Raw genomic sequence first — 55879 nt, 5'->3', positions numbered from 1 at the left:
CGCGCCGGCAGCAGCGCCAGCGTGAGGGGGCCCTTGCCGCGCACGCCACCGAACTGGATCGGCTCGAAGGCAAAGCCGCGCGGCGGCACCAGACGCTCTTCCATGCTGCCGGGCGCACCCAGCCAGTGCACCCGCCAGCCGCGGGCGCGCAGCTCTTCCGCCACGGCCAGGCCCGGGAAGATGTGACCACCGGTGCCGCCGGCCATGACGAGCGCGGTGCGGGCGCCGGTCATACGCGGCCTCCGCGCATCAAAACCCGGTTCTCATAATCGACGCGCAGCACCACCGCCAGCGCCACCACGTTCATCAGGATGGCCGAGCCGCCGAAGCTCATCAGCGGAAGCGTCAGGCCCTTGGTGGGCAACGCACCCAGGTTCACGCCCATGTTGATGAAGGTCTGGAAGCCCATCCACACGCCCACGCCCTGCGCGGCCAGGCCGGCGAAGACGCGGTCCAGCGCGATGGCCTGGCGGCCGATGTGCATGATGCGGCGCGTGAGCCAGAGGAAGAGCGCGATGGCCACCAGCACGCCGACGAGACCCAGCTCCTCGCCGATCACGGCCAGCAGGAAGTCGGTGTGCGCCTCAGGCAGCCAGTGCAGCTTCTCGACGCTGCCACCCAGGCCGACGCCGAAGATCTCGCCGCGGCCGATGGCGATCAGCGAATGCGAGAGCTGGTAGCCCTTGCCCAGCGCATGCTCCTCGCTGAACGGGTCGAGGTAGGCAAAGATGCGCTCGCGCCGCCACGGGCTGGCCGCCACCATGGTGGCAAAGGCCACGACCACCAGCATGGCGATCAGGAAGAACATGCGCGCGTTCACGCCACCCAGGAACAGGATGCCCATGGCGATGATGGCGATCACCATGAAGGCGCCCATGTCGGGTTCGGCCAGCAGCAGCATGCCCACCACCACGACGGCCACGCCCATGGGCAGCACGGCGCGGAAGAAGCGCTCCTTGATCTCCATCTTGCGCACCATGTAGCTGGCCGCATAGAAGACCATGGCCAGCTTGGCCAGCTCGGAGGGCTGGAAGCGCATGAAGCCCAGCGGGAGCCAGCGGCGCGCGCCGTTGACGTTGATGCCGACGTGCGGGATCAGCACCACCACCAGCAGCAGCAGTGCCACCACGAAGAGCCACGGCGCCGTGCGCTCCCAGGTACGCATGGGCACCTGGAAGGCGATCAGGCCAGCGACAAAGGCGAACACCAGCGAGATGGCGTGGCGGATCAGGTGATAGGACTCGCTGTAGCCGCCGACGCGGTTGAAGCGCGGGTTGTCGCCCATGGCGATGGAGGCCGAGAACACCATCACCAGGCCCCACATCAGCAGCGCGATGGTGACCCACACCAGCGGCTGGTCGAAGCCGGCCACACGCACCGGCGCGGCGCGGGTCTGGGCGATGTCGGCGCCACCCAGGCGCACCGGCAGGTGCATGGGCAGGGCATCCATGCCGCTCTTGGCGGCACGGCGGAACCAGCCGAAGAAGCGGCTGCCGCCCTCGTTGGGCGTGGCGGCGGGCAGGCGGGCGCTCATTCTGGAATCCTCCGTGCTGCGCACTGCGGATGCGAGCGCCTGCGGAACGGCCGGGCGGCGCTCATTCGTAGGACTCCTCGTCGGCCAGCGCCTCGACCGCCTCGCGGAACACGTCCGCCCGGTGCGCATAGTCGCGGAACATGTCCAGGCTGGCGCAGGCGGGCGACAGCAGCACAGCGTCGCCGGGCTGGGCCTGGTCGGCGCAGAGGCCGACGGCCTCGGGCAGCGTGGCGGCGGCGAGCAGCGGCACGCCGGTCTCGGCCAGGGCCTCGCCGACGGCCGGGCCGTCGCGGCCGATCAGCACCACGGCGCGCACGTACTGGCGCACCAGCGGCGCCAGCGGCGAGAAGTCCTGGCCCTTGCCGTCGCCGCCCAGGATGACGACCAGCTTGCGCTCCAGGCCCAGGCCCGACAGTGCAGCGGCAGTGGCACCGACGTTGGTGCCCTTGCTGTCGTCGAAGTATTCGACCTCGTCCACGATGGCGATGGGCTCCACGCGGTGCGGCTCGCCACGGTATTCGCGCAGGCCGTAGAGCATGGGCGCCAGCGCGCAGCCGGCGGCGCTGGCCAGCGCCAGGGCGGCCAGGGCGTTCAGCGCGTTGTGCTGGCCACGGATGCGCAGCGCATCGGCGGGCATCAGGCGCTGCAGGTGGATCTCTTCCTGCGCCGCGGCGCCGCGGCGCCGCTTGAGGGTCTCGTCGGCCTCGTGCGCGCGCACCAGCCAGGCCAGGCCGTTGACGCGCTCGATGCCGTAGTCGCCCGGACGCTGCGGCAGGTCGGCGCCGAAGGTCACATGGGCGCGCAGCTGCGGCCGCTGCAGCCGGACCTTGACTGGCGCCGGCAGCATGCCCATCACACGGACGTCGTCGCGGTTGAGCACCATGAGGCCGGTCTGGCCGAAGATGCGCGCCTTGGCGGCGGCATACGCCTCCATGCCGCCATGCCAGTCCAGGTGGTCCTGGGTGACGTTGAGCACCGCGGCGGCAGTGGGCTCGAAGCCCTGCACGCCATCGAGCTGGAAGCTGGAAAGCTCCAGCACCCACACCTGCGGCAGGGCGTCGGCATCCATGCGTTCGGACAGCGTATCCAGCAGCGAGGGGCCGATGTTGCCGGCCACGGCCACGGTCTTGCCGGCGCGCTCGACCAGCTGGCCGGTGAGCGAGGTCACCGTGGTCTTGCCGTTGGTGCCGGTGATGGCCAGCACGGCGGGGCGGTAGCCGGGCTCGGGCGCGGGGGGCGGGGCGATGGGCAGGGGGGCGGGCGCCTCGTCGGTCGGCTCCTCCTCCGCGGCGGCATCGTCGGACGCCACTGCCGAGGGCAAGACCGCGGCTTCGCCGTCGCCGAGGGGCTCAGCGGCGACGTCCGCGACGGCCTCTGCCGCGTCGGTGGAGGACGCGGGCACGGCAGCGGATGCCTCGGCATCGCCGGGCACATCGGGCGCGGCATCTTCCACGATGGCGTCTTCGCCGGGCGCTGCCTCCGGTGGCAGCCGCAGGTCGGCCAGCGCCTGCGCGAACAGGTCCAGCTCGCCGCCCACCGGCAGTCCGATGGCGCGCGCCGCGTCGATCACGGGCGCAATGGTGGCAGGCGCCAGGCCCGGCGAGCGGTAGACGGCGCGCACCGGCTGCCCCTCGACCAGCGCGGCCGTGAGCGGCCCACCGACGAAGCGCACCTGCGGCAGCTCGGCGGCCAGCGTGGCCAGTTGCGGCGGCGCCTCGCGCGTGTCGGCCACCGTGACATGCGCACCATGGCGGGCGCACCAGCGCGCCATGGCCAGGCCCGAGGCGCCCAGGCCCAGGATCAGCACATGCAGGTCGGCGAGATGCTTCATGGTCGTCCCGGCCTCAACGCAGCTTGAGCGTGGACAGGCCCACCAGGCACAGCAGCATGGTGATGATCCAGAAGCGGACCACGACCTGCGTCTCGCGCCAGCCGGACTTCTCGAAGTGATGGTGCAGCGGCGCCATCTTGAGCACGCGACGGCCTTCGCCGTACTTGCGCTTGGTGTACTTGAACCAGCTCACCTGGGCCATGACCGAGATCGCCTCGACCACGAAGATGCCGCCCATGATGAAGAACACGATCTCCTGCCGCACGATCACGGCCACGGTGCCCAGGGCACCGCCCAGCGCCAGCGCGCCCACGTCACCCATGAAGACCTGCGCCGGATGGGTGTTGAACCACAGGAAGGCCAAGCCCGCGCCCGCCATGGCCGAGCAGAACACCAGCAGTTCGCCCGCGCCGGGAATGGAGGGGAACAGCAGGTAGCGCGAGTACATCGCATTGCCCGTGACGTAGGCGAACACGCCCAGGGCCGAGCCCACCATCACCACCGGCATGATGGCCAGGCCGTCCAGGCCGTCGGTGAGGTTCACGGCATTGCTCGCCCCGACGATCACCAGGTAGGTGAGGATGACGAAGCCGATGCCGCCCAGTGGATAGCTGATCTCCTTGAAGAAGGGCACCAGCAGGTTGGTCTTGGTGGGGAAGTCCATCGCGAAGCCGGAGCGCACCCAGTTGCCGAACAGCTCCAGCACGCGCCAGTTGGAACTCTCGGAGATGGAGAACAGCAGGTAGAAGGCCGCCACCAGGCCGATGAGCGACTGCCACATGTACTTCTCGCGCGATCGCATGCCCTCCGGGTCCTTGTTGACCACCTTGCGCCAGTCGTCCACCCAGCCGATGGCGCCGAAGCCCAGCGTCACCCACAGCACGATCCAGACGAAGCGGTTGGACAGGTCGAACCACAGCAGCGTCGCGATGGCGATGGCGAACAGCACCAGCACGCCGCCCATGGTGGGCGTCCCGCTCTTGGCCAGGTGCGTTTCCATGGCATAGCCGCGCACCGGCTGGCCGATCTTGAGGGCGCTCAGCCGGCGGATCACCGCCGGGCCGGCGGCCAGGCCCACCACCAGCGCGGTGAGGGCAGCCATCAGCGCCCGAAATGTCAGGTACTGGAAGACGCGCAGAAAGCCGAGTTCGGGCGACAGCGTCTGCAGCCATTGGGCCAGGCTCATCAGCATGGGCGGGCGTCCGTGTCATGCGGCATGACCGGCTCCTTGTTGTTGTTCGAGCCGGCGGCGCTGGCCACCAGGGCCTGCACCACGCGCTCCATCTTCATGAACCGCGAACCCTTGACGAGCACGCTCGATGCGGCACCGGCCTGGTCCAGCGCCGCGGCGTTGAGGGCCTCGACGGCCTCGAAATGGCGGCCGGCCGCGCCGAACGCCGTCACGGCATGGCGGCTGGCCTCGCCCAGGGCGAACAGCGCGTCGATGCCGCGCTGGCGCGCCCAGTCGCCGACTTCGGCATGGAAACGCGGCCCCTGGTCGCCGACCTCGCCCATGTCGCCCAGCACCAGCAGGCGCGGCCCGGGCAGCTCGGCCAGCACGTCGATGGCGGCACGCACGGAATCGGGGTTGGCGTTGTAGCTGTCGTCCACCAGCGTGAGGCGGCGGCCATCGGTGCGCTGCAGCAGTTGCGCCCGCGAACGGCCGCCGACGGGCTCGAAGGCCGACAGGCCGGCGCCGATGGCCTCGGGCGTCACGCCAGCGGCCAACGCGCAGGCCGTGGCCGCGAGCGCGTTGCGCAGGTTGTGGCGGCCGGGAATGGCCAGACGCGCCTGCACGGTGCCAGCGGGCGTGCGGGCCACGAAGCGCCAGGCCTCACCATCCCAGTCGGCCTCGGCCAGCGACACGTCGGCCTCGGGCGATTCGCCGAACAGCAGGCAGCCGGCACCTGCCGGCACCAGGCCACGCCAGAGTGCCGTGTAATCGTCGCCGTGCGGAAAAACGGCCGTGCCGCCGGCCGACAGCGCCTGCAGCACGCTGCCGTTCTCGCGCGCCACCGCCTCGACCGTCGCCATGAATTCCTGGTGCTCGCGCTGCGCGTTGTTGACCAGCGCCACCGTCGGCCGCGCGATGGCGGCCAGCCGCGCGATCTCGCCCGGATGGTTCATGCCCAGCTCGACCACGGCCAGGCGATGAGCGGGCCGCAGGCGCATCAGCGTCAGCGGCAGGCCGATCTCGTTGTTGAAGTTGCCCTGCGTCGCCAGGCTGGCCTGCGGCTCGGCGGCGCGCAGGATGGACGCGACCATCTGCGTGACCGTGGTCTTGCCGTTGCTGCCCGTCACCGCCACCAGCGGCAGCGTGAAGCGGGCGCGCCAGCCGGCGGCGATGGCGCCCAGCGCGGCCAGGGTGTCGGGCACTTCCAGGCCCTGGAGGCCCAGCGGTGCCAGCCGGCCCGGCTCGGCCACGGCGGCGATGCCGCCCTGGGCCTGCACCTGCGGCAGGAAGTCGTGCGCGTCGAAGCGCTCGCCGCGCAGCGCGACGAAGAGGTCGCCCGCGGCCAGCGTGCGCGAGTCGGTGTGCACCCGCGTCACCGCGCGGCTGCCCTCACCCACCACGCGCGCACCCGGCACCCAGCCGGCGGCCTCGGACAGCGTGAACAGAGATTCCATCGAAGCGTTCATGCCGACCGGCTCCTGGCGCCAAGCGCCGCCTGCGCCTGGGCGCGGTCGGAAAAGGGAAATCGCCGGCCGGCGACTTCCTGATAATCCTCGTGGCCCTTGCCGGCCAGCAGGACCACGTCCTGAGCGGCGGCTTCATCCAGGGCCTCGGCAATCGCTGCGGCACGGTCGATCACCACCCGCGCGGCCTGCGGCACCGCCAGGCCCGCCACGATCTGGTCGACGATGGCCTGCGGCGATTCGCTGCGCGGGTTGTCGCTGGTGACGACGACGCGGTCGGCACCCCGCTCGGCGATGGCACCCATCAGCGGGCGCTTGCCGGGATCGCGGTCGCCGCCGCAGCCGAACACGCACCACAGCCGGCCGCCGCGCGACTCGGCGAAGGGGCGCAGCGCGGCCAGCGCCTTCTGCAGTGCATCGGGCGTGTGGGCATAGTCGACCACCACCAGCGGCAGGCCGGCGTCCGCTGCGACCACGTCCATGCGGCCGGGCACGCTGCCGAGGCGCGCGCAGGCGGCGGCCGCGTCGCCCAGCGGCAGGCCGAGCGCGCGCAGCGTGCCGATCACGCCAAGCAGGTTGGCGACGTTGTACTCGCCCACCAACGTGGTCGAGACCATGGCCTGGGCGCCGCCCTGCTCCACCACCTGGAAGCGCAGGCCCTGCGGACCGTGGCCGGCCTCGATGGCCGACAGCCGCGCGGGCGCGCCTGCGGCCGAGCAGGTCCACAGCTCGACCAGCGCGGTGTCCAGCAGTTCGCCCGCGAGGCGGGCGCCCCGCGGGTCATCGATGTTGACCACGGCCGCACGCAGGCCCGGCCAGCGGAACAGCTCGGCCTTGGCGGCCCAGTAGGCCGCCATGTCGCCGTGGTAGTCCAGGTGGTCCTGGGTGAAGTTGGTGAAGACGGCCACGTCGAAGTGCAGGCCGTCCAGCCGACGCTCGGCGATGCCGATGGAGGAGGCCTCCATGGCACAGGCCTTCACGCCCTGGCCGAGCAGGTCGCGCAGCGCGCGGTGCAGCGTCACCGGGTCGGGGGTGGTGAGGCCGTTGTAGTCGACGGCCGGAGGCACGCCGATGCCCAGCGTGCCGGCGACGGCGCAAGGGCCGAAGGCGCTGCCTGCCAGGGCCTGGGCCAGCCACCAGGCCGTCGATGTCTTGCCGTTGGTGCCTGTCACGGCCAGCAGCGTCATCACGTCGGCCGGCCGGCCGCACCAGGCCGCGGCGATGGGACCGGTCGCGGCCTTGAGCCCCTCGTAGGCCGCCACCGCCGGCTCGTCGGCGAAGTCGTAGGCCTCGCTGCCCTTGGCCTCGACCAGGCAGGCGGCGGCACCTTGCGCCAGCGCCGCACGCACGAAGCGCCGTCCGTCGGTGGCGGCGCCCGGCCAGGCGATGAAGCCGTCGCCCTCGCCCACGGCGCGGCTGTCCACCTGCAGCTGTCCGCGAACGCGCGCGGACAGCCAGGCGGCGGCCTCGTCGGGGGAGTGGAGACGGTGCAGCGCCATCAGAAGCTCTCGTCCACGCCCTGGGTGAGCACCAGCGGCTTGACGGCCAGGTCGGGCGCGACGTTCATCATGCGCAGCGTCTGCTGCACCACTTCGCTGAACACCGGGCCGGCCACGGTGCCGCCGTAAAAGTTGCCGTCGCTCGGCTCGTCGATCATGACGCCCACGATGATGCGCGGCTTGTCGATGGGCGCCATGCCGGTGAACCAGCCGCGGTACTTGCCCGCCGCGTAGCCCTTGCCGACCTGCTTGCGCGCGGTGCCCGACTTGCCGCCCACCGAGTAGCCCACGGTCTGCGCCAGCTGGCCGGTGCCGCCGGGGCCGGCGGCCATCTGCAGCATCTTGCGGATAGACGCCGCGGTGGAGGGCGAGAACACGCGCACGCCCGGCGGCTCCTCGTTGCTCTTGAGCATGGTCAGCGGCAGCACCTTGCCGTCGTGCGAGAAGGCGGTGTACGAATGGCACATCTGCAGCAGCGAGGCCGACAGGCCGTAGCCGTAAGCCATGGTGGCCTGCTCGACGGGCTTCCAGGTCTTCCAGGGGCGCAGGCGGCCAGGCGCCGCGCCGGGGAAGGTGATCTGCGGCTTCTGGCCGTAGCCCAGCGCGGTGTAGGTCTCCCACATCTCGCTGGGGCTCATCTTCTGGGCGATCTTCAGGGCGCCGACGTTGCTGGACTTCTGGATCACGCCCTCCACCGTCAGCACGCCGTAGTTGTGGGTGTCGCTGATGGTGAAGCCGCCGATCTGGTAGCGCCCGGGCGTGGTGTCGATGATGGTGCTGGGCTTGACGCGCCCGGCCTCCAGCGCCATGGCCACGGTGATCGGCTTCATGGTCGAGCCGGGCTCGAAGGTGTCGGTGATGGCGCGGTTGCGCAGCTGCTCGCCGGTGAGGTTGCGACGCTTGTCGGGCACGTAGCTCGGGTAGTTGGCCAGCGCGAGCACCTCGCCGGTCACCGCGTCGAGCACCACCACGCTGCCGGCCTTGGCCCGGTGCTTGGTCACGGCGTCGCGCAGCTTCTGGTAGGCGAAGAACTGCACCTTGGAGTCGATGGACAGCTGGATGTCCTTGCCGTCCAGCGGCGGCACGCGCTCGCCCACGCCCTCGACCACACGGCCCAGGCGGTCCTTGATCACCCGCTGCGAACCGGGCTTGCCGCCCAGGTCCTTGTCGAAGGCCAGCTCGATGCCTTCCTGGCCGTGGTCCTCGACGTTGGTGAAGCCCACCACGTGCGCGGCGGATTCGCCCTCGGGGTACTGACGCTTGTATTCGCGCGTCTGGTAGAGGCCCTTGACGCCCAGCGCCGCGATCTCCTTGGCGATGGGCTCGTCGACCTGGCGCTGGATCCAGACGAAGCTCTTGTCCTCGTCGGCCAGTTTCTGGTCGAGGTCCTGCGGCTTCATGCCGAGCAGTTGGGCGACGCGGCGCAGCTTGGTCCGGGTCTCGGGATCGTTGCGATCGATGTCCTCGGGAATCGCCCACACGCTGGGGGCGATCACGCTGGAGGCCAGGATCAGGCCGTTGCGGTCCAGGATGCGGCCGCGGCTGGCGGGCAGCTCGATGGTGCGGGTGAAGCGCACCTCGCCCTGCCGCTGGAAGAAGTCCTGCCCGATCACCTGCACATAGGCGGCGCGGCCGGCCAGCACCACGAAGCCGAGCGCGATGGCGGCCACGATGAACTTGCTGCGCCAGACCGGCGTCTTGCTGGCCAGCAGCGGGCTGGTCGTGTAGCGGACGGAAGGGCCGCGGCTCATCGCGTGCTCCTGGGTGCGGCGGCCGGGGTGCCGGCGGGCACGACGGGGGGCGCCGGCGGCACGGCGGGAATCACCGTTCCGTCCGCCCGCACGTACAGCGTGATGGCGGGCGTGGTGGTGCGCATCTTGAGCTTGTCCTTGACCAGCGTCTCGATGCGCAGCGGCGTGGCCTGAGCACGGCGCTCGACCTGCAGGCGCTCGTATTCGGTCTCGAGCGTGCGGGCCTCGGCCTGCGCGCGGTAGTACTGACCATAGAGCTGGCGCGACTGGTACTGGGTGTGCACCAGCAGCAGCGCCGTGCCGATCACGGCCAGCAGCAGGAGCAGGTTGAGGCGCGTGATCACGAACGTTGCCCCCATGCTCGGCGCTGCGCGTCCTCGCTGCCGCCCGAGGGGGCGCTGGCTTGCTTGGGGCGGCCCGGCACGTCGCCAAGCACCTCCGTGCGCTCGGCCACGCGCAGGATGGCGCTGCGCGCACGCGGATTGGCCGCCACTTCCTCGGCCGAGGGCTTGATGCGCTCGAGCGCACGCAGCTTCATGGGCTTGGGCGCGGCGAAGGGCGCCCGGCGGTCGTAGACCTCCTTGGAATGCTCGGCGATGAACTGCTTGACGATGCGGTCTTCCAGCGAATGGAAGCTGATCACCGCCAGCCGGCCGCCGGGCGCCAGCACCGACAGGCTGGCGCTCAGCGCCTGTTGCAGCTCTTCAAGCTCGGCGTTGATGAAAATCCGAAGAGCCTGAAATGTGCGCGTTGCAGGGTTCTGGCCCGGCTCGCGGGTTTTGACCGCGCCAGCCACGAGCTCGGCCAGCTCGGCGGTGGTTGAAATTGCGCCCCGTTCTTGTCGGCGAGCAGCAATCGCCTTTGCAATCTGAACAGCAAACCGTTCTTCGCCATAGTCACGGATCACCTCTGCAATCTGCTGTGGTTCGGCTGTGGCCAGCCAGTCGGCCACGCTCTGGCCGCGCGTGGGATCCATGCGCATGTCGAGCGGGCCGTCCAAACGAAAAGAAAAACCCCGGGCGGGGTTGTCGATCTGGGGGGAGCTGACGCCGAGGTCCATCAGGACCCCGGCCACACTGCCGGGTGGCAGCTCCCCCAGGTGGGCGAAGCCCTGGTGCCGGATGGAAAAGCGCGGGTCGGCGATGGTGCCGGCCTGCGCCACCGCCTCTGGATCCTTGTCGAAGGCCACGAGGCGGGCGCCCGGCGCCAGCCGCTCCAGCAGCAGCCGCGAATGACCGCCGCGACCGAAGGTGGCGTCGACGAAGGTGCCGTCGGGCGCCGGCGCATCGCCGAGCACGGCGCGCACGCCCTCTTCGAGCAGCACGGTGGTGTGGAGGAAGGATGCGGCCATCTGGGTCACAGCTTGAGCATCCGGGCCGCCTCGGAGTTGCGGATGTTCTCCATCATCTCCGCGGCTTCCTTGGCCTGATAGGCCGCCTTGTCCCACAGCTCGAAGCGGTGGCCCACGCCGAGCAGCAGCACGTCGCGGGTGATGCCCGCGAGCTCACGCAGCTCGGGCGAGATCAGCACACGGCCGGTGCCGTCGAGTTCCACGTCGGAGGCGCTGCCCAGGTAGAAGCGCTTGAGCCATTGCTCGGAGGACGGCAGCGCCGCCAGGCTGGCGCGCGCCTCTTCCCACACCGGGCGAGGGTACAGGTTCAGGCCACCGTCGGGATTGCGGGTCACGGTGATCTGGCCACCGGCCTCCGTGCGCAGGGCGTCCAGATACCGGGCAGGCATCGACAGCCGCCCCTTGGCATCCAGATTCAGCGATGACGTGCCCTGAAACACGAACCCATAACTCCCGAAAAAGCGGCCGGCGAACTGCCGAGTAGGACGGGACCTAACCCACGTTTTCCCACTTTCCTGCACTTTTTTGCACTGTAGCAGGAAACACCTGCCGCCAATCGACTGTTACGAGGTATTTTTTGTAATGGAATCAAGGACTTAGAGCACAACTTTCCTGCGGCTTCGGCCCTCATTTCTCTTTGCTGATGAAGCACTTAGCTATCACAGTGGAAGTTCCGCGTTAGCTGGTGTAGGCCCAGGCCTGCATCAAAAGGCAACGGCCCGGGGCGTTGCCACCCCGGGCCGTCGAACTGTCAAGAGTCTTTCGCGCGCTCAGAGAATGAAACGCGACAGGTCCTCGTCTTTGCTGAGCATGTCCAGCCGCGCATCCACATAGGCGGCATCGATGCTCACCGTCTGGCCCGAGAGCTTGGCCGCGTCGAAGCTCACCTCGTCCAGCAGCCGCTCCATCACGGTCGACAGGCGCCGAGCGCCGATGTTCTCGGTGCGCTCGTTCACCTCGAAGGCGATGGTCGCCAGCCGGGTGATGCCGTCGGGCGTGAAGGCGAGCGTCACGCCCTCGGTGGCCAGCAGCGCCTCGTACTGCTTGACGAGGGAGGCGCGAGTCTGCGTGAGGATGCTTTCGAAATCCGCCACCGACAGCGACTGCAGCTCGACGCGGATCGGCAGACGGCCCTGCAGCTCCGGGATCAGATCGCTGGGCTTGGCCAGGTGGAAGGCGCCGCTGGCGATGAACAGGATATGGTCGGTGCGCACCACGCCGTACTTGGTGGTGACGGCGGTGCCTTCCACCAGCGGCAGCAGGTCGCGCTGCACGCCCTGGCGGGAGACGTCGGCACCCTGCGCCTCGCTGCGGGTGGCCACCTTGTCGATCTCGTCGATGAAGACGATGCCATTCTGCTCGGCGTTGACCAGCGCCTGGGCACGGATCTCCTCCTCGTTCAGCAGCTTGCCGGCCTCTTCCTCGGTCAGCAGGCGCAGCGCCTCGGCGATCTTGAGCTTGCGCGTCTTGCGACGGCCCTGGCCCAGCTGACTGAACATGCCGCGCAGCTGCTCCGCCATCTCCTCCATGCCGGCGGGGCCCATGATTTCCATCGCGGGCCGCGCCTCGGCCACCTCGATCTCGATCTCCTTGTCGTCCAGCTCCTTCTCGCGCAGCTTCTTGCGGAAGGCCTGGCGGGTGGCGTTTCCGCTGTCACTCGCCACCGCGCGGCCTTCGGCATCGCGGGCGGCGGGCAGCAGGGCGTCGAGGATGCGCTCCTCGGCCGCGTCCTCGGCGCGCACCCGCACCTTGGCCACCTCGGCCTCGCGCGTGCGCTTGACCGAGACCTCGGCCAGGTCGCGGATGATCGAATCCACGTCCTTGCCCACGTAGCCCACCTCGGTGAACTTGGTGGCCTCGACCTTGATGAAGGGCGCGTCCGCCAGCCGGGCCAGCCGGCGGGCGATCTCGGTCTTGCCCACGCCGGTGGGGCCGATCATGAGGATGTTCTTGGGCGTGATCTCGGGCCGCAGCTTCTCGTCGACCTGCTGGCGACGCCAGCGGTTGCGCAGCGCGATCGCCACGGCCCGCTTGGCCTCCTTCTGGCCGACGATGTGGTTGTCCAGCTCGGACACGATTTCCTGGGGGGTCATGGCGGACATCGGGTTCCTATCCATTCAATGAAGCACGCGCCGCACACGGCACGGAAGAAGATGCGCCTTGGCGCGGTCAGACGGCCGCGGAGCAGGCCACGACAGCGGCCGCCGCGGAGCTGGCTTCGCCAGGCCGCCGGCGGCGCCCCCTCGCAGGGGGTTGGCGGAGCGCGAAGCGCGCAGCCTGGGGGTGGTCAAAGTTTTTCTATCGTGTGGTGCATGTTGGTGTAGATGCACAGCTGGCCGGCGATCTCCAGCGACTTGCGCACCACCTCTTCGGCGGACAGATCCGTGTTCTCGACCAGTGCCTTGGCAGCCGAGTGGGCATAGGCACCGCCGGAGCCGATGGCCACGATGCCCTGCTCGGGCTCCAGCACGTCGCCGTTGCCGGTGATGATGAGCGAGGTGGTGCGGTCGGCCACCGCCAGCATCGCCTCCAGGCGCCGCAGCACGCGGTCGGTGCGCCAGTCCTTGGTCAGCTCGATGGCGGCGCGGGAGAGCTGGCCCTGGTGCTTCTCCAGCTTGGCCTCGAAACGCTCGAAGAGTGTGAAAGCATCGGCCGTGGCGCCCGCGAACCCGGCGAGCACCTTGCCCTGGTAGAGCCGCCGCACCTTGCGCGCCGACCCTTTGAACACGATGTTGCCCAGCGTCACCTGGCCGTCGCCGCCGATGGCGACCTGCTCGCCCTGCGGCGTGCTGCGGCGCACGCTGACGATGGTGGTTCCATGAAATTGTTCCATCGCAGCCACCTGGGGGCGTTCCGGGGCTGCACAAGGGCAGCGCGGGATTTTTTCTGCCGGCGCAGCCCTGGCCGCCGCGTCCAGGCCCAGACCGTCAGCCCGCGCGGGGCACGACCACGGCGCAGCGATCCACCCCGGTGAGCCGCAGGAACTCGGCCAGCACCCCATGCACCGCCAGCAGCCGCAGGCCCGGCCGGGCACCCAGCCGGGCACGCAGGGCCTCGGCGGCCGCCAGATCCATGCGTACCAGCGCGGCGCAGTCGATCTCGGGGCCAGCACCGGCCCGGTCGAGCGCCTCCTCGATCCTGGACCAGGGCAGGCTGTCGGCCCCCGCGAGCTCGCCGGCCAGGAAGGCGCCCCGCGCCGCCGCCGGATCCAGCGCGGCACGGGTGCTGGACAGTCCCGCGTCGCCCATCTCCGCCACGGTGCCGCGCGGCGCCTGCCACGAGGGCGGCGTGATCTCGTAGGTGATGCAGTAGTTGAGGGCCACCAGCTCGAAGTCGTCCAGGCGATTGAGCAGGCGAAGGACGGCCAGGTGCAGGCTCCACCAGCCCGCGTCGACGCCGCGCTCACCCAGCGGGGTGGCGGCGGCCAGCACCGCCAGCAGCTCATCGGTGCCCAGGAAACCCATCTGCACCGGCGAGAGCGCCCAGTGCGTGACCAGCGTCGTGAGCGGCTGCACGGCATCTGCCTCGATCTGGCCGAGGCCGCGCCAGTCCAGGCGCCAGACGCTGCCCTTCGCCCGCGACAGGGCCTGCGTGAGCGCCAGCAGGGCCGGCCGGTCCAACCGGGCGGGCGCCTGCCAGTCGGTCTCCGTGCGTGCATCCAGGCGTTGCGCCACCTCGCCCGTGCGCGCATCCCGCGCCAGCGTCCGCAGCGACACCCAGGCCGGTGCCGGCAGGCCGAAGCGCTCCGCATAGGGGGCGGCCGCCTCGGCAAAGCGCTCCGCGTCACCCGTGGCGCGGTAGAAGTCGAGCAGGGCGCGCCAGGTCTGGAGTTGGTCGGCAAAGGCGCTGCCGGGCACCAGGGCCTGCCGCAGCGCGCTTTCGGCACCGGGGTCATCGCCCTGGGCGAAGCGGACGGCCGCTTCTTCGAGGGGCGTGTCGAAGGCCAGGCGCGGCGCCGCGGTGTACGCCGGCCGGTGCGTGGAGAAGGAAGGCAGCAGCACTTCGGGCGCCGCCGGCGCCATGGCCTCACGCGGCGGCTGCAGGTCGGTCGGCACGACCGGCGCGGTATCGGCATAGGCGCGCGCGTGGTGCTCGGCCAAAGAGGCATCCACCGCAGGGGCGCCGGCCGGCGCCATGTCTGCGCCATCGGGGACGGTGGCGGCGGATTCGGAGGTCCACCACTGCTGGGACATCTGCGCCTCGATCTCGTCGATCTTGCGCAGCGTGAGCGCACGCCGGTCGGTCATGCGGTCGCTGGAGGGCAGCGACGAGGAGATGTTGCCGGGATCTTCGGTGCCGCCGCGCTGACGCAGCTTGCGCAGCATGTCGAACTCGCGCCGGCGCACGAAGTCGTTGCGCTGCCGACGCTCCATGAGCTCCTTGAGCGCCTCCCGGCTGTAGCCGAAATCGGAGGCACCCGCGCCGGGCGTGCCTTCGAGCTCGGACCAGTCCTTGAGCGGGTTGCGCACGAACTTGGCGACCTTGGAGAACAGGCCTCCCGCGTCGTCCTTGGACATGCCCCGTGCTGCGAGAAAGTGGGTGAAGGCTGGCGTTGCGGGCTGCGCAGGCCGGACCCGGCCCGGCCGCCGTGCGAACTCAGTCGCCGAACATCTTCTGCTTGAGCTCGCGGCGCTGCTGCGCCTCGAGCGAGAGCGTGGCCGTCGGGCGGGCCAGCAGGCGGCCGACGCCGATGGGCTCGCCGGTCTCGTCGCAGTAGCCGTAGTCGCCAGCGTCGATGCGGGCGATGGACTGCTCGATCTTCTTGAGCAGCTTGCGCTCGCGGTCGCGGGTGCGCAGCTCCAGGGCGTGCTCTTCCTCGATCGTGGCGCGGTCGGCCGGATCGGGCACGACCACGGTGTCCTCGCGCAGGTGCTCGGTCGTCTCGCCGGCGTTGTCGAGGATGCCCTGCTTGAGCTGCTGCAGCTTGAGCTTGAAGAAGGCCAGCTGCGTGTCGTTCATGTACTCGCTGTCGGGCATCGCGATGACTTCGGCATCGGTCAGCTCCTCGACCGGCTTGGTCTTCCAGTTGTTCGCGAGCTTGGGGTCCTTCTTGACGGACAGGAGGGGCGGGGGAACGAGGGCCGTGGACATGGTCGTTGAGAAACTGGCCTTGGGTGCGGTGGAGGCCACCGCCTGAGGCATGGACGGAACGGTCAATTGCGACAACCGGGCCGAAGGACGCGCCCGCGGAGGCAGCGCATCGGGGGACGGCACTGCATCGACGGCGACCGGCGTCTTGGCATCGAGGCCGGCGCTGGCCGGGGCGGTTTTCTTCACGTGGCGGGCTCCTTCACTGGCTGCGGTCTTCCCTGCCTGACGGGCAGCGCCGAGGGTGGCGGACCGCAACAGGCGCGCGATTGTATAGAGAAAGCACCCTGTAAAAAGGTGACGGCGATCGGCCTAGCGCGAACGTCCTACACCAGGCATTGATCCAGGCCCTGCTCCAGGATGTCGCGGGGCAGATCGATGCCGATGAACACCATCCGACTCTCGCGCGTCTCGCCCTCGCCCCATTCGGGGCCGAGGTCGCTGCCCATGAGCTGGTGCACGCCCTGGAAGATCACCTTGCGTTGGGTGCCATTCATGTCGAGCACGCCCTTGTAGCGCAGCATGCGCGGGCCGTAGATGTTGACGATGGCGCCCAGGAAGTCCTCCAGCCGCGCCGGGTCGAAGGGCCGCGTGGCGCGGTAGACGAAGCTCTTGACGTCGTCGTCCACGTGGTGGTGATGGCCGTGGCCATGGTCGTGCTGGTGCGAGGGATGGTCGCAGTGCTCGCCATGTTCGTGGTCATGGTCGTGATGGTCGTGCGCGTGGTCGTGGTCGTCCGCCTTCAGGAAGTCGGGGTCGATGTCGAGCTTGGCGTTGAGGTTGAAGCCGCGCAGATCGAGCACCTTGGCGATGGCCACCTCGCCGAAATGCGCCTTTTCGATGGGCGCGCGCGGGTTCATGTGCTTGAGGCGGTGGATCAGCGCGTCGGCGTCCTCGGCGCTCACCAGGTCGGTCTTGGACAGGAAGATCTGGTCGGCGAAGCCCACCTGGCGGCGTGCTTCCTGGCGGTCGTTGAGCTGCTGCGCGGCGTGCTTGGCATCGACCAGGGTGACGATGGAGTCGAGCAGGTAGCTCTCGGCGATCTCGTCGTCCATGAAGAAGGTCTGGGCCACGGGGCCGGGGTCGGCCAGGCCGGTGGTCTCGATGATCACGCGGTCGAAATCGAGCAGGCCCTTGCGGCGCTTGGCGGCCAGCAGCTGCAGCGCCTCCCGCAGGTCCTCGCGGATGGTGCAGCAGACGCAGCCGTTGCTCATCTGCACGATCTGCTCCTTGGACTCGGTGACCAGGATGTCGGAGTCGATGTTCTCCTCGCCGAACTCGTTCTCGATGACGGCGATCTTGTGGCCGTGCGACTCGGTGAGCACGCGCTTGAGCAGGGTGGTCTTGCCGGAGCCGAGGAAGCCGGTGAGGATGGTGGCGGGAATGAGGGCCATGGAAACGCTCCGGGAGTGTCGGGACGACGGTGGAAACGGGGAAGGGGCGAAAGTTTAGGCCGGCCGCAAAAACTCGGCCGGTCGCCGCTCTTTGCGGGTGCGGCTACTTGCGCACCACCACCAGGCCCTTGAGGTACTCGCCCTCCGGGAACTCGATGGTCATGGGATGGTCGGGCGCCGCGCCCAGGCGTTCGGCGATGTAGCCGTCCACCCCCGCGTCGATGCCGGCCGAGGCCACGATCTTGTGGAACAGGTCGGCGCCGATGCCGCCCGAGCACGAGAAGGTCAGCAGCACGCCGCCCGGCGGCAGCAGCTTGAGGGCCAGCCGGTTGATGTCCTTGTAGGCGCGGGCGGCGCGCTCGGCATGCGCGACGGTGGGTGCGAACTTGGGCGGGTCGAGCACGATGGCGTCGAACTGCCGGCCCTCCTCGATGAAGCGGCGCAGGGTCTGGTTGACGTCGGCATCGAGGAACTGGGCCTTGGCCGCCTCGAAGCCGTTCAGCGCGAGGTGCGCCCGCGCCCGGTCCAGCGCCGGCTGCGAGGAGTCGACCGACACCAGCTCGGCGCCCTCCAGCGCGCCGGCCGCAGCCAGCCCATGCGCCGCAGCGACGGTGAAGCCGCCCGTGTAGCAATAGCAGTTGAGCACGCGGGCGAAGCGGCGGTGCCGCGCCAGCTCCGAGAAGCGGCGGCGGCTGTCGCGCTGGTCGAGGTAGAAGCCGGTCTTGTGGCCGGTGGCCACGTCCAGGCTCAGGCGCCAGCCGTGCTCCTGGATGGTGATCTCGGTCGGGCCCTCGCCGCGCAGCCAGCCGGTGACGGGCGGCAGGCCCTCGCGTTCACGGCCGCTGGCGTCCGAGCGTTCATACAGCTTCGTCAGGCCGGTGGCGGTCAGCAGCGCGTCGGCCAGCACCGCCTTCCAGCGTTCGACGCCGGCCGACAGGAACTGCGCCACCAGCGTGTCGCCATAGCGGTCCACGATCAGCCCGGGCAGGCCGTCGGCCTCGCCATGCACCAGGCGCTGGCCGTCGCTGGCGATGTCGAACAGCCCGCGCGCCTGAACGGCCGCTCGACAGCGTGCGGCGAAGAAGGCGGCGTCGATGCGCTGGCCCTCGTCGAAGCTCCAGGCGCGGGCGCGGATCTTGGAGGCCGGGCTGCAGGCCGCCCAGGCCAGGAAGCGGCCCTCGTGCGATTCGATGCGCACCGTCTCGCCCGCATCGCCGCCGCCCTTGGCGATGGCGGCGTCGAAGATCCAGGGGTGGCGGCGCTGGAGCGAGCGCTCCTTGCCGGGCTTGAGGCGGAGTGTTTTCATGAGCCGCCTATTGTCGCGGCGGCCCCTTGCCCACCCTTGGCACCGGCAAAGGCAACGCCTTCAACGCACCCAGATCAGATCGCCGAGATAGCGGCCGGGCAACAGCGTGAATGCGCCGGTCACCAGGCAAGCCCCAACGTAGGTCCCGACCATCGTGCCCTGGTGGGCCGCGATCTGCCCACGCAGCAAAAAGCGAAAGGCCAGAAACATGGCGGCCCAACTGACGGGAACCAGCAGATGAATCCATGTATAGCCAGCAACGTTGGGCATTGCATGGTCTCGGATGAACAGAGCGGAAAGTCCCGTCATGATCATCAGCGTGACCCATGCGTAGCCGAAGGCGCGATGAATGCGCGGCTGGGGCCGTCGCCTCCAACGCGCAAAGATGGCCACCGGCCCCAGGAAAAACGCGCCCGCTGCGCAGGCGAGATGCACGGCAATCACCGGCGTCATCTTCATGTCGAGGCCCTCCCAGGCACGATTCTTCGAACTCAATCCTCGCTGTCGCCCCGCGCATGCGCCCGGGGGTGGGCAGCATCATAGATTTTTGCCAAGTGCTGGAAATCCAGCCGCGTGTAGATCTGGGTGGTGGAAATGCTCGCGTGACCCAGCAGCTCCTGCACGGCGCGCAGATCGCCACTGGATTGCAGCAGGTGACTGGCGAAGGAATGGCGCAGCATGTGCGGATGCACCGGCGCGGCCACGCCGGCCTGGATGCCGCGGGCGCGCAGCATCTGCCAGACGGCCTGCGGGCCGAAGCGGCCACCGCGCAGGCCGACAAAGAGCGCGGGCGAGTCGACCGGCCGCAGCCCGCGCTGCGCCAGCCAGGCGTCCACGGCCTGCACGGCCGGGCCGCCCATCGGCACGCTGCGCCGCTTGCCGCCCTTGCCGAGCACATGCACCTCGGCCGAGGGCAGGTCGAGCCAGCCGCGCGCTTCGGCGGAAGGATCGCGGTCCAGGCCGGTGAGCTCGCTCACGCGCAGGCCGCAGCCGTAGAGCAGTTCGACGATGGCGCGGTCGCGCGCCTCGGTCCAGGCATCGGCCTCGGGCTGCTGGTGCTCGGCCAGGCGCACAGCATCGTCCACGCCCAGCGCCTTCGGCAGCGGCCGCGGCGCCTTGGGCGCATGCACGTCCTGCACCGGGTTGCCCGGCACCAGGCCCTCGCGGCCCAGCCAGCGGTAGAAGCTGCGCCAGCACGACAGCACCAGCGCGATGCCGCGCGGCGCCCGTCCGGCGCCGTGCAGCTGGGCCATCCAGCGACGGATGTGGGCGGTGGCCACGCGCTGCAGCGGCAGGCCGGCATCGGCCGCGCGCTGCAGCAGCTCGGCCAGGTGCAGCGCATACAGCTCGACCGTGCGCTCGGCCAGGCGCCGCTCCACCCGCACATGGGCGAGGTAGCGATCGACCAGGGCACGGTCGGCGTCCGCAGCGGACGAAGGATCAGTAGTCACCACGGAGGGCATTGTTGACGACCGCCGCCACCTCGCGCAGCGATGCGCGCGCGGCGCGGTCCCAGCGCCGGCAGGGCGCGAGGGCGGCGGCGTACTGCACGTCGAAGGCGGACTCGAAGCCGCTGCCGCGCGCCAGTTGGCGGGTACGCCAGAGGTGCGAGGGCTCGGTGACGACGATCACGCGCCGCACGCCCGCCGCTTCGAGCAGGGGCCGCGACAGCCGCAGGTTTTCGCGTGTCGACTGCGAGGCGGACTCGCGCAGCACCGGGCCGGTGTAGCCCGCCGCGCGGGCCAGACCCTCCATGGCATCGGCCTCGATGCGGCCATCTTCATGGTCCACGCCGCCGCTCATCACCAGCAGCTTCACGCGCCCCGCTTGCGCGAGCGCCACCGCGGCATCGACACGCGACGCGAGGCAGGGGTTGGGCGCGCCGTCGAGGAAGGCCCGGTTGCCCAGCACCAGCGCGGCATCGGCGTCCTGCGCGGGCGGGTTCGCCAGCACGTGCGCGCCGTGGCGCGTCACCATGACGTGGATCGCCCCGCCCGACACCAGGCCCAGGACGGCAAGGACGAGCCCCACCCGACGCCAGCCTCCACCGCGCGCCGGATACCTCAAGCGCGCAGGCGCGACAGCGCTGCCGAGGCCAACTGGGCGATGCGCTCCAGGAAGTCCGTGCCCATTTCCGCGTTGTAGCGCTGCGGATCGGGCGAGGCCAGCACCAGCAGGCCGAAGGCCGGCGCGTCGGCGGCGGTGCGCAGCGGGATCAACGCCAGCGACTGGGCCTGCTGCGGCTCGTTGAGCCAGGCCGTGGCCTCGAAGCCGGCGTTCAGGCCGATGTAGGGCGTGGTCAGCGAGGTGGCCAGGGCCTTCACGTCGTCGCTCACGCCCTGGGTGTAGCCCTCTGCGGCGTAGGCCGGGTCGAGGTCCCAGAGCTTGATGGCCGTCTGCGGCACCATGAACTGCTGGTGCAGGCCCTTGATGATTTCCCAGGGCAGGCCGCGCAGGTCGCGCCAGGTGAGCAGCGAGAGCGTCCAGCGCTGCAGCCGGTCGGCCGTGACCACGTTCTCGGTGCCGTGGCGCACCATGTCCATGATGCGGTGCTCCAGCGCCTTGATCTTCTCGCGCAGCATCTCGGCCTGGCGCTCCTGCAGGCTGACGGCGCGCTGGCCGTGCGGACTGGTCAGCTGCACCTCGGCCAGCAGTTGGGCATGGCGCTCGAAGAAGTCGGGCGTGTTGGCCAGGTAGTTGGCGATGTCGTCTTCGGTGATGGGGTTCATGGCGGCAGGCGGTCGGTGGATGCGGGCCGTCGGCGCCGCACCAAAAAAAGAAGAGAAAAGCGTCAGAGTTCGTCGGGCACGTCGATCTCGCCCGCGAAGACGGTGACGGCCGGACCGGTCATCAGCACCGGGTCGGCCTCGCCACCCGCCCATTCGATGGTGAGGATGCCGCCGCGGGTCTCGACGTCCACGCGGCGGTCCAGCCGCCCGAGGCGGATGCCGGCCACCACCGCCGCGCAGGCGCCGGTGCCGCAGGCCAGCGTCTCGCCGGCGCCGCGCTCGAACACGCGCAGGCGCACGTGCGTGCGGTCCACCACCTGCAGGAAGCCAGCGTTGACCCGCTGCGGAAAGCGCGGATGGTGCTCGATGCGCGGGCCCTGCTCGGCCACCGGCGCGGTCTCGACGTCGTCGACCAATTGCACGGCATGCGGGTTGCCCATGGAAAGCACGGCCACTGGCACGATGGGCCCGTCCGCCTCGGTGGAGAGCGCCAGGTGCCAGGTGTGCCAGGTGCCGTCGGGTTGCGGATCGAGGCCCGCGGTGTCGAAGGGCACGCGGGCCGGCTCGAAGACCGGCGGGCCCATGTCGACGGTGACGCGGCCGTCGGCCGTCATGCGTGGGGCGATCACGCCCGACAGCGTCTGCACCCGCACCACGTCCTTGTCGGTCAGGCCACGCTCGCGCACGAAGCGCATGAAGCAGCGCGCACCGTTGCCGCATTGCTCGACTTCGCCGCCATCGGCGTTGTGGATCACGTACTGGAAGTCCACGCCCGCGGCGGGCGAGGGCCGCACGCTCAGGATCTGGTCGGCGCCGACGCCGAAATGGCGGTCGGCCAGGAATCGGTACTGGCCGGGCGTCAGGCCGAGGGGGCCGGCGGTCTCGTCGAGCACGACGAAGTCGTTGCCCGCGCCCTGCATCTTGGTGAAGCGGATTCGCATCGGCGGATTATCGGCGGCGGCCCGAGGCGGACGCGGCCCCCGCAGCGCGCAGGGACATCGACAGCGACGCCAGCGAGCGGCCTCAGCCTTCGGGAAGTCCGGCCAGCACTTCGCCCCCACGCGCGACGATCTGCCCACCCGCCACCACCAGCCGGCGCCGCGGCTGGGCCACGACCGCCTCGGCCGCCGTCTCGGCCTCGACGAGCACCAGGTCGGCCCGGCAGCCAGGCGCCAACCCGTAGGCCGCGAAGCCGCAGGCCCGCGCGCCGGCCGCGGTGACGCAATCCAGCGCCTCATCGATCTCGTCGTCGCGGCGGAGGTTGTAGCGCAGCCCGATCTGCATGGCGCGCGCCAGCATGTCGGGGCGGCCATAGGGCGTCCAGGTGTCGCGAATGCCATCGTTGCCGCCCGCCACAGTCACGCCCGCGGCGCGGGCCGCCAACAGCGGCGGCACGGACCGCGAGGGCGGCGCGCTGGTGATGAGGGCCACGTCCAGCTCGGCCAGCCGCGCCAGCATGGCATGCACTTCGGCCGCGGGCAGATCGCCCAGGCAGAACGCATGGCTCACCGCGACGCGGCCCTGCATGCCGAGGGCAGCGGTGCGCTCCAGGATCAGCCCTAGCGAGAAGGCGCCCATGGCGCCGGGCTCGTGCAGGTGGATGTCCAGCGGCTTGCCATGGCGGTCGGCCAGGCCGAAGAGCACATCGAGGGAACGCACCGGGTCGCCGTCTATGGCGCAGGGATCCAGCCCGCCCAGCACGTCGCCCCCCTCGGCCATCGCCGCATCCAGCAGGTCGGCCGTACCGGGTCGCCCGAGCAGACCGGACTGCGGGAAGGCCACGGTCTGGATCTGCAGCCAGGGCGCGAGCGCCGCGGCGGTGCGCTGCACGCCGGCCAGGTGGCGCAGGCCGGCCTGGGTATCGATGTCCACATGGCTGCGCAGCCGCGTGGTGCCGGTCGCCAGGAAGGCGCGCGCCAGCCGCATCGACTGTGTGGCGGCGTCGTGGCCGCTGGCGGCGCGGAATTCGCGCTCGTTGTCGATGCGGTCGATCAGCCGGTGGCCCACCGCGTTGCGGTACCAGGGCAGGCCCCACAGCGTCTTGTCGAGGTGGGTGTGCGACTCCACCAGGCCCGGCAGCAGCAGGGCGCCGCCGCCCTCCTCTTCCGGCGTGCCGGCGGGTGGGGCGAGTTCAGGGCCGATCGCAGCGATCCGTCCCGCCTGCACCAGCACATCGACCGCAGCGCCCCCCATCGGCCGCACGCGGCGCAACAACCAGGGCGCGTCCGTGGCGCGGGTCAGATCCATCCGGCTCTCCTCGGCGCCCGTCGGCCGGGGCCGGCGGCAGCCGGGCATGCCGCCCGGCTTCGGGGCAAAGCGGCCATCATGCCATCGCGCCGACAAGGCCGCGACGACGGGCATGCGCGCATCGACCGCGCTGCTGATAATGCGGCGATGCCCCGGCTCTCCCAGCAACTCCATCCCCCACGCGAACCGGCCCCTGCACGGGCGGCCGCCACCGTGCTGCTGTTGCGCGATACCGAGCTGGGCATGGAGGTGCTGATGACCCGGCGCTCCGCCACGGCCAGCTTCGCCCCTGGCGCCTACGTCTTCCCCGGCGGGCGCGTGGACGAGGAGGACACCGACACCCGCCGCATCGCTCTGCGCCGCCGCACCCAGCCCCGGGTACAGCTCACCCACGCCATCGCCGCGGTGCGCGAGGCCTTCGAGGAACTGGGCGTGCTGCTGGCCGAGCATGCCGATGGCCGCCCCGTGAGCGCCGCCGAGGTCGCCGCCATGGACCGCAGCACGCCGCCGGCCGTGCCCTTCGCGCAGCAGTGCGCGCAGCGCGGCCTGCGGCTGGCCACCGACCGCGTGTTCGCCTTCGCGCACTGGATCACCGACCGCGATCTGCCCAAGCGCTTCGACGTGCTCTTCCTGGTGGCCCGCATGCCGCCCGGCCAGACGCCGCAGGCCGACGAGTCCGAGCAATTCGAGCCCAGCTGGGTTCGCCCGGCCGACGCACTGGAGCGCCATGCCGCCGGCCGCTTCGACATCATCTTTCCCACCATCCGCACGCTGCAGCGGCTGGCCACCTTTCCCAACGTGCATGCCGTGCTCGAAGCCTGTGCGAGCGAGCGCCCCCTGTGGAGCAGCTGCCCGCGCGCCGGCCTGCTCAAGGGCGAGGAGGCGCGCTACATGGAGCACGAGTCGCCCTACGGCGAGCTGGCCCTGGTCTGCCCCGACGGCCAGATCGGCCATGCGCTCGACTGGCAGCACGAGGCGCCCGTGCCGCTGCTGCACAACGTGCAGCGCCTCACGGCGCCCAACGGCAGCGTGATGACCGGCCCCGGCACCAACAGCTACATCGTGGGCGACCGGGACAGCGGCTACATCGTGATCGACCCGGGCCCGAACGACTTCGACCACATCGGCCGGCTCTGGCGCGCCACCCAGGGCGACATCCGCGCCATCGTCTGCACCCACTCGCACGCGGACCATTCGCCTGGCGCGCTGCCGCTGCAGGCGCTGTGCGAGAAGCGCCCGCCCATCCTCGGCCTGCCCTCGGCGCCCACCGCCCGGCCCACCGCGCGCTTCACGCCCGACCGCGCCCTGGCGGACGGCGAGAGCCTCAAGCTCGAAGGCGGCCCGGCCGACGACGGCAGCGGCCAGCGCGTCGCACACACGCTGCGCGTCCTGCACACGCCCGGGCATGCGGCCAACCACCTCTGCGTGGTGCTGGAGGAGGACGGCCTGCTCTTCTCGGGCGACCACATCCTCAACGGCAGCACCACCGTCATCGATCCGCCGGACGGCAACATGAGCGACTACCTCGAGTCGCTGGACCGGCTGGACGAGGCCTGCGCGGCCTTCCACGTCGAGCACATCCTGCCGGCCCACGGCTATGTGCTGGGCGCGGCCCGCACCGCCATCGCCCGGCTCAAGGCCCACCGGCTGCAGCGCGAGGCGAAGATCGCCGCCGCCATGCGCAAGAAGCCCAGCGGCACGCCGCAGGACTGGCTGGAGATGGCCTATGCCGACACGCCGCGCCACCTGTGGCCGGTGGCCGCACGCTCGCTGGAGGCGCACATCGAGCGCATCCTGGTGCGGGCCTCCGAGCCGGCGCCGCAGCCCTCCAGCTTCGCACCCGAATGAACAACCCGCCCGATCGCCCACCGCGCGTGCGCGCCGCGCGCCGGCCGGACGATGCGCCGCCACGCAGGGACGCAGCCCGCGGCGCGGCCCCTACCGCCCTCCCGGCCCCCGAAGACGGCGAGCGCCTGGCCAAGCGCGTGGCGGCCCTGCGCGGCTGCTCGCGGCGCGATGCCGAGATGCTGATCGCCCAGGGCGCCGTGCGCGTGGATGGCCAACCGGCCGCGGCGCCGCAGCAGCGCGTCGCGCCGGGCCAGCAGGTGGAGGTCGACGAACGCGCGCAGCCACGCCCCCTGCCTCCCGCCACTTTGCTGTGGCACAAGCCCGCGGGCGTGCCGGCCGATGTCCAGGAATGGGCCGTCGACCAGCGCGTCGATGCCCATCCACAGGCGCCCACGGCGCCGGGCCTGTTCATGCAGCAGCACTGCGCCGCCGCGCTGGGCGATGCGGCCAGCGGCCTGGTCGTGCACACGCAGGTGCGCGGCGTCTGGCGCCGGCTGGTGGACGAGGCGGGGTTGGTGGAGCACGAGTTCCTGGCCGAGGTGCAGGGCGAGCCGCAACCGGCGCAGCTGGCGGCGCTGCGTCCCGCCGCGGCCAGTCTCGCGCGCCAGGGCGGCGGCACCACCGGGCTGCGGCTGGTGATCGGCGGCGTCGACGCCCACCGCGTCGCCGAGTTGTGCGACCGCGCGGGACTGCGGCTGGTCGGCCTGCGCCGGCTGCGCATCGGCCGCGTGCCGCTGGCCGGACTGGCGCCCGGACAGTGGCGCCTGCTGCGGGCCAGCGAGCGCTTCTAGCGCGCCCCACGGCCGCCACAAAGACGAAACGCCAGCAAGCTGGCGTTTCGAGGGGATGTAAGTTGTGAAGCGCGCCGATACGCCGGATTCTGTGCACCGCGGTTGCCCGCGGTGTGACCGCCATCTGTCTGGGCCGCCGGTCACCCGGACGGCTCGATGCTACCTACCCGTGAACTCAGCGGGCCGCCTCGACGTTCACCTACTTGGTATTGCTGCGCGCAGAGATTGCCCGTTTCACCCGAACTGAATCGGCTCGTCTCTGTTGCTCTGATCCTCACCTCGCGATGGGGAGCCGTTAGCTCCTGCGCTGCCCTGTGCAGTCCGGACGTTCCTCCAGTGCCGCCTTTCGGCGATTGCACCAGCGGCGGTCTGGCGTGCTTCACGGGCGTGATTATCCGTGATCGCCGCGTCGGCAAAGCCGCCGACAGGAGCCTGCCACCGAATCTCGCCACAATGGCCCGTTCCATTCCTGTCCGCCCGAACCTTCCAAGGAGATGACGACGCCATGAAAGCCAGCAGCATCCTCGACACCATCGGCCGCACACCGCACGTGCGCATCAACAAGCTCTTCGGCCAGGCCACGCAGCAGGTGTGGATCAAGTCCGAGCGCGGCAACCCCGGCGGCTCCATCAAAGACCGCATCGCCCTGGCCATGATCGAGGACGCCGAGAAGTCCGGCGCGCTCAAGCCGGGCGCCACCATCATCGAGCCCACCTCCGGCAACACCGGCGTCGGCCTGGCCATGGTGGCGGCGGTCAAGGGCTACAAGCTGGTGCTGGTGATGCCCGAGAGCATGTCCATCGAGCGCCGCCGCCTGATGCTGGCCTACGGCGCCAGCTTCGACCTGACGCCCAAGGAAAAGGGCATGAAGGGCGCCATCGCCCGCGCCGAGGAACTGGTGGCCAGCACGCCCGGCGCCTGGATGCCGCAGCAGTTCAACAACCCGGCCAACGTCGACGTGCATGTGCGCACCACCGCCGAGGAGATCGCGGCCGACTTCCCCGATGGCATCGACGCGATCATCACCGGCGTGGGCACCGGCGGCCACATCACCGGCTGCGCGCAGGTGCTCAAGAAGAGGTGGCCCCAACTCAAGGTCTTCGCGGTCGAGCCCGTGGCCTCGCCCGTGCTGTCGGGCGGCAGCCCGGCGCCCCATCCGATCCAGGGCATCGGCGCCGGCTTCGTGCCGCAGATCATGAGGACCGACCTGCTCGACGGCATCATCCAGGTCGACGCCGAGCCGGCCCGCGAGATGGCCCGCCGCTGCGCCCGCGAGGAAGGCATGCTGGTCGGCATCTCCTCCGGCGCCACCCTGGCCGCCATCGCGCAGAAGCTGCCCGAGCTGCCGGCCGATGCGGTGGTGCTGGGCTTCAACTACGACACCGGCGAGCGCTACCTGTCGGTGGAGGGCTTCCTGCCGGCCTGAGTGGCCGCACCCCGCGCCTTCGCCTACCAGCGTTTTTCGGCGAAGGCGCCCAGCACCTCGGTGCAGTGGGCGACGGCCTTGCTCCGCGCCTCGCGCAACGGCTGCCAGTTCTGGGAGCGCCAGGCGGCCCAGCTCAGCGGCTCCGACTCGTAGGCGCACAGCATCGGCGGCCGCATGAAGCCGGCCCGCCCCATCTCCGCGGAAAAGCGCAGCCGGTACAGCCCGTCGTCTGTGGACAGGTTCTCGTACACCAGTTGCCAGGCGCGGGGATGCAGCGGCGTGTCCAGGGTATCGGGCACTTCGCCTGCAGCCTTGATCTCCTCCGGCGTCGAACCATCCGTGCGGGCGTCGGCCTGCGCCTTGGCCGCGCGTTCGGCGTAGACCCGGGTCGCGATCACGCTCAGTGCATCTCGCAGGTCGTCCAGACCGGGGTTCACCGCGACCGGGTCGTTGGCCAGTTCCGGAATGTCGTCGCCCAGCAGGTCGGTCTTGGAAAAGCCGGCGCCTGCGGCGCCCACGCCCAGCGCGAGCAGCGCCACGTTCAGGGCTACCTGGCCAGCCACGTTGTTCATGGTGTTCTGGCGGCGGACCACATGCAGGCGCTCGATACCCTGCTTCTGGCCGTCGCGGGCGAAGACGACGCGCGTGACGATCCGCGGCGCGTCAGCGCTCGGGGCCGGCACTGGCGCAGCGGCAGCGGCCACATCCGGCTGTGCGACGGCTGCGCCGGCTTCAGCCGGCGCCTCTGGCGCGCGGTCGGCAACGGCCTCGGTAGGCACCGCGGCGTTGGTGGTGTCTGCGGGCGGCGCGAGCTGGGCATGGCCGGGCATGGCGCCCGACGACAGCGCCACGGCCACGGCGCAAGCCAGGGCGCGGCATCGCCCGGTCGGGCGGATGGATGAGTGCGGCATCTTCTTGTGTGTCCTCCCCGCGGTGCGGGCGGCGAGATTGTGTGCACCGCCACTCCACCTCCCGGGCGAGCGCCGCGCATTGCGTCACGCAAACGCCGGAAGAATCACCACGGCCCGATCGGCGACAATCGCGCCCTTTCTCTACGCCCTGCCCGATCACCACGGGCCCGCGCCGATGATCCGCCTTTCCGAACTCAAGCTTCCCCTCGATCCCGCGCCCGAAGCGCTGCCGGCCCTGATCGCCAGCACGCTGGGCGTCCAGCCCGCCGACATCGCGTCGCACACCGTGCACAAGCGCAGCTTCGATGCGCGCAAGGCCGAGCTGCTCACCGTCTACATCGTCGACGTGGCGCTGGCCGATCCAGCCGCCGAGGCCGCGCTGCTGCAGCGCCACGCCGAGAACCCCCACATCCAGCCCGCACCCGACATGCGCTACGTGGCGCCGGTGCGCGCGCCCGAGGGTGGGCTGCGGCCCGTCGTCGTGGGCTTCGGGCCCTGCGGCATCTTCGCGGCGCTGCTGCTGGCGCAGATGGGCTTCCGGCCCATCGTGCTGGAGCGCGGCAAGGCGGTGCGCGAGCGCACGCAGGACACCTGGGATCTGTGGCGGCGCAAGAACCTGCATCCCGAGTCGAACGTGCAGTTCGGCGAGGGCGGCGCCGGCACCTTCTCCGACGGCAAGCTCTACAGCCAGATCAAGGACCCGCGCCACCTCGGCCGCAAGGTGCTGAACGAGTTCGTCAAGGCCGGTGCACCCGAGGACATCCTGTGGGAGGCGCATCCGCACATCGGCACCTTCCGGCTGGTGAAGATGGTCGAGACCATGCGCGCCGAGATCATCGCCCTGGGCGGCGAGATCCGCTTCCAGCACCGGGTGACCGACCTGCGGGTCGAGGATGGCCATGTGCGCGGCGTCACCGCTGTCGACCAGGCCAGCGGCCAGGCGCACGAGCTGCGCGCCGACCATGTGGTGATCGCCCTGGGCCACAGCGCGCGCGACACCTTCGGCATGCTGCACACCCGCGGCGCGCCGATCGAGGCCAAGCCCTTTTCCATCGGCTTTCGCGCCGAGCATCCGCAGAGCCTGATCGACCGCGCCCGATGGGGCCGCCATGCGGGCCATCCAGCGCTGGGCGCGGCCGAATACCGCTTGGTGCACCACGCCAACAACGGCCGCGCGGTCTACAGCTTCTGCATGTGCCCGGGCGGCACGGTGGTGGCCGCCACCAGCGAGCCCGGCCGCGTGGTGACCAACGGCATGAGCCAGTACTCGCGTGCCGAACGTAATGCCAACTCGGGCATCGTGGTGGGCATCGAGCCGCGCGACTACCCGACCGACTACCAGCACCTGCCCCTGTCGCCCGAGTTGCAGGAGGCCGCGCGCGGCAAGCCGCATCCGCTGGCCGGCATCGAGCTGCAGCGGCGGCTGGAGTCGCAGGCCTTCGTGCTCGGCGGCAGCGACTACTGTGCACCCGCCCAGTTGCTGGGCGACTTCGTGGCCGGCCGCCCCTCCACCGCGCTCGGCGAGGTGGTGCCCAGCTACAAGCCGGGCGTGCTGCCCGGCGACCTGCATGCCGCCCTGCCCGGCTATGCCATCGAGGCCATGCGCGAAGCCTTCCCGGCCTTCGCGCGCAAGCTGCCCGGCTACGACCTGCACGACGCGGTGCTGACCGGCGTGGAGACGCGCACCTCCTCGCCCATCCGCATCGCCCGCGACGGAGAGACGCTGCAATGCCCCGGCCTGGCCGGCCTGTACCCGGCCGGCGAAGGCGCGGGCTACGCGGGCGGCATCCTGTCGGCCGGCGTGGACGGTATCAAGGTGGCCGAGGCCGTGGCGCGCGCCATCGCAGCCGAGGCCGAATCACAGCGGGTGCCGGCATGAATGTGCTCACCGCCTTCACGCCGTGGCGCTCGCTCGCGCCGGCCATCGCCGCCATGGCGGCCGTGGTGCTTGCCTCGAACGTGCTGGTGCAGTTCCCGATCAACGACTGGCTGACCTGGGGCGCCTTCACCTACCCGGCCGCCTTCCTGGTGAGCGAGGTGGTCAACCGGCTGCATGGCCCAGCCCTGGCCCGGCGCGTGGCCTGGGTCGGCTTCGCAGTGGCGGTGGCCATGTCGGCGCTGCTCGCGCCGCCGCGCATCGCCGCCGCCTCGGGTCTGGCCTTCATCGCCTCGCAGCTGCTGGACATCGGTGTCTTCCACCGCCTGCGGCGCGGACGCTGGTGGCGCGCGCCGCTGGCCGCCACGCTGCTGGCCGCCGTGCTCGACACGGCCATCTTCTGGGGCGTGGCCTTCGCGGGCACGTCCGATCCGTGGCTCAGCTGGGCCGTCGGCGATCTGGCGGTCAAGCTGGCCGTCGGCGTCGGCATGCTGCTGCCCTTCCGGCTGCTGATCGCCCGCCAACTGGCGGGTGGCCTGCGCGCCTCCGCCTGAGTCTTTCCATCCCCTTTTTCACGCCTGCCCCGGCGCAGGCGCTTTGCGACCGATATGAGCGACCAAAACGACACGCCGTTCCACGACACGCCCGCGCATGCCGCGCCTTCGAGCGCCGACGCCACGCCCACCGCCGCAGCGTCGGCCCCGGCAGCCGCTTCGAGCGCGCCCACGCCGGACAGTGGCGCTGCATCGGCATCCGCCGGCAATGCCCCTGCCGGCAGCGCCGACGCCGCGCCGACCGGGGACGGCACAGCAGCTGCGGGGCCTGCCCCGACCCCGGAAGCGGGCCTCACGCGCGGTGAACGCAGCGAACGCGGCGAAGAACGCGGTGAACGTGGCCAACGGCGCCGCCGAGGCGGCCGTGGCCAGGGCAACGGTGGTGCGGGCCGGCCCGCCGCCGACGGCGCCCAGCCCGAGCGCCAGCCGCAGGCCCAGCGCCAGAACCCGGCCAAGGGCCAGAACGTGGCCCAGCGCAACGCCGGCCGCAAGGTGCATCCGCTGCTGGAGACGCTGGCCGGCCTATATCCCCACCTGTTCGGCGCGCGCTTCCTGCCGCTCAAGCGCGGCATCTACGAGGACCTGCTGGCCCGCCATGCCGAGGTGCTGCCGGGCGACGAGCTGAAGGTGGCGCTGGGCCAGCATGCGCGCTCCACCCGCTACCTGGACGCCATCGCCAACCGCGTCCCGCGCCACGACCTGGACGGCCAGCCGGTGGAGGATCTGGCGCCCGACCACGTGCACCATGCCATCGTCGAACTCTTCAAGCGCCGGCAGGGCCGCACGCAGGAGGACCTGCGTCCGCAGTTGGTGGCCCGCCTGGCCGACGCCATCGGCGCCAGCGGCCTGGAACGCATGGACTATGTGCAGCAGGTGCGCGTGGCGCAGCCGGATGCCCTGGCCCTGATCGACGAAGCCTTCACCGAGCACGGCCGCCGACTGGCCCGGCGCGAGGCGCTGCAGCGCGCCTTCGAGGCCAGCGGCCAGCCCACGGTCGAGGCCTTCGCCGCCATGTACGGCATGGACCTGGGCGAAGCGCGGCGGGTGCTGGGCAAGCAGGCCAGCAAGACGGCGGCCGCTGCTGATCCCGCGGTGAGCGAAACGCCGAGCGAGGCCTGACCAAGTGCGAACAGCCGGGCGCCACGCGGCGCCTGGCTCGAGCAGTGCACCGCCGGACCGGCGCGCGCGGAACGCAAGAGGCCCGGAATGCGTCTGACGCCGAGCCATAAAAAAGGCGCCCCCAACGGAGGCGCCTTTCCTTTGGTCGGAGGCCCAGGGCGCGCGCCCCGGCCTCTCGCGCATCAGCCCTGCTGCGCAGCCTGCAGCGCCGCGATGCGCTCTTCGATGGGCGGGTGCGTGGCGAACAGCTTGCCGATGCTGCCGGTGATGCCCATGGCCTCGACCGCTTTGGGCAGTTCGCCGGCGGGCAGGCCGCCCAGGCGGGCCAGGGCGTTGATCATGGGCTGCTTGCGGCCCATCAGCTTGGCGGCGCCAGCGTCGGCGCGGAACTCGCGCTGGCGCGAGAACCAGGCCACCACCATGGCGGCGGCAAAGCCCAGCACGATGTCCAGCACGATGGTCGTGACCATGTAGCCGATGCCGGGGCCGCTGTTCTCGCGGTCGTCGCCGCGGCGCAGGAAGCTGTCGACGAAGTAGCCGATCACGCGCGACAGGAACACGACGAAGGTGTTCATCACGCCCTGGATCAGCGTCATCGTCACCATGTCGCCGTTGGCCACGTGCGCCACCTCGTGGCCAATGACGGCCTCGACTTCGTCGCGCGTCATGTTCTGCAGCAGGCCGGTGGAGACGGCCACCAGCGACGAGTTCTTGAAGGCACCCGTGGCGAAGGCATTGGGCTCGCCCTCGAAGATGCCGACCTCCGGCATGCCGATGCCGGCCTGGTCGGCGAACTTGCGCACGGTGGCGACGATCCAGGCCTCGTCGGGCGACTGCGGCTCGTTGATGATGCGCACGCCGGCGCTCATCTTGGCCATGGGCTTGGAGATCAGCAGCGAGATGATCGCGCCGCCGAAGCCCATGATGAGCGCGAAGCCGAGCAGCGCGCCGAGGTTGAGGCCATTGGACGTCAGGTAGCGGTTGACGCCCAGCAGGCTGGCGACGACGCCGAGCACGGCGACCACCAGGACGTTCGTGAGCACGAACAGGAAGATGCGTTTCAAGTCGGTTTCTCCGTGGGAGGAAGGGACGCCGTGAAGATGGGGGCCCCCCGGCCCGCTTCAAGCATCACGGCATGCCGCACCGTTGTAAGTTGTTCTGGGTCTGCAGCGCGGCGAGGTCGGAAGACCTCCGAGTCATCATAAAAGCAAAAGTTCGCGTTCCCCGGGTGCCAGCCGGGGACGCCGGCCACGGGCAGCGGGGTGAAGGGCTTGCGCACGAGCCAGTCAGCGGTCAGCGCGTCGACCAGACGCCCGTCGTCGGCCGTCAGCGAGGGATCGTGCGGGTCTGGGCCGAGCAGCAGATGCGCCGTGGCCGACTTCTGGCCGGCCACCAGCTTCTCCATCAGCGCATGGCCGAAGACCGTGAGGCGCGCTTCAGCCCACAGCGGCCGCAGATCGACAAAGGCCCGGCGCCAGTCGCGCGCCTGCAGGGCGGCCCAGAGGACGGGCGGCGCCTGCAGCACCGCGCCGTGCTCGTCGAACAGCGTGATGGCATCGCGCAGCCGGCCGCGCACCGGGCCGATGCCGCGCGCCGCGATCTCTGCCGCCTGCAGGCGGTTGAGCTGGCGCTTGGCCGTTGGAAAGGCCAGCCAGACCAGGCCGTTGAAGAAGTCGTGCAGGTTGTCGCGCGTGGGCACGCGGCCGGTGCGGTCGATGAAGCATTCGTAAGGCTGGTCGGCAGGCAGCGCTTCCTGCGGGACGAAGCCGGGCTGCGGCGGCGCGGCCAGCGACTGCAGTGCCGCATGCAGGCGCAGGCTGGCGGCGGCACGCGCGACCGGCTCGCCCCAGCGCCGCCAGGGCGCCAGGCCGGGGTGCTCCCAGTCGACGGCCGGCAACGGGCTCAACGGCCGGCCGCGCCCTTCCAGCGGATACGGTCGGGCTGGTGCAGCACCTGGAAGTCCGCCGGCAGCTTGTCGAAGAGCTTGATCGAACTGGCGTTCTTGCCCAGCACCCGCGCAGCGCGCAGCGCCTGGGCCACGTCGTTGAGGGCCACTTCGGCGCCCCCGCGCAGGGCGGGCACGGCGCCGAGGATGGTGTCGGCATCGACCAAGGCGTCCTGGCGGCCCGAAGCCGTCTTGCGTGCGACGGCCGGCGCCTCGGCTGGTGGCGCCGCTTCGACCACGCGCTCGCCGCGGGTGCCGGCGCTGCGCGTCTTCCTGGCGGCAGGGGACGCACTCGCCTTCTTCCTGGCGGGCGCCGCCGCTGGCGCGGGGGGCAGTGCCGGTGCGGGGGGCAGTGCCGGGGCCGGTGCGGGCGCCGACTCGGCAGCGGCGCGGCGCGACGTCTTCCTGGCCGCGGGTGCCTTCTTCGCCGCCACCTTGCGTGCGGCAGGCGGACGCGCCGACGTCGCCGCCGGGCCGGGTGCGGGCGCCGCGATCGCCTCGCCGCCCTTGTGGACCAGGTCGATGAAATGGTCGTAGGCCGCCCGCGTCTCATCGCCCGTCTTGCCCTGCTGGCCGATGCCGCACACGCGGCAGCCCTTCTCGCGCAGGCGCAGCACCAGCGGGGCGAAGTCGGAGTCGGAGGACACCAGGTACACCACCTGCGGCCGCTCGGCGATGGCGAGATCCAGCGCATCCACCGCCAGCGCGATGTCGGTGCTGTTCTTGCCCGCCGCCAGGTTGACCAGCGGCCGCATGCCCAGGCGCTTGAACAGCCCCTGGTGGCGAAGTGCGACCTCGGGGGTGCAGTAGGCGCGGCGCACGTGCAGGTGGCCATGCTCGGCCAGCACGCGGCGCACCGCCTGTTCCATCACGTCGGCCGACACGTTGTCGGCGTCGACCAGCAGCATCACCTTGCCGCCGGACAGCGGCGCCGTCGTGCTCATGCCAGCCTCCAGCCGACCGTCTCGCCACCGCGCAGCGGCTTGAGCGTGGCCTCGCCGAAGGGCACCGTCTCGGGCAGCGTCCAGGCCTCGCGGCGCAGGGTGATGGTGCCGGTGTTGCGCGGCATGCCGTAGAAGTCGGGGCCGTGGAAGCTGGCGAAGCCTTCCAGCTTGTCCAGCGCGCCGGCGTTGTCGAAGGCCTCGGCATACAGCTCGATGGCCGACAGGGCCGTGTAGCAACCGGCGCAGCCGGTGGCGTGTTCCTTCAGGTGGGCCGGGTGCGGCGCGCTGTCGGTGCCCAGGAAGAAGCGCGGGCTGCCGCTGGTGGCGGCCTGCACCAGCGCCTGGCGGTGTTCCTCGCGCTTGAGCACCGGCAGGCAGTAGTAATGCGGCCGGATGCCACCGGTGAAGATGGCGTTGCGGTTGTAGAGCAGGTGGTGCGCCGTGATGGTGGCGGCCGTGTGTTCGCCGCCTTCGTCGCGCACGTAGTGCGCGCCCTCGCGCGTGGTCAGGTGCTCGAAGACGATGCGCAGTTCGGGGAAGTCGGCGCGCAGCGGGCGCAGCACGCGGTCGATGAAGACGGCCTCGCGGTCGAACAGGTCGATGGCCGGATCGGTCACCTCGCCGTGCACCAGCAGCAGCAGGCCATGCTTCTGCATGGCTTCGAGCGTGGCGTAGGTCTTGCGGATGTCGGTGACGCCGGCATCGCTGTTGGTGGTGGCGCCGGCCGGGTAGAGCTTGAGGGCGCGCACGCCGGCGGCGGCGGCACGGGCGATTTCCTCGGGCGGCAGCCTGTCGGTGAGGTAGAGCGACATCACCGGCTCGAAGCGCTCGCCCTCGGGCACGGCAGCCAGGATGCGGTCGCGGTAGGCCAGGGCCTGCTCGGCGGTGGTCACCGGCGGACGCAGGTTGGGCATGATCAGCGCGCGGCCCATCTGGCGCGCGGTGTGCGGCACCACGTCGCGCAGGGCGGCGCCGTCGCGCACGTGCAGGTGCCAGTCATCGGGTCGGGTGATCGTGAGGGTGTCGGTCATGGCGCGGGATTGTCCCATCGGCCCCGGCATGGGCCTTGCCTCGCGCAGAATCGATGGTCCCTTCCCGCCCAACTCCGATGGCCCCGCCCGCCCGACGCCCACGCATCCCCACCGCTGCCGCACCGGCCGCCGATGCGGCCGACCCGCTCTACAACCAGTCGCTGGAAAAGGGCCTGGCAGTGCTGCGCAGCTTCGACGCCGCGCACCGCACCATGACGCTGGCCGAGATCGCCGAGCGCACGGGCATGACCCGCGCCTCGGCGCAGCGCACGGTGCACACGCTGCAGGTATTGGGCTACGTGGGCAAGGACGGCCAGACGCGGCGCTTCCGCCTGCTGGCGCGCAGCATGGACATCGGCTTCAACTACGTGGCCAGCCATCCGCTGGTGCAGGCGGCCAACCCCTACTTGGCGCAGTTGGCCAGCGCGAGTGGCGAGACGGCCAGCCTGACCGAACCGCTGGACTTCGACATGCTCTACGTGGCGCAGCGCATGACCACGCAGTTCATCCCGGTGCTCACCCCCGTGGGCATGCGTATTCCCATGTACTGCACCAGCAGCGGCCGAGCGTGGATGAGCTGCCTGCCCGATGAGCAGGTGCGCGCGCTGCTGCAGGGCTCCACGCGCGTGGCACGCACGCCCGCCACGCTGACCGGCATCGCCGCCATCCAGGCGCGCGTCGCGGCCTGCCGCAAGCTGGGCTACGCGACCAACGACGAGGAACTCTTCCTCGGCGACATGGGCATCGCCGCGCCCATCGTGGACCGGCGCGGCCGGCCGCATGGGGCGGTGCATGTGTCGCCGCCCACCAGCCGCTGGACGCTGGAGGCGGCGCAGAAGAAGCTGGCGCCGATGGTGATCGAGTGCGCGCGCGCCATCGCGAGCGCGCTGCCGCACTGACCCTCCCGCACCACGCCCGCCCACCACGCACCCGCCGAGGTGCGGCCATGCACCGCAACGACGAAACGTATCGACTATCGATACAAAAATAGCTATTACCGATTCACGCAGGCAGGCACGCGCTTTGCAATGCAGAGGCATCTCTCAACCTTCGAGGCCGCTCCATGCCCTGCCCCGCCCGTCCGTCCTTCCGTGTCTCCGCACTGCGCGCCAGCGCGCTGGCCGCCACCCTTGCCCTGAGTCTGGGCACCGCACACGCGCAGGAGAAGGTGCTGCGCATCGCCATGACCGCCGCCGACATCCCGCGCACCTCGGGCCAGCCCGATCAGGGCTACGAAGGCAACCGCTTCACCGGCATCCCGATGTACGACAGCCTCACGCAGTGGGACCTGAGCTCGGCCACCAAGCCCAGCGTGGTGATCCCCGACCTGGCGGTGTCGTGGGCGGTCGACGCCAAGGACAAGACCAAGTGGCTCTTCAAGCTGCGCCCCGGCGTCAAGTTCCATGACGGCACGCCCTTCAACGCCGACGCCGTGGTGTGGAACGTGGGCAAGGTGCTCGACAAGGCCGCACCGCAGTACGACCCGGCCCAGATCGGCGTGACGGCCTCGCGCATGCCCACGCTGCGCACCGCCCGCAAGGTCGACGACCTGACGGTGGAGCTGACCACCAGCGAGCCCGACTCTTTCCTGCCGATCAACCTCACCAACCTGTTCATGGCCTCGCCGGCCCACTGGCAGAAGAAGTTCGACGCCGTGCCGGCCAGCGTGACCGACAAGGCCGAGCGCGCCAAGCAGGCCTGGACCGCCTTCGCCGCCGACCCCTCGGGCACCGGCCCCTTCAAGGCCTCGAAGTTCGTGCCGCGCGAGCGTCTGGAGATGGTGAAGAACCCCGAGTACTGGGACGCCGCCCGCCGCCCGCAGATCGACCGCGTGGTGCTGCTGCCGCTGCCCGAGGCCAACTCGCGCACCGCCGCCCTGCTGTCGGGCCAAGTGGACTGGATCGAGGCGCCCGCGCCCGATGCGCTGGCCACCATCAAGCAGCGCGGCTTCAAGGTGTATTCCAACCTGCAGCCGCACCTGTGGCCCTGGCAGTTCTCGCTGCTGCCCGATTCGCCCTTCAAGGACCTGAAGGTGCGCCAGGCCGCCAACCTGTGCCTCAACCGCGCCGCGCTCAAGGAGCTGCTGGGCGGCATGATGGTCGAAGCCACCGGCATCGCAGAGCCGGGCGATCCGTGGCGTGGCCACCCCACCTTCCAGATCAAGTACGACGTGGCCGCCGGCCAGAAGCTGATGCAGCAGGCCGGCTACTCGGCCGCCAAGCCGGCCAAGGTCAAGGTGCAGACCTCGGCCTCGGGCTCGGGCCAGATGCAGCCGCTGCCCATGAACGAGTTCATCCAGCAGAGCCTGAAGGACTGCTGGTTCGACGTCGACTTCGACGTGGTGGAGTGGAACACCCTGTTCTCCGGCTGGCGCCTGGGCGCCAAGGACCCCGGCGCGCATGGCGCCCATGCCACCAACGTGAGCGCCGCCACCATGGACCCCTTCTTCGCCATGGTGCGCTTCGTCAGCACCAAGGCCCAGCCGCCGGTCGCGCAGAACTGGGGCTACTACAGCGACCCCAAGACCGACGCCCTGGTCGAGAAGGCCCGCACCAGCTTCGCCGACAAGTCGCGCGACGCCGCCCTGGCCGAGCTGCATGCCCGCGTGGTGGACGAGGCGCCCTTCCTCTTCGTCGCGCACGACGTGGGCCCGCGTGCCATTTCGCCCAAGGTGCAGAACGTCGTGCAGCCCAAGAGCTGGTTCATCGACATCGCGACCATGAAGATGCAGTGACGGCCCGCAGCCGCTTCACCGAGACGGCCTGAACGACCCCGCCATGCTCGCCTACCTGCTCCGACGCATCCTCTACACCGTGCCCATCATGCTGGGCGTGACGCTGGTGTGCTTTGCCCTGGTGCACATCGCACCGGGCGATCCGCTGGTGTCGGTGCTGCCGGCCGATGCCTCGGCCGAACTGCAGACCCAACTGCGCTCGGTCTATGGCTTCGACCGGCCGCTGCCGGAGCAGTTCGTGCGCTGGGTATGGCGGGCGCTGCACGGCGACCTGGGGCTGTCCATCGGCACCAGCCGGCCGGTGGCAGGCGAGGTGATGCGCGCTGTCGTCAACACACTGCGGCTGGCAGTGCTGGCCACGGCCATCGGCTTCGTGCTTGGGTCGCTGTTCGGCTTCGTGGCGGGTTACTTCCGCAACTCCGTCATCGACCGTCTGGCCTCGCTGCTCTCGGTGCTGGGCGTGAGCACGCCGCACTACTGGCTGGGCATGGTGATGGTGATCGTGTTCTCGTCGCAGCTGATGTGGCTGCCCGCGACCGGTGCCGGCCCGGGCGGCTCCGGCGAGTGGGCCTGGGACTGGGCCCATGTGCAGTTCATGCTGCTGCCGGCGCTGACCATGTCGGTCATTCCCATGGGCATCATCGCCCGCACGGTGCGGGCGCTGGTGGCCGAGCTGCTGGCGCAGGAATTCATCGTCGGCCTCAAGGCCAAGGGGCTCACACAGTTCGGCGTCTTTCGCCACGTGGTCAAGAACGCGGCGCCCACCGCCCTGGCGGTGATGGGCCTCCAACTGGGCTACCTACTCGGCGGCTCGATCCTGATCGAGACGGTGTTCTCCTGGCCCGGCACGGGCTTCCTGCTCAACACCGCCATCTTCCAGCGCGACCTGCCGCTGCTGCAGGGCACGATCCTGGTGCTGGCGCTGTTCTTCGTGCTGCTCAACCTGGCGGTGGACGTGCTGCAGACGCTGCTCGACCCGCGCATCGCCCGGAGCTGATCGATGTCCGCCGTTCTTTCATCTCCCGCCGACGTTCAGCCGCTGCCGGCGCAGCGCACGCGCGGCTACTGGGCCTCGGTGGGCGCGCGCTTCGTGCGCGACCCCGTGGCCATGGTCGCCGCCGTGGTGGTGCTGCTGCTGGTGCTGATGGCCATCTTCGGTACCTGGCTGGCGCCGGCCGATCCCTACCAGTCCTCGATGTTCAAGCGCCTCAAGCCGGTGGGCACGCCCGGCCTGCCGCTGGGCAGCGACGAACTGGGCCGCGACCTGCTGTCGCGCCTGGTCGTGGGCGCGCGGCTGTCGCTGTTCATGGGCATCGCGCCGGTGCTGTGCGCCTTCGTGGTCGGCTCGGGCATCGGCATCCTCGCCGGCTATGCGGGCGGTCTGGTCAACACGGCCATCATGCGCACCATCGACGTCTTCTATGCCTTTCCGTCGGTGCTGCTGGCCATCGCGCTGTCGGGCACGCTGGGCGCAGGCATCACCAACTCGCTGATCTCGCTGACCATCGTGTTCATCCCGCAGATCGCGCGGGTGGCGGAGTCGGTGACCACGCAGGTGCGCGGGCGCGACTACGTGGAGGCGGCGCGCGCCTCGGGCGCCAGCGGCTTCACCATCGTGCGGGTGCATGTGCTGGGCAATGTGCTCGGGCCCATCTTCGTGTACGCCACGAGCCTGGTGGCGGTGTCGATGATCCTGGCCTCGGGCCTGTCCTTCCTGGGCCTGGGCGTGAAGCCGCCGGAGCCCGAATGGGGCCTGATGCTCAACACGCTGCGCACCGCCATCTACACGCAGCCGCTGGTGGCGGCGTTGCCGGGCGTGATGATCTTCATCACCTCCATCGCCTTCAACCTCCTTTCCGACGGGCTGCGCTCCGCCATGGACAACAAGGCATGACGATGCACGACGACGACGTCGGCGGCCCGGCGCAGCCGCTGCTCACCATCCGCGGGCTGCAGAAGCACTTCCCGCTCAAGAAGGACCTGCTGGGCCGCGCGGGTGGCGTGGTGCGCGCGGTGGACGGCGTGGACTTCGAGGTGCTCAAGGGCGAGACGCTTGGCGTGGTGGGCGAATCCGGCTGCGGCAAGAGCACCACGGCCCGGCTGCTGATGCACCTGATCGCGCCGACGGCCGGCGAGGTGGTGTTCGACGGCCGCGTGGTCGGCTCGCGCGACCTGCCGCTCAAGGACTTCCGGCGCCAGGTGCAGATGGTGTTCCAGGACAGCTATGCCTCGCTCAACCCGCGGCTGACCATCGAGGACTCGATCGCCTTCGGCCCGCAGGTGCACGGCGTGCGCCGGCGCGAGGCGGTGGAGCGCGCCCGCGACCTGCTGGCGCGCGTGGGCCTGGAGCCCTCGCGCTTTGCCGAGCGCTGGCCGCACGAGCTCTCGGGCGGGCAGCGCCAGCGGGTCAACATCGCCCGCGCCCTGGCGCTCCAGCCGCGGCTGGTGATCCTGGACGAGGCCGTCTCGGCGCTGGACAAGTCGGTGGAGGCGCAGGTCATCAACCTGCTGCAGCAGCTCAAGGCCGAGTTCGGCCTGACCTATGTCTTCATCAGCCACGACCTGCATGTGGTGCGCTACATGAGCGACCGGGTGATGGTGATGTACCTGGGACAGGTGGCGGAGGTCGGTCCGGCCGATGCGCTCTACGACGAGCCGGCGCACCCGTACACGCAGGCGCTGCTGTCCTCCATGCCCTCTATGGACCCGGACCGCCGCACCGAAGAGGCGCCACTGGCCGGCGACCCGCCCAATCCCATCGACCCACCCTCGGGCTGCCGCTTCCATCCGCGCTGCGCCCATGCCGCGCCCGTGTGCAGCCAGCGTGCGCCGGTACTGCTGCCGGTCGCGCCGCTGCGCGTGGCGCGCTGCCTGGTGCACGAGGCCGGCAGCGGCCATCCGCAGGCGCCCGCTGTGGCCGCATGACCCCATGACCTCCATGAACGACTTGCCCGATGCCCAGGCGCCGCTCGTGCGCGTGCACGACCTGACCGTCACCTTCACTGGCGGCCGCAAGCCGGTGCAGGCCGTCAGCGGCGTGAGCCTGGAGGTGCGCCGCGGCGAGGTGGTGGCGCTGATCGGCGAATCGGGCTCGGGCAAGAGCGTCACGCTGCGCACGCTGCTGCGCCTGCATCCCGAGCGGCGCACCCACATCGGCGGCCAGGTGCAGGTGGCGGGGCGCGACGTGCTGGCCATGTCGGGCCGCGAACTGTCGGCCTACCGCGGCAAGGTGGCGTCGATGATCTTCCAGGAGCCGCTGCTGGCGCTGGACCCGGTCTACCCCGTCGGCGCCCAGATCGTCGAATCGCTGCGCCGGCACGAGGGCCTGGACAAGGCCGCCGCCCATGCGCGTGCGCTGGCCCTGTTCGAGCGCGTGCGCATTCCCAGCCCGGAGCGCCGTCTCGCGGCCTATCCGCACGAGATGTCCGGCGGCATGCGCCAGCGCGCCATGATCGCGCTGGCCCTGGCCTGCAACCCGCAACTGCTGCTGGCCGACGAGCCCACCACCGCGCTCGACGCCACGGTGCAGATCCAGATCCTGCTGCTGCTGCGCGAGCTGCAGCGCGACCTGGGGCTGGCAACGATCTTCGTCACGCACGACATCGGCGCCGCCGTCGAGGTGGCCGACCGCATCGCCGTGATGTATGCCGGCCGCATCGTGGAGGAAGGCACGGCGCGCGAGCTGATCCACCGGCCGCGCCACCCCTACACCATCGCCCTGCTGCGCAGCCGGGCCCATGGCGCCATGGACCGCGGCACGCCGCTGGGCACCATCGCCGGCGCACCGCCAGACCTGGCCGCATTGCCGCCGGGCTGCGCCTTCGCGCCCCGCTGCACGCTGGCCACCGAGGCCTGCCTGGACGGCCAGCCGCGCGTCGTCCAGTTCGACCCGGGCCACCGCGCCCGCTGCAACCGCACCGACGAGACCGCCGGCCTGGCCCCCGCGCTCGCCTGACCGCTTCAGGAAACCCATGCCTCTGCACGACCCCGTCCACGCTTTCGTCCCCTATCCCGACACGCCGGTGCCGCATGCCGCCACCGGGCCGCTGGCGGGCCTGACCTTCGGGGTGAAGGACCTGTTCGACGTCGCGGGCTACCCCACCGGCGGCGGCAGCCCCATCGTGCTGGCGATGTCGGGCATCAAGACCCGCACCGCATCCACGGTGCAGAAGCTGCTCGATGCCGGCGCGGCCTTGGCCGGCAAGACGGTGACCGACGAACTCGCCTTCTCGATGAACGGTGACAACGCGCACTTCGGCGCGCCCATCAACGGTGCCGTGCCGGGGCGCATCAGCGGCGGCTCGTCATCGGGCTCGGCCTCGGCGGTGTCCAACAGCCTGTGCGACTTCGCGCTGGGCACCGACACCGGCGGCTCGGTGCGCGCCCCGGCCAACCACTGCGGCCTGGTCGGCCTTCGCCCCACCCACGGCCGGGTCAGCCTGGAAGGCGCGCTGGACCTCGCCCCCAGCCTGGACACCTGTGGCTGGTTCGCGCGCGACATCGGCACCTTTGCCCGCGTGGCCGACGTGCTGCTGGCCGCCGACCCGGCGCCCCCGCCCACACGGCCGCGCCTGCTGCGCCCCACCGACGTCTGGGCGCTGGCCACGCCCGAGGCCGCCGAAGCGCTGCAGCCCGCACTGGCGCAGGTGGAGGCCGCCTTGGGCACGGCCACTCCCGTCGAAGCCGCGCTGGAGAGCTTCGACGCCATGTACTGGCACTTCCGCCACATCCAGGGCCGCGAGGCCTGGATGACCGACGGCCCGCTGATCGAGCGCTTCGCGCCGCCGCTGGGGCCGGGCGTGAAGGAGCGCTTCGCCTTCTCGCGCGGCGTGACCGATGCGCAGGTGGCCGAGGCGCAGGCCTTTCGCACCCGCTTCCGTGCCCACCTGGCCGCGCTGCTGGGCCACGACGGCGTGCTGGTGATGCCCACCATGCCCGACATCGCGCCGCTGCGCAGCGACCCCGAATCGGCGCTGGAGGACTACCGCAACCGGTCCATCCGCCTGCTGTGCCTGGCAGGACTCGCGGGCTTTCCGCAGCTGTCGCTGCCGCTCGCGCGCCGCGACGATGCGCCGCTGGGCCTGTCGCTGCTGGGCCCTGCCGGCAGCGACCGCAGCCTCATCGCGCTGGCCGAACGGCTGGTGGCCCACTGAACCGATACCCCGCACGACCATGACCACCGCCACCCCCAACCGCCCGCTCGCCATCGACGGCGAGCGCCTCTGGCAATCGCTGATGACGCTGGCGCGCATCGGCGCCACCGACAAGGGCGGCGTCTGCCGCCTGGCCCTGACTGACCTGGACCGCCAGGGCCGCCAGCTCTTCCTGCGCTGGGCGCAGGAGCTGGGCTGCAGCGTGCGCGTCGATGCCATCGGCAACCTCTTCGTGCGCCGCGAGGGCAGCGATCCCACGCGCCCCGCCGTCGCCACCGGCAGCCACATCGACACCCAGCCCACGGGCGGCAAGTTCGACGGCAACTACGGCGTGCTGGCGGGCCTGGAGGTGCTGCGCACGCTCGATGACGCGGGCATCCGCACCGTCGCGCCGCTGGAGGTCTGCGTGTGGACCAACGAGGAAGGCTCGCGCTTCGTGCCGGTGATGATGGGCTCGGGCGTGTACGCCGATGCCTTCACGCTCGACCATGCGCTGGCCGCGCGGGACCGCGAGGGCATCTCGGTGGCAGAAGCCCTGGCGGCCTCGGGTTTCGCCGGCAGCGAGCCCGCCGCCGTGAGCGCAGGCGCGCCGCGCTTCGGCGCCTACTTCGAGGCCCACATCGAGCAGGGCCCGGTGCTCGAAGACGCCGCCGTGCCGCTCGGTGTGGTCACCGGCGCCCTGGGCCAACGCTGGTACGACGTGATCGTGACCGGCCAGGAGGCGCATGCCGGTCCCACGCCCATGCGCCTGCGCCGCGACGCGCTGCAGGCCGCCACCGGCCTGATGCAGGAGGTGGTCGCCATCGCCATGGACGAGCAGCCGCACGGCCGCGGCACTGTCGGCTATGTGCAGGTGCATCCCAACTCGCGCAACGTCATCCCGGGCCGCGTGACCTTCACCGTGGACCTGCGCCATGGCGACGACGAGGGCCTCGCCCGCATGGACGCGCGCCTGCGCGCCGCCTGCGCCGCGCTGCAGGCCGAAGGCCGCGTGAGCGTGTCGGTGGAGCAGACGGTGTACTTCCCGCCCGTGCAGTTCACGCCCCAACTGGTGGCCGCCGTGCGCGAGGGCGCCGAACGCGCCGGCCTGCCGCACCAGGACATCGTCAGCGGCGCCGGGCACGACGCGGTCTACGTCGCGCGGGTCGCGCCGGCCGCGATGATCTTCGTGCCCTGCAAGGACGGCATCTCGCACAACGAGATCGAGGATGCAAACCCCGAGCACCTGGCCGCCGGCTGCAACGTGCTGCTGCATGCCATGCTGGCCCAGGCGGGTGTCGCCACAGGGTGAAGCCGCTTTCGCCCTCGGCCTCGTCTGCGCAGGGCGCCCCCCTGCGGCCACGGCCGCTCAGCGCCGAGGACTTCGCGCCCTATGGCACGGTGATCGAAGCGCCAGCGCAGGGCCACGGCCGTCTCATCAACAACGGGACCACCGAGCGCTTCGACGTGGTGGACGATCTGCAACTGGGCGCCGCCGGCGGACGCGCGACGCTGGCGCTCTTCCGGGCCCAGGCCCGGGGCTTTCCGCACAGCGTGACCGAGATGGAGCGCCACGGCCTCGGCAGCCAGACCTTCATCCCCCTGGGCGTGCTGCGCTTCATCGTGGTGGTGGCGCGTGCAGGCGACGCACCGGGGCCCGCCGACCTCGCCGCATTCCTCACCGATGGGCGCCAGGGCGTGACGCTGGCGCCGGGCACCTGGCACCACGCCCTGCTGGCCGTGGATGCCGGCGACTTCGCCGTCATCGAGCGCGCCGCGGCGCAGGTGGATTGCGAGGTGCATATGCTGGCCACCCCCGCGCTGCTGCATCAGCAGCCCGCCTGAGCCACGACCCCAGACCGGGTGCCAGAGCCCCTCTCCCGCAGGGGGAGAGGGAGCACAAGACCGTCACACCTCCAACAGCATCTTCACCCGCGCCTGCACCCGGCCCTCGCGCACCTGCAGTTCGGCCGCCGACACCGGCAGCTTGAAGCGCCGCGGCCCGGCGCTGCCCGGGTTCACGTAGAGCACTGCTCCCCGCATTTCCACGTGCGGTCGGTGCGAATGGCCGGTGACCACCACCTGCGTGCCGAGGGCCGGCGGCTCGGCCACCAGGTCGGCGATGTCGTGCACCACGCACAGCCGCACGCCGTGCAGCTCGCAGTCCAGCCGCTTGGGGAGCGCCTCGGCCCAGGGGCCGATGTCGTTGTTGCCGCGCACGGCCAGCGTGGGCGCGATGGCGTCCAGCGTCTGCAGCACCTCGGCGCCGCAGATGTCGCCGGCATGCACGATGGCGTCGCTGCCATGCAGCCATTCGAGCGTCTCGGGACGCAGCAGGTTGTGGGTGTCGGAGATGAGGGCGATGCGGGGCATGGCCCGACTGTCGCCAATGTGCGTGTCGCCCGTGCCGTTCATGGAAAGCCCCCATGCGCTCAAGGGACGTCGCCCCCTACGATCCGACGTCGTTTTCCTCCCCGGTGCGGCGCGCGCAAGGCCCGGCCGCCCCCGCCTCCCATGTCCTCCGCCCCCGAGCCCGGCGCCCAGCTGGACGCTGCCAGCCCCCTCCCCCCCGACATCGCCGCCGCCGACGAGCCCGTGAAGGTGCCGCTGGCCATCGAGGACTGGGCCACCGTCGTCATCATGGGCCTCTTGGCCTGCATCACCTTCGCCAACGTGCTGGTGCGTTATTTCACCGACACCTCCTTCGCCTGGACGGAGGAGTTCTCGGTCTTCCTGATGATCCTGCTGGCCATGGTGGGCGGCTGCGCCGCCGTGGCGCGCGACCGGCACATCCGCATCGAATACTTCAGCGAGGCCGGCTCCCTGAACCGCCGTCGGCGCCTCGCGCAGTTCGGCGCGGCCATGGTGGCACTGCTGTTCTTCCTGATCGCGGCGCTGTCGGTGCGCGTGGTGTGGGACGACTGGCGCTTCGAGGAGACCTCGCCCGGCATCGGCGTGCCGCAGTGGTGGTACTCGATCTGGCTGCCCATCGTGTGCACCGGCATCGGCCTGCGTGCCGTGGGCCTGTTCATCCGCCGCGGCCGGCGCCCCGCCGATGGCGGTGAAGGGAGCGACGCATGATCGCCACCCTGCTCTTCGTCGGCTTCGTGGCCATGATGCTGATCGGCGTGCCGATCGGCGCGGCGCTGGGCCTGGCCGGCGCGGCCTGCATCGCGCTGGCCAATGCCGATGCGCAGTGGTTCGGCCTGCTGGCCGTGCCGCAGAACTTCTATGCGGGCCTGGGCAAGTACCCGCTGCTGGCCATTCCGATGTTCGTGCTGGTGGGCTCCATCTTCGACCGCTCGGGCGTCGCACTGCGGCTGGTGAACTTCGCCATCGCCATCGTGGGCCGCGGGCCCGGCATGCTGCCGCTGGTGGCCATCGTGGTGGCCATGTTCCTGGGCGGCATCTCGGGCTCGGGCCCGGCCAATGCCGCCGCCGTGGGCGCGGTGATGATCGCGGCCATGTCGCGCGCCGGCTACCCGGCGGCCTACTCGGCCAGCGTGGTCGGCGCGGCGGCCGCCACCGACATCCTGATCCCACCCTCGGTGGCTTTCATCGTGTATTCGGTGCTGGTGCCGGGCGCCTCGGTGCCGGCGCTGTTCGCGGCCGGCATGGTGCCGGGCATCCTCGCCGGGCTGGCGCTGATCGTGCCGGCGGTGTGGATGGCCCGCCGCCACAAGATGGGTGCGCTGGAGGCCACGCTGCCCCGCCCGCCCTTCTGGCAGAGCCTGCGCGAGGCGGTGTGGGGCCTGGCGGCGCCGGTGCTGATCCTGGGCGGCATGCGCGCCGGCTGGTTCACGCCCACCGAGGCGGCGGTGGTGGCCGTGTTCTACGGCCTCTTCGTGGGCATGGCGATCCATCGCACCATCAAGGTCCGCGACCTGTTCCCGATCCTGCGCGAATCGGGCGAGCTGTCGGCGGTGATCCTGATCGTGGTGTCGCTGGCGGGCATCTTTGCCTATTCGCTTTCCACGCTGGGTGTGATCGACCCGGTGGCCAAGGCCATCGTCAATTCGGGCCTGGGCGAATACGGCGTGCTGTCGCTGGTCATCCTCATGCTGATCACGGTGGGCATGTTCCTGGACGGCGTGTCGATCTTCCTGATCTTCGTTCCGCTGCTGTGGCCCATCGTGCAGCACTACAACTGGGACCCGGTGTGGTTCGGCGTGCTGCTCACGCTCAAGGTGGCGCTGGGCCAGTTCACGCCGCCGCTGGCGGTGAACCTGATGGTGTCCTGCCGCATCGCCGGCGTGCGCATGGAGTCCACCGTGCGCTGGGTGGGCTGGATGCTGTTCGCCATGTTCCTGGTGATGGTGGCCGTGATCATCTGGCCGCAGCTGGCGCTGTGGCTGCCGCGCTACCTGGGCTACTGACGACGCCGGAGCCCCCGACAAGACAACCCAAAGGAGACGAAGCATGACCCCATCCACCTTCCGCCGCAGCCTCATCGGCCTGGCCGCCGCCGCCGTGGCCCTCGCCACCTTCTCGACCGGCGCCGCCGCGCAGTCGGCCTACAAGGCCGAATACAAGATGTCCCTGGTGCTGGGCCCGCCCACGCCCTGGGGCATGGCCGGCAAGCTCTGGGCCGACATGGTCAAGGAGCGCACGCAGGGCCGCATCAACATCAAGCTCTATCCCGGCGTCTCGCTGATCCAGGGCGACCAGACGCGCGAATTCAGCGCGCTGCGCCAGGGCGTGATCGACATGGCGGTGGGCTCGACCATCAACTGGTCGCCGCAGGTGAAGGAGCTCAACCTCTTCTCCATGCCCTTCCTGATGCCCGACTACGCCGCCATCGACGCGCTGACGCAGGGCGAGGTGGGCAAGGACATCTTCGCGCGCCTGGACAAGGCAGGCGTCGTGCCGCTGGCCTGGGGCGAGAACGGCTTCCGCGAGGTGACCAATTCCAAGCGCCCCATCAAGACGCCCGAAGACCTCAAGGGCATGAAGCTGCGCGTGGTGGGCTCGCCCATCTATTCCGACACCTTCAGCGCCCTGGGTGCCAACCCCACGCAGATGAGCTGGGCCGATGCACAGCCGGCGCTGGCCAGCGGCGCGGTGGACGGGCAGGAGAACCCGCTGTTCCTGTTCACCGTGCTGAAGATGCACACCGTGGGCCAGAAGTACGTGACCACCTGGGGCTACGTGGCCGACCCGCTGATCTTCGTGGTCAACAAGGAGATCTGGGCCAGCTGGACGCCCGCCGACCAGGCCATCGTGCGTCAGGCCGCCATCGATGCGGGCAAGCAGGAAATCGCCCTGGCCCGCAAGGGCCTGACCGAAGCCGACAAGCCGCTGCTCAAGGAGATCGCCGGCATGGGCGTGACGGTGACCCAGCTCACGCCGGCCGAGCGGGACGCCTTCGTGAAGGCCACGCGGCCGGTCTACGCCAAGTGGAAGGGCACCATCGGCGCCGGCCTGGTCGACAAGGCCGAGAAGGCCATCGCGGCGCGGCAGAAGTAAGGCGGCTTACTTGGCCTTTTGCATCCCGGCCCCATGCACGGGGTCGGAGGCCATGCTGCTGGCCATCACCTGCCTGTAGGCCGACTTGGTGAGGTTGATCTTGCAGAACTCGTCGAGCTGCGGCTTGATCTTCTCGACCGCCACCTCGTCGAACACCGCGTCCTTCTTGCCGTGCGTGCCGTGGCCCACGGCGTAGTAGATGAACTTGGGCTTCACGGTCTCGTCGAGCGCCACGTAGTCGGAGCAGCGCATCTTGACGATGGGCTTGGCGGTGGCCGTGGCTTGCACCGGAGCGGGAGCAGCCGGGGCAGGCGGCGGCGTCTGTGCCATCGCGGCCGAGGCGGCCAGGGTCGACAAGGTCAGGACGGAGAGGGCTGCGAGAACTTTCATGGGGACACTCCTGGGGCAAGAACATGGGTGAGGGCATGGCCGGTCACCACGGACCGGCCACGTCCACGGCCTATCGCCCGGACACCGCAGGTGTCGGAGGGCGATGGGTTCATCCTAGGAATGGGCGCTTAGAAGGTTCTTAAACAGGCACAGGCCCGGTCAGCGCAGCAACTCGCCGCTGGCCTCGGGCTGAAAGGTGATGGCCTCCACCTGCAGCACGGCCGCGCGCCCGTCGGGAGCACGCCAGCGTGCCTCCTGACCCGCCCGCAGGCCCAGCAAGGCGATGCCCACGGGCGACAGCACGGAGATGCGGCCCTGGCCCGCATCGGCCTCGTCAGGATAGACCAGCGCGATCTCGCGGGCGGTGGACGCGCCGGCCTCGGCCACACGCAGGCGCGAGCGCATCGTCACCACGTCGGGCGCCACCTGTGCGGAAGGCACCAGCTCGGCGCTGTCGAGCACATCCTGCAGCGCATCGGCCGCCGCGGACGGGGCCTGCAGCCATTTGCCGAGACGCACATGGTCCAGCTCGGTCAGCACACGCACCGGCGCGGCCGTGGCGGACGAGGACGTGGTCGGGGAAGAAGAGGAAGAAGAAAAAGACATCGCACGACTCCTGAAAAACAATCGCCGGGTGCAAGCCCGGCGATGCGATTGGCGAGGAGGATGGATGCGTGCTCGCCGGGCTCAGGAGGGTGCGGCCAGGCACTGGCCGCGCAGGCGCCGCTGGACGCCCACGCGCGTGCACGCCCGCAAGACGGGGCGGTGCGCAGCGAAGGGGCAGAAGCGGAACATGCGTGGCCGGTCGGTGCGATCGCAGACGGGACTCAGTGCTGCAGGATCTTGTTGAGGAAGTCCTTGGTGCGCGGCTGGCGGTTCTCCGGATGGCCGAAGAACTCTTCCTTGGAGCAGTCTTCCAGGATGCGGCCGCCCACGTCGATGAAGATCACGCGGCTGGCCACCTTGCGCGCGAAGCCCATCTCATGGGTCACGCACATCATGGTCATGCCTTCCTTGGCCAGGCTCACCATCACGTCCAGCACCTCGCCGACCATCTCGGGGTCCAGCGCCGAGGTGGGCTCGTCGAAGAGCATGACGATGGGGTCCATCGACAGGGCGCGGGCGATGGCCACGCGCTGCTGCTGACCACCGGAGAGCTGGCCGGGGAACTTGTCCTTGTGCGCCATCAGGCCCACGCGGTCCAGCATCTTCAGGCCTCGGGTCTTGGCCTCGTCCGCACTGCGGCCCAGCACCTTCATCTGCGCGATGGTGAGGTTCTCGGTCACCGACAGGTGCGGGAACAGCTCGAAGTGCTGGAACACCATGCCCACCTTGGAGCGCAGCTTGGGCAGATTGGTCTTGGGGTCGTTGACCTTGACGCCGTTGACGACGATCTCGCCCTTCTGGATCGGCTCCAGCGCGTTCACCGTCTTGATCAGCGTGGACTTGCCCGAGCCCGACGGGCCGCACACCACCACCACATCGCCCTTGTCGATGCTCACCGAGCAGTCGTGCAGCACCTGGACGGGGCCGTACCACTTCGAGACGTTCTTGATTTCGATCATTTTTTCAGCCATGGCTTGAACCCTTCATCGGATGATGGCGATTTTCTTGTGCAGTCGCTTGACCATGTAGGACAGCGAATAGCAGAGGATGAAATAGACGACGGCGGCCAGCAGGTAGGCCTCCTCGGGACGGCCGAAGTTCTTGCCTGCCGTCTCGAAGCCCTTGAGCAGGTCGTAGGCGCCGATGGCATAGACCAGCGAGGTGTCCTGGAACAGGATGATGGTCTGCGTCAACAGCACCGGCAGCATGTTGCGGAAGGCCTGCGGCAGGATCACCAGTGTCATGTTCTGCTTGTAGGTCATGCCCACCGCCATGCCCGCGAACACCTGGCCGCGCGGGATCGACTGGATGCCGGCGCGCATGATCTCCGAGAAGTAGGCGGCCTCGAAGCAGATGAAGGTGACGATGGCCGAGGTCTCGGCACCGATGGGCCGGCCGATGACGAAAGGCACCAGCAGGAAGAAGCCCAGGATCACCATCACCAGCGGCACCGAACGCATGCCGTTGACGTACACCGCCGCCGGGAAGTCCAGCCACTTCTTGCCCGACAGCCGCATGAGCGCCAGCAGCGTGCCGAAGAAGATGCCGCCCAGCGTGGCGACCACGGTGAGCATCACGCTGAAGTACAGGCCCTTCAGCACATAGGTGCTGATGAGGTTCCAGCTGTAGAAGGAAAAGTCGAGGCCCAACATGTCAGTGGCCTCCCGTCCCGCCCGCGGCCACGAAGCCCGGCACGCGGATCCTGCGCTCGATGAAGGTCATGATGCGGTTGATCAGCATGGCGCTGATGACATAGAGGATGACGACCCCGATGTAGATCGGGATCTGGGCCGAGGTCTCCTCGCCGGCCTGCAGGTAGAACTGCGTGAGCTCGGGGATCGACACCGCGAAGGCGACGGAGGAGTTCTTGAAGATGTTCATCGACTCGCTGGTCAGCGGCGGCATGATGATCCGGTAGGCCATCGGCAGCAGCACGAAGCGGTAGTACTGGAAGGTGGTGAAGCCCACCGCCATGCCCGCGTAGCGCTGACCGCGCGGCAGCGCCTGGATGCCCGAGCGCAATTGCTCGGCGATCCGCGCCGAGGTGAAGAAACCGAGGGCGCACACCACCAGCACCAGCGGCGGCAGGTCACGCATCGCCGGAATCATCTTGGGCAGCACGAAGTACCAGATGAACACCTGCACCAGCAGCGGGATGTTGCGGAACAGCTCCACCCACGCATTGCCGAAGCGCACCAGCCAGGGACTGTCCGGCAGGGTACGCAAGGTGCCGATGATCGAGCCGACCACCAGCGCCAGCAGCAGGGCCGCGAGCGCGACGCTCACGGTCCAGCCCCAGGCATTGAGCATCCACTGCAGATAGGTCTGGTCGCGCCCGTGTGCAAAACAGCTGGCGACCGCCTCATTGGTGAGCGTGTCCTGGCAGAAAACCGACATATCCAGGCTCAGCATCCATCCTCCTCCGCGGGTCAGGCCCCGCGCTCATTCCATCGAAAAGCCCGCGTCGGCAGGCGTGCCGCGCGGGCTTGGCTATTGAGGTCGACAGAGACCTTACTTGTTGGCGTAGGCTTCCATCGGCTTGTCGTTCGGGTTGGCCCAGGCGTCCTTGGTGCTCTGCGACGCGGGCATGTTCAGGTTGACGTTGTTCGGCGGGATCGGCTGCATGAACCACTTGTCGTACAGCTTGGCCAGCGAGCCATCCTTGATCTGGCGGACGATGCTGTCGTCGACAGCCTTCTTCAGCTTGGCATCGCCCTTGGGCAGCATGCAGGCGATCGGCTCGACCGACAGCACTTCGCCGACGAGCTTGAAGTCCTTCGGGTTCTTCGACTTGGCGGCGTTGGCGGCCAGGATGGAGCCGTCCATCACGAAGGCGTCGGCGCGGCCCGACTCGAGCAGCAGGAAGCTGTCGGCGTGGTCCTTGCCCATGACTTCCTTGAAGTCGATGCCTTCGGCGCGCTTGTTCTTGCGCAGCGTCTGGACCGAGGTCGTGCCCGTGGTGGTGGCGACGGTCTTGCCCTTCAGGTCGGCGATGCCGTTGATGCCGGAGTCGGCCTTGGTCAGGATGCGGACTTCTTCCACGTAGGTCGTGTAGGCGAAGTCGACGTCCTTCTGACGCGCGGTGTTGTTGGTGGTGGAGCCGCACTCGAAGTCGATGGTGCCGTTCTGCACCAGCGGCACGCGGTTCTGCGAGGTGATGACCTGGTAGTTGATGGTCAGGGGCTTGCCCAGGTCCTTGCCGATGTCCTTGATGATGTTCTCGGCCATTTCGGTGTGGAAGCCGACGTACTTGCCGCCGCCCAGCGTGAAGGCCAGGCCGGACGAATCGCGCACGCCGAGGTTGACCGCGCCGCGCTCCTTGATCTTGGCCAGGGTGTCGGTGGCCTGCGCGAACGCTGCGCTGGTGGCGAGCGCCGCGATGGCGATGAGCGTGAGTTGCTTCTTCATGAATGTTCCTTGGGAGGGGTCGGGGACGGGCGAAATTCTAGACACACACCTTTTTCGGGATAACCCGAACCAAGAGGGTGCAGAACCCACCAACATTGGGCATTAAAACAGCGCGCTGCGCACCACAAAGTGAGGCGTGCGCCCTCTGTGTCAGGGCTTTGCAAGGGTTAGCAGTCTCCATGCCCAAGCTGTGGCAGGCCCATGTGCATCAGGGATGGAGGCATGCATACACGGCATCGCAAATGCATGGCTCGCAGCGCCCCCCGCGCTGAAGGCGGGGACAGATGCGCTGCGCAGCGCCGCGGGAAGGCGCCGGACCGGTCAATCGGCGGCCGGTTGCGCGTTGGTCAGGTAGGCCCAGAGCAGATCGGCCGCGCGCTTGGGCGTGGAGCCGCCGTCGCCGCCGCGGGCCGGGGCCGCCGGGCGCTCGCGGTAGGCACGGATCTCCATCGTGGCCTCCAGCGGCGCCATGTCCGGTCCGTTGGCGCTGACCAGCTTGCGCGAGCGCACCTCGTTGCGCACGGCGCTCTGCGGCAGGAAGGCGATGCCATGGCCTTCGAGGGCCATGACCTTCAGGCCCTCGGCCATGTCGGTCTCGTAGACGCGGTCCAGGTGGATGGGCACGGAGGACGACTTGAGCAGTTGGTCGACCACGCCGCCCAGGTAGGCGCCCGGTGCATAGCCCAGGTAGGGCAGCGGCCAGCCGGGCTGCCCCGGCAGGCGGTGGCGCGGTTGGCCTTCCGCGTCGGGCCTCACCCACGGTGCGACCACCTCTTCGCCGAGGTGGACCATTTCGTAGCGGTGGGTGTCCAGCTGCAGCGGCTGGGAGGGATGCTGATAGGCGATCAGCAGGTCGCAGTTGCCTTCCACCAGCCGCATCATGGCGTCGTGCACGTTCAGGGCGATCAGCCGGCTCTTGAGCGGACCGAACTCCTGCCGCAGCCGCGTGACCCAGCTCGGGAAGAAGGTGAAGGCCAGCGTGTGCGGCACGGCGAACTCGATCACGTCCTGCGCCACGGCCGAATGGCCGCGCAGCATGGCCCGGGTGCTCTGCAGCGACTGCAGGATCTCCAGCGCCTGGGTGTAGAGGGTCTGGCCGGCGGCCGTGAGCCGCGTGGGATAGCTGCTGCGGTCCACCAGGTCGGTGCCGGCCCAGCTCTCGAGGGCCTGGATGCGGCGCGAGAAGGCCGGCTGGGTCACGTGCCGCAACTGGGCCGAGCGGCTGAAGCTGCGGGTTTCGGCGAGGCTCACGAAGTCCTCCAGCCATTTGGTTTCCATGGCGCGCGATTATGGTCCTGGGTACGCTCCAGGCCCGGCCTGCCTGTCCCGCATTTCCTGTCCACCTGCCCATGACCGCCTCCGACCTCCTCGACCTCGATGCCACCACCCTGTCGCGCCGCATCGCCGACCGCAGCCTCTCGTGCCGCGAGTTGATGCAGGCCACGCTGGCGCGCATCGACGCGCTCAACGCGCGCTTCAACGCCCTGGTCTCGCTGCGCGATGCCGACGCCGTGCTGGCCGAGGCCGATGCCCGCGATGCCCAGCTCGCGCGCGGCGAGCGCCTGGGCTGGATGCACGGCTTTCCACTGGCCGTGAAGGACCTGAGCCACGCCGCGGGCCTGCCCACCTCCATGGGCTCGCCGCTGGCACCGAAGAGCCCGGCGAGGCAGGACAGCCTGCACGTGGCCCGTGCCCGGGCCGCAGGCGCCATCGTCATCGGCAAGAGCAACACGCCCGAGTTCGGCCTGGGCTCGCACACCTACAACACCGTCTTCGGCACCACCCGCAATGCCTGGGACGACGGCAAGTCCGCCGGTGGCAGCAGCGGCGGTGCGGCGGTGGCGCTGGCACTGGGCATGCTGCCGGTGGCCGACGGCAGCGACATGATGGGCTCGCTGCGCAACCCCGCGGCCTTCAACAACGTCATCGGCTTCCGGCCGTCGCGCGGACGCGTGCCGGGCTCGCCGGACGAGGACCTGTTCTTCCAGCAGCTGGGCACCGAAGGCCCCATGGCGCGAACGGTGGAGGATGCCGCCCGCCTGCTGTGCGTGCAGGCGGGCGTCGATGCGCGCGTGCCGCTCTCGCTGCCGCAGGCGCTGCCGGATGCCGATGCGCTCGACCTGCGCACCGAGGTGAAGGGCCGGCGCATCGGCTGGCTGGGCAGCCTCTGGCCCGAGCTGCCGGTGGACCCGGCCGTGATGGCCACCTGCGAGCAGGCGCTGCCCGTGTTCCGCACGCTGGGCTGCGAGGTCGAGGCCTGCCAGCTCGATGTGCCCCGCGAGCAGAACTGGCAGGCCTGGTTGCGCCTGCGCCAGCTGCTGGTGGGCGGCA

Annotated in this window: 54 protein-coding genes and 1 other RNA gene (2 of these 55 running past the window's edge); 19 read left to right on the top strand and 36 right to left on the bottom strand. The window is 70.3% G+C overall.

What is annotated here, in order from left to right; translation table 11 throughout:
* The 22 genes from murG to ACT54X_RS21160 form a co-directional block, all read right to left on the bottom strand.
* Positions 1-233 carry the start of an undecaprenyldiphospho-muramoylpentapeptide beta-N-acetylglucosaminyltransferase gene (murG, locus tag ACT54X_RS21265; protein WP_294373457.1) on the bottom strand. It extends 838 nt beyond the left edge of the window, so 233 of the gene's 1071 nt are visible here — the first part of the coding sequence; the start codon lies at positions 231-233; the stop codon falls past the left edge of the window.
* Positions 230-1534, bottom strand: a complete 1305-nt coding sequence (ftsW, locus tag ACT54X_RS21260) for a putative lipid II flippase FtsW (RefSeq protein ID WP_476348419.1) — start codon at positions 1532-1534, stop codon at positions 230-232. The genes murG and ftsW overlap by 4 nt, the downstream gene beginning before the upstream one ends.
* A 61-nt stretch (positions 1535-1595) precedes the next feature.
* Entirely contained in the window at positions 1596-3365 is a 1770-nt protein-coding gene (murD, locus tag ACT54X_RS21255; RefSeq protein WP_294373460.1) for a UDP-N-acetylmuramoyl-L-alanine--D-glutamate ligase, read from the bottom strand.
* Positions 3366-3378: 13 nt separating this feature from the next.
* Complete coding sequence (gene mraY, locus ACT54X_RS21250; RefSeq protein ID WP_294373463.1) at positions 3379-4557, bottom strand: phospho-N-acetylmuramoyl-pentapeptide-transferase; 1179 nt, start codon at positions 4555-4557, stop codon at positions 3379-3381.
* Complete coding sequence (locus ACT54X_RS21245; RefSeq protein ID WP_476348417.1) at positions 4551-5993, bottom strand: UDP-N-acetylmuramoyl-tripeptide--D-alanyl-D-alanine ligase; 1443 nt, start codon at positions 5991-5993, stop codon at positions 4551-4553. Before ACT54X_RS21245 ends, mraY begins: the two co-directional genes overlap by 7 nt.
* 8 nt (positions 5994-6001) lie before the next feature.
* Complete coding sequence (locus ACT54X_RS21240) at positions 6002-7501, bottom strand: UDP-N-acetylmuramoyl-L-alanyl-D-glutamate--2,6-diaminopimelate ligase (protein WP_294373474.1); 1500 nt, start codon at positions 7499-7501, stop codon at positions 6002-6004.
* Complete coding sequence (locus tag ACT54X_RS21235) at positions 7501-9252, bottom strand: peptidoglycan D,D-transpeptidase FtsI family protein (protein ID WP_114801332.1); 1752 nt, start codon at positions 9250-9252, stop codon at positions 7501-7503. The genes ACT54X_RS21240 and ACT54X_RS21235 overlap by 1 nt, the downstream gene beginning before the upstream one ends.
* Positions 9249-9593 (bottom strand): cell division protein FtsL, encoded by a 345-nt coding sequence (gene ftsL, locus ACT54X_RS21230; RefSeq protein ID WP_294373703.1) that lies wholly within the window; start codon positions 9591-9593, stop codon positions 9249-9251. The genes ACT54X_RS21235 and ftsL overlap by 4 nt, the downstream gene beginning before the upstream one ends.
* On the bottom strand, positions 9593-10603 hold the full coding sequence (gene rsmH / locus ACT54X_RS21225; protein ID WP_294373706.1) for a 16S rRNA (cytosine(1402)-N(4))-methyltransferase RsmH: 1011 nt from the start codon (positions 10601-10603) through the stop codon (positions 9593-9595). Before rsmH ends, ftsL begins: the two co-directional genes overlap by 1 nt.
* Before the next feature lie 5 nt (positions 10604-10608).
* Complete coding sequence (gene mraZ / locus ACT54X_RS21220) at positions 10609-11043, bottom strand: division/cell wall cluster transcriptional repressor MraZ (protein ID WP_076510862.1); 435 nt, start codon at positions 11041-11043, stop codon at positions 10609-10611.
* A gap of 330 nt (positions 11044-11373) precedes the next feature.
* Positions 11374-12705, bottom strand: a complete 1332-nt coding sequence (hslU, locus tag ACT54X_RS21215) for an ATP-dependent protease ATPase subunit HslU (RefSeq protein ID WP_294373478.1) — start codon at positions 12703-12705, stop codon at positions 11374-11376.
* A gap of 185 nt (positions 12706-12890) precedes the next feature.
* Positions 12891-13436 (bottom strand): ATP-dependent protease subunit HslV, encoded by a 546-nt coding sequence (hslV, locus tag ACT54X_RS21210; RefSeq protein WP_294373481.1) that lies wholly within the window; start codon positions 13434-13436, stop codon positions 12891-12893.
* A 94-nt stretch (positions 13437-13530) separates the two neighbouring features.
* A complete protein-coding gene (locus ACT54X_RS21205) occupies positions 13531-15120 on the bottom strand; it encodes an STAS domain-containing protein (RefSeq protein WP_476348413.1) in 1590 nt (529 codons plus the stop codon).
* 79 nt (positions 15121-15199) lie between these two features.
* Positions 15200-15817, bottom strand: a complete 618-nt coding sequence (dksA, locus tag ACT54X_RS21200; RefSeq protein ID WP_043117155.1) for an RNA polymerase-binding protein DksA — start codon at positions 15815-15817, stop codon at positions 15200-15202.
* A 200-nt stretch (positions 15818-16017) separates the two neighbouring features.
* Positions 16018-17085: a CobW family GTP-binding protein gene (locus tag ACT54X_RS21195; protein WP_354319583.1), complete on the bottom strand. Its 1068-nt coding sequence runs from the start codon at positions 17083-17085 to the stop codon at positions 16018-16020.
* A 103-nt stretch (positions 17086-17188) separates the two neighbouring features.
* A complete protein-coding gene (locus ACT54X_RS21190; protein ID WP_476348411.1) occupies positions 17189-18391 on the bottom strand; it encodes a class I SAM-dependent rRNA methyltransferase in 1203 nt (400 codons plus the stop codon).
* Between the two features lie 60 nt (positions 18392-18451).
* Positions 18452-18850: a DUF2306 domain-containing protein gene (locus tag ACT54X_RS21185; protein WP_294373494.1), complete on the bottom strand. Its 399-nt coding sequence runs from the start codon at positions 18848-18850 to the stop codon at positions 18452-18454.
* Positions 18851-18882: 32 nt separating this feature from the next.
* Entirely contained in the window at positions 18883-19854 is a 972-nt protein-coding gene (locus ACT54X_RS21180) for a tyrosine recombinase XerC (RefSeq protein ID WP_476348408.1), read from the bottom strand.
* The gene (locus ACT54X_RS21175; RefSeq protein ID WP_354319586.1) at positions 19832-20422 is read right to left on the bottom strand and encodes a YdcF family protein; all 591 of its coding nucleotides are present in this window, start codon (positions 20420-20422) and stop codon (positions 19832-19834) included. The genes ACT54X_RS21180 and ACT54X_RS21175 overlap by 23 nt, the downstream gene beginning before the upstream one ends.
* Positions 20423-20454: 32 nt before the next feature.
* Positions 20455-21120, bottom strand: coding sequence for a DUF484 family protein (locus ACT54X_RS21170; protein WP_114801339.1), 666 nt, complete (start codon positions 21118-21120; stop codon positions 20455-20457).
* A gap of 62 nt (positions 21121-21182) precedes the next feature.
* Positions 21183-22061 carry a diaminopimelate epimerase gene (gene dapF, locus ACT54X_RS21165; protein ID WP_294373503.1) on the bottom strand — a complete coding sequence of 293 codons (879 nt, stop codon included), beginning with the start codon at positions 22059-22061 and terminating at the stop codon, positions 21183-21185.
* Positions 22062-22143: 82 nt separating this feature from the next.
* On the bottom strand, positions 22144-23367 hold the full coding sequence (locus ACT54X_RS21160; protein WP_476348405.1) for an amidohydrolase family protein: 1224 nt from the start codon (positions 23365-23367) through the stop codon (positions 22144-22146).
* Between the two features lie 147 nt (positions 23368-23514).
* Between ACT54X_RS21160 and ACT54X_RS21155 the strand changes: the two genes are divergently transcribed.
* Together ACT54X_RS21155 and ACT54X_RS21150 are read left to right on the top strand one after the other, a co-directional pair.
* On the top strand, positions 23515-25215 hold the full coding sequence (locus ACT54X_RS21155) for an MBL fold metallo-hydrolase (protein ID WP_294373507.1): 1701 nt from the start codon (positions 23515-23517) through the stop codon (positions 25213-25215).
* Complete coding sequence (locus ACT54X_RS21150; RefSeq protein ID WP_476348403.1) at positions 25212-26006, top strand: S4 domain-containing protein; 795 nt, start codon at positions 25212-25214, stop codon at positions 26004-26006. Before ACT54X_RS21155 ends, ACT54X_RS21150 begins: the two co-directional genes overlap by 4 nt.
* Before the next feature lie 62 nt (positions 26007-26068).
* On the opposite strand, the gene rnpB is transcribed toward ACT54X_RS21150, so the two are convergent.
* An RNA gene (gene rnpB / locus ACT54X_RS21145) (RNase P RNA component class A) lies at positions 26069-26387 on the bottom strand.
* Between the two features lie 124 nt (positions 26388-26511).
* Between rnpB and cysK the strand changes: the two genes are divergently transcribed.
* Complete coding sequence (gene cysK, locus ACT54X_RS21140; protein ID WP_476348401.1) at positions 26512-27432, top strand: cysteine synthase A; 921 nt, start codon at positions 26512-26514, stop codon at positions 27430-27432.
* Between the two features lie 23 nt (positions 27433-27455).
* Here cysK and ACT54X_RS21135 read toward each other — a convergent pair whose 3' ends face one another.
* Complete coding sequence (locus ACT54X_RS21135; RefSeq protein ID WP_294373539.1) at positions 27456-28343, bottom strand: hypothetical protein; 888 nt, start codon at positions 28341-28343, stop codon at positions 27456-27458.
* 175 nt (positions 28344-28518) lie between these two features.
* Here ACT54X_RS21135 and ACT54X_RS21130 point away from each other — a divergent pair, with 175 nt between their 5' ends.
* From ACT54X_RS21130 to ACT54X_RS21120, 3 genes are read left to right on the top strand one after another with little or no spacing between them, the layout of a single operon-like run.
* Entirely contained in the window at positions 28519-30222 is a 1704-nt protein-coding gene (locus ACT54X_RS21130) for an NAD(P)/FAD-dependent oxidoreductase (protein WP_476348399.1), read from the top strand.
* Positions 30219-30773, top strand: coding sequence for a VUT family protein (locus tag ACT54X_RS21125; RefSeq protein ID WP_476348397.1), 555 nt, complete (start codon positions 30219-30221; stop codon positions 30771-30773). Before ACT54X_RS21130 ends, ACT54X_RS21125 begins: the two co-directional genes overlap by 4 nt.
* Positions 30774-30827: 54 nt before the next feature.
* Entirely contained in the window at positions 30828-31892 is a 1065-nt protein-coding gene (locus ACT54X_RS21120; protein ID WP_476348395.1) for a ProQ/FINO family protein, read from the top strand.
* Between the two features lie 182 nt (positions 31893-32074).
* Here ACT54X_RS21120 and htpX read toward each other — a convergent pair whose 3' ends face one another.
* The 4 genes from htpX to pyrC are packed head-to-tail and all read right to left on the bottom strand — an operon-like array spanning position 32075 to position 35812.
* Positions 32075-32956 (bottom strand): protease HtpX, encoded by an 882-nt coding sequence (htpX, locus tag ACT54X_RS21115; RefSeq protein ID WP_017761873.1) that lies wholly within the window; start codon positions 32954-32956, stop codon positions 32075-32077.
* Positions 32953-33798 carry a DUF3025 domain-containing protein gene (locus ACT54X_RS21110; protein ID WP_476348392.1) on the bottom strand — a complete coding sequence of 282 codons (846 nt, stop codon included), beginning with the start codon at positions 33796-33798 and terminating at the stop codon, positions 32953-32955. Before ACT54X_RS21110 ends, htpX begins: the two co-directional genes overlap by 4 nt.
* Positions 33795-34781 (bottom strand): NYN domain-containing protein, encoded by a 987-nt coding sequence (locus ACT54X_RS21105; protein WP_294373550.1) that lies wholly within the window; start codon positions 34779-34781, stop codon positions 33795-33797. Before ACT54X_RS21105 ends, ACT54X_RS21110 begins: the two co-directional genes overlap by 4 nt.
* Positions 34778-35812, bottom strand: a complete 1035-nt coding sequence (gene pyrC / locus ACT54X_RS21100) for a dihydroorotase (RefSeq protein WP_476348390.1) — start codon at positions 35810-35812, stop codon at positions 34778-34780. The genes ACT54X_RS21105 and pyrC overlap by 4 nt, the downstream gene beginning before the upstream one ends.
* A 77-nt stretch (positions 35813-35889) precedes the next feature.
* Here pyrC and ACT54X_RS21095 point away from each other — a divergent pair, with 77 nt between their 5' ends.
* From ACT54X_RS21095 to ACT54X_RS21055, 9 genes are all read left to right on the top strand, one after another.
* On the top strand, positions 35890-36711 hold the full coding sequence (locus ACT54X_RS21095) for an IclR family transcriptional regulator (protein ID WP_476348388.1): 822 nt from the start codon (positions 35890-35892) through the stop codon (positions 36709-36711).
* 164 nt (positions 36712-36875) lie between these two features.
* Complete coding sequence (locus tag ACT54X_RS21090; protein ID WP_294373558.1) at positions 36876-38546, top strand: ABC transporter substrate-binding protein; 1671 nt, start codon at positions 36876-36878, stop codon at positions 38544-38546.
* A gap of 43 nt (positions 38547-38589) precedes the next feature.
* Entirely contained in the window at positions 38590-39543 is a 954-nt protein-coding gene (locus ACT54X_RS21085; RefSeq protein WP_294373563.1) for an ABC transporter permease, read from the top strand.
* A 3-nt stretch (positions 39544-39546) separates the two neighbouring features.
* Positions 39547-40440, top strand: a complete 894-nt coding sequence (locus ACT54X_RS21080) for an ABC transporter permease (protein ID WP_294373565.1) — start codon at positions 39547-39549, stop codon at positions 40438-40440.
* Positions 40437-41471: an ABC transporter ATP-binding protein gene (locus tag ACT54X_RS21075; RefSeq protein WP_294373567.1), complete on the top strand. Its 1035-nt coding sequence runs from the start codon at positions 40437-40439 to the stop codon at positions 41469-41471. Before ACT54X_RS21080 ends, ACT54X_RS21075 begins: the two co-directional genes overlap by 4 nt.
* A 13-nt stretch (positions 41472-41484) precedes the next feature.
* Entirely contained in the window at positions 41485-42501 is a 1017-nt protein-coding gene (locus ACT54X_RS21070) for an ABC transporter ATP-binding protein (protein ID WP_294373568.1), read from the top strand.
* A 16-nt stretch (positions 42502-42517) separates the two neighbouring features.
* Positions 42518-43699, top strand: coding sequence for an amidase (locus ACT54X_RS21065; protein ID WP_294373570.1), 1182 nt, complete (start codon positions 42518-42520; stop codon positions 43697-43699).
* A 19-nt stretch (positions 43700-43718) separates the two neighbouring features.
* A complete protein-coding gene (locus ACT54X_RS21060; RefSeq protein WP_294373573.1) occupies positions 43719-44990 on the top strand; it encodes a Zn-dependent hydrolase in 1272 nt (423 codons plus the stop codon).
* Entirely contained in the window at positions 44987-45523 is a 537-nt protein-coding gene (locus tag ACT54X_RS21055; protein WP_294373576.1) for an ureidoglycolate lyase, read from the top strand. Before ACT54X_RS21060 ends, ACT54X_RS21055 begins: the two co-directional genes overlap by 4 nt.
* A gap of 63 nt (positions 45524-45586) precedes the next feature.
* Here ACT54X_RS21055 and ACT54X_RS21050 read toward each other — a convergent pair whose 3' ends face one another.
* Complete coding sequence (locus ACT54X_RS21050; protein ID WP_294373579.1) at positions 45587-46051, bottom strand: metallophosphoesterase family protein; 465 nt, start codon at positions 46049-46051, stop codon at positions 45587-45589.
* Between the two features lie 141 nt (positions 46052-46192).
* Here ACT54X_RS21050 and ACT54X_RS21045 point away from each other — a divergent pair, with 141 nt between their 5' ends.
* Genes ACT54X_RS21045 through ACT54X_RS21035 form a run of 3 tightly spaced genes read left to right on the top strand, consistent with a single transcriptional unit; the run spans position 46193 to position 49144 of the window.
* A complete protein-coding gene (locus tag ACT54X_RS21045) occupies positions 46193-46759 on the top strand; it encodes a TRAP transporter small permease (RefSeq protein WP_294373582.1) in 567 nt (188 codons plus the stop codon).
* Positions 46756-48054 (top strand): TRAP transporter large permease, encoded by a 1299-nt coding sequence (locus ACT54X_RS21040; protein WP_294373584.1) that lies wholly within the window; start codon positions 46756-46758, stop codon positions 48052-48054. Before ACT54X_RS21045 ends, ACT54X_RS21040 begins: the two co-directional genes overlap by 4 nt.
* 43 nt (positions 48055-48097) lie before the next feature.
* Positions 48098-49144, top strand: a complete 1047-nt coding sequence (locus tag ACT54X_RS21035; protein WP_294373587.1) for a DctP family TRAP transporter solute-binding subunit — start codon at positions 48098-48100, stop codon at positions 49142-49144.
* Positions 49145-49150: 6 nt separating this feature from the next.
* On the opposite strand, the gene ACT54X_RS21030 is transcribed toward ACT54X_RS21035, so the two are convergent.
* From ACT54X_RS21030 to ACT54X_RS21000, 7 genes are all read right to left on the bottom strand, one after another.
* On the bottom strand, positions 49151-49534 hold the full coding sequence (locus ACT54X_RS21030; protein ID WP_294373589.1) for an HdeA/HdeB family chaperone: 384 nt from the start codon (positions 49532-49534) through the stop codon (positions 49151-49153).
* 159 nt (positions 49535-49693) lie between these two features.
* Positions 49694-50140, bottom strand: a complete 447-nt coding sequence (gene rnk / locus ACT54X_RS21025; RefSeq protein ID WP_294373591.1) for a nucleoside diphosphate kinase regulator — start codon at positions 50138-50140, stop codon at positions 49694-49696.
* Between the two features lie 221 nt (positions 50141-50361).
* Positions 50362-51099 carry an amino acid ABC transporter ATP-binding protein gene (locus tag ACT54X_RS21020; RefSeq protein ID WP_234193710.1) on the bottom strand — a complete coding sequence of 246 codons (738 nt, stop codon included), beginning with the start codon at positions 51097-51099 and terminating at the stop codon, positions 50362-50364.
* Positions 51100-51123: 24 nt separating this feature from the next.
* On the bottom strand, positions 51124-51792 hold the full coding sequence (locus tag ACT54X_RS21015; RefSeq protein WP_234193037.1) for an amino acid ABC transporter permease: 669 nt from the start codon (positions 51790-51792) through the stop codon (positions 51124-51126).
* Between the two features lies 1 nt (position 51793).
* On the bottom strand, positions 51794-52549 hold the full coding sequence (locus ACT54X_RS21010) for an amino acid ABC transporter permease (RefSeq protein WP_043114669.1): 756 nt from the start codon (positions 52547-52549) through the stop codon (positions 51794-51796).
* A gap of 102 nt (positions 52550-52651) precedes the next feature.
* On the bottom strand, positions 52652-53548 hold the full coding sequence (locus ACT54X_RS21005) for an amino acid ABC transporter substrate-binding protein (RefSeq protein ID WP_294373594.1): 897 nt from the start codon (positions 53546-53548) through the stop codon (positions 52652-52654).
* 321 nt (positions 53549-53869) lie between these two features.
* Complete coding sequence (locus ACT54X_RS21000) at positions 53870-54826, bottom strand: LysR substrate-binding domain-containing protein (RefSeq protein WP_294373597.1); 957 nt, start codon at positions 54824-54826, stop codon at positions 53870-53872.
* Positions 54827-54897: 71 nt separating this feature from the next.
* Between ACT54X_RS21000 and ACT54X_RS20995 the strand changes: the two genes are divergently transcribed.
* A protein-coding gene (locus ACT54X_RS20995) for an amidase (protein ID WP_294373599.1) crosses the window boundary here: on the top strand, positions 54898-55879 show its 5' portion. It continues 476 nt past the right edge of the window; the window shows 982 of its 1458 coding nt (coding positions 1-982); it begins with the start codon at positions 54898-54900; its stop codon lies beyond the right edge, outside the window.

The organism is Pseudacidovorax sp. DMC4 (assembly GCF_056314265.1).
This window is presented reverse-complemented; position numbering and strand designations above follow the sequence as displayed.

Excerpts from the sequence above, each read along its gene's own strand:
- ftsW (WP_476348419.1), bottom strand. The coding sequence starts at position 1,534 with ATGAGCGCCCGCCTGCCCGCCGCCACGCCCAACGAGGGCGGCAGCCGC.
- murD (WP_294373460.1), bottom strand. The coding sequence starts at position 3,365 with ATGAAGCATCTCGCCGACCTGCATGTGCTGATCCTGGGCCTGGGCGCC.
- mraY (WP_294373463.1), bottom strand. The coding sequence starts at position 4,557 with ATGCTGATGAGCCTGGCCCAATGGCTGCAGACGCTGTCGCCCGAACTC.
- ACT54X_RS21245 (WP_476348417.1), bottom strand. The coding sequence starts at position 5,993 with ATGGAATCTCTGTTCACGCTGTCCGAGGCCGCCGGCTGGGTGCCGGGT.
- ACT54X_RS21240 (WP_294373474.1), bottom strand. The coding sequence starts at position 7,501 with ATGGCGCTGCACCGTCTCCACTCCCCCGACGAGGCCGCCGCCTGGCTG.
- ACT54X_RS21235 (WP_114801332.1), bottom strand. The coding sequence starts at position 9,252 with ATGAGCCGCGGCCCTTCCGTCCGCTACACGACCAGCCCGCTGCTGGCC.
- rsmH (WP_294373706.1), bottom strand. The coding sequence starts at position 10,603 with ATGGCCGCATCCTTCCTCCACACCACCGTGCTGCTCGAAGAGGGCGTG.
- hslU (WP_294373478.1), bottom strand. The coding sequence starts at position 12,705 with ATGTCCGCCATGACCCCCCAGGAAATCGTGTCCGAGCTGGACAACCAC.
- hslV (WP_294373481.1), bottom strand. The coding sequence starts at position 13,436 with ATGGAACAATTTCATGGAACCACCATCGTCAGCGTGCGCCGCAGCACG.
- ACT54X_RS21205 (WP_476348413.1), bottom strand. The coding sequence starts at position 15,120 with ATGTCCAAGGACGACGCGGGAGGCCTGTTCTCCAAGGTCGCCAAGTTC.
- ACT54X_RS21195 (WP_354319583.1), bottom strand. The coding sequence starts at position 17,085 with ATGGCCCTCATTCCCGCCACCATCCTCACCGGCTTCCTCGGCTCCGGC.
- ACT54X_RS21190 (WP_476348411.1), bottom strand. The coding sequence starts at position 18,391 with ATGAAAACACTCCGCCTCAAGCCCGGCAAGGAGCGCTCGCTCCAGCGC.
- ACT54X_RS21185 (WP_294373494.1), bottom strand. The coding sequence starts at position 18,850 with ATGAAGATGACGCCGGTGATTGCCGTGCATCTCGCCTGCGCAGCGGGC.
- ACT54X_RS21180 (WP_476348408.1), bottom strand. The coding sequence starts at position 19,854 with ATGCCCTCCGTGGTGACTACTGATCCTTCGTCCGCTGCGGACGCCGAC.
- ACT54X_RS21170 (WP_114801339.1), bottom strand. The coding sequence starts at position 21,120 with ATGAACCCCATCACCGAAGACGACATCGCCAACTACCTGGCCAACACG.
- dapF (WP_294373503.1), bottom strand. The coding sequence starts at position 22,061 with ATGCGAATCCGCTTCACCAAGATGCAGGGCGCGGGCAACGACTTCGTC.
- ACT54X_RS21160 (WP_476348405.1), bottom strand. The coding sequence starts at position 23,367 with ATGGATCTGACCCGCGCCACGGACGCGCCCTGGTTGTTGCGCCGCGTG.
- ACT54X_RS21155 (WP_294373507.1), top strand. The coding sequence starts at position 23,515 with ATGCCCCGGCTCTCCCAGCAACTCCATCCCCCACGCGAACCGGCCCCT.
- ACT54X_RS21150 (WP_476348403.1), top strand. The coding sequence starts at position 25,212 with ATGAACAACCCGCCCGATCGCCCACCGCGCGTGCGCGCCGCGCGCCGG.
- cysK (WP_476348401.1), top strand. The coding sequence starts at position 26,512 with ATGAAAGCCAGCAGCATCCTCGACACCATCGGCCGCACACCGCACGTG.
- ACT54X_RS21135 (WP_294373539.1), bottom strand. The coding sequence starts at position 28,343 with ATGCCGCACTCATCCATCCGCCCGACCGGGCGATGCCGCGCCCTGGCT.
- ACT54X_RS21130 (WP_476348399.1), top strand. The coding sequence starts at position 28,519 with ATGATCCGCCTTTCCGAACTCAAGCTTCCCCTCGATCCCGCGCCCGAA.
- ACT54X_RS21125 (WP_476348397.1), top strand. The coding sequence starts at position 30,219 with ATGAATGTGCTCACCGCCTTCACGCCGTGGCGCTCGCTCGCGCCGGCC.
- ACT54X_RS21120 (WP_476348395.1), top strand. The coding sequence starts at position 30,828 with ATGAGCGACCAAAACGACACGCCGTTCCACGACACGCCCGCGCATGCC.
- ACT54X_RS21105 (WP_294373550.1), bottom strand. The coding sequence starts at position 34,781 with ATGAGCACGACGGCGCCGCTGTCCGGCGGCAAGGTGATGCTGCTGGTC.
- pyrC (WP_476348390.1), bottom strand. The coding sequence starts at position 35,812 with ATGACCGACACCCTCACGATCACCCGACCCGATGACTGGCACCTGCAC.
- ACT54X_RS21095 (WP_476348388.1), top strand. The coding sequence starts at position 35,890 with ATGGCCCCGCCCGCCCGACGCCCACGCATCCCCACCGCTGCCGCACCG.
- ACT54X_RS21090 (WP_294373558.1), top strand. The coding sequence starts at position 36,876 with ATGCCCTGCCCCGCCCGTCCGTCCTTCCGTGTCTCCGCACTGCGCGCC.
- ACT54X_RS21085 (WP_294373563.1), top strand. The coding sequence starts at position 38,590 with ATGCTCGCCTACCTGCTCCGACGCATCCTCTACACCGTGCCCATCATG.
- ACT54X_RS21080 (WP_294373565.1), top strand. The coding sequence starts at position 39,547 with ATGTCCGCCGTTCTTTCATCTCCCGCCGACGTTCAGCCGCTGCCGGCG.
- ACT54X_RS21075 (WP_294373567.1), top strand. The coding sequence starts at position 40,437 with ATGACGATGCACGACGACGACGTCGGCGGCCCGGCGCAGCCGCTGCTC.
- ACT54X_RS21070 (WP_294373568.1), top strand. The coding sequence starts at position 41,485 with ATGAACGACTTGCCCGATGCCCAGGCGCCGCTCGTGCGCGTGCACGAC.
- ACT54X_RS21065 (WP_294373570.1), top strand. The coding sequence starts at position 42,518 with ATGCCTCTGCACGACCCCGTCCACGCTTTCGTCCCCTATCCCGACACG.
- ACT54X_RS21060 (WP_294373573.1), top strand. The coding sequence starts at position 43,719 with ATGACCACCGCCACCCCCAACCGCCCGCTCGCCATCGACGGCGAGCGC.
- ACT54X_RS21050 (WP_294373579.1), bottom strand. The coding sequence starts at position 46,051 with ATGCCCCGCATCGCCCTCATCTCCGACACCCACAACCTGCTGCGTCCC.
- ACT54X_RS21045 (WP_294373582.1), top strand. The coding sequence starts at position 46,193 with ATGTCCTCCGCCCCCGAGCCCGGCGCCCAGCTGGACGCTGCCAGCCCC.
- ACT54X_RS21040 (WP_294373584.1), top strand. The coding sequence starts at position 46,756 with ATGATCGCCACCCTGCTCTTCGTCGGCTTCGTGGCCATGATGCTGATC.
- ACT54X_RS21035 (WP_294373587.1), top strand. The coding sequence starts at position 48,098 with ATGACCCCATCCACCTTCCGCCGCAGCCTCATCGGCCTGGCCGCCGCC.
- ACT54X_RS21030 (WP_294373589.1), bottom strand. The coding sequence starts at position 49,534 with ATGAAAGTTCTCGCAGCCCTCTCCGTCCTGACCTTGTCGACCCTGGCC.
- rnk (WP_294373591.1), bottom strand. The coding sequence starts at position 50,140 with ATGTCTTTTTCTTCTTCCTCTTCTTCCCCGACCACGTCCTCGTCCGCC.
- ACT54X_RS21020 (WP_234193710.1), bottom strand. The coding sequence starts at position 51,099 with ATGATCGAAATCAAGAACGTCTCGAAGTGGTACGGCCCCGTCCAGGTG.
- ACT54X_RS21015 (WP_234193037.1), bottom strand. The coding sequence starts at position 51,792 with ATGTTGGGCCTCGACTTTTCCTTCTACAGCTGGAACCTCATCAGCACC.
- ACT54X_RS21005 (WP_294373594.1), bottom strand. The coding sequence starts at position 53,548 with ATGAAGAAGCAACTCACGCTCATCGCCATCGCGGCGCTCGCCACCAGC.
- ACT54X_RS21000 (WP_294373597.1), bottom strand. The coding sequence starts at position 54,826 with ATGGAAACCAAATGGCTGGAGGACTTCGTGAGCCTCGCCGAAACCCGC.